52 protein-coding genes (2 of these 52 cut by a window edge) are annotated in these 57,671 nt (G+C 53.5%); 34 read left to right on the top strand and 18 right to left on the bottom strand.

Annotation, left to right across the window (positions count from 1 at the left end; all coding sequences use genetic code 11):
* From nagE to VH187_RS09620, 4 genes are all read left to right on the top strand, one after another.
* Positions 1–1,046: the 3' portion of an N-acetylglucosamine-specific PTS transporter subunit IIBC gene (nagE, locus tag VH187_RS09635; protein ID WP_329701235.1), read on the top strand. 976 nt of this gene lie to the left of the window's left edge; only the last 1,046 of its 2,022 coding nucleotides appear in the window; its start codon lies off the left edge, out of view; the stop codon is at positions 1,044–1,046.
* Between the two features lie 183 nt (positions 1,047–1,229).
* Entirely contained in the window at positions 1,230–2,897 is a 1,668-nt protein-coding gene (glnS, locus tag VH187_RS09630) for a glutamine--tRNA ligase (protein ID WP_329701234.1), read from the top strand.
* Positions 2,898–3,299: 402 nt separating this feature from the next.
* The gene (gene chiP, locus VH187_RS09625) at positions 3,300–4,712 is read left to right on the top strand and encodes a chitoporin ChiP (RefSeq protein ID WP_329701233.1); all 1,413 of its coding nucleotides are present in this window, start codon (positions 3,300–3,302) and stop codon (positions 4,710–4,712) included.
* Positions 4,713–4,761: 49 nt separating this feature from the next.
* Complete coding sequence (locus VH187_RS09620) at positions 4,762–5,097, top strand: ChiQ/YbfN family lipoprotein (RefSeq protein WP_329701232.1); 336 nt, start codon at positions 4,762–4,764, stop codon at positions 5,095–5,097.
* Between the two features lie 104 nt (positions 5,098–5,201).
* Here the strand turns inward: VH187_RS09620 and fur are convergent, their stop codons facing one another.
* The 4 genes from fur to ybfF form a co-directional block, all read right to left on the bottom strand.
* Positions 5,202–5,654, bottom strand: a complete 453-nt coding sequence (gene fur, locus VH187_RS09615) for a ferric iron uptake transcriptional regulator (protein ID WP_329701231.1) — start codon at positions 5,652–5,654, stop codon at positions 5,202–5,204.
* Positions 5,655–5,967: 313 nt separating this feature from the next.
* On the bottom strand, positions 5,968–6,498 hold the full coding sequence (gene fldA, locus VH187_RS09610; RefSeq protein ID WP_329701230.1) for a flavodoxin FldA: 531 nt from the start codon (positions 6,496–6,498) through the stop codon (positions 5,968–5,970).
* 149 nt (positions 6,499–6,647) lie between these two features.
* Positions 6,648–6,941, bottom strand: a complete 294-nt coding sequence (ybfE, locus tag VH187_RS09605; RefSeq protein ID WP_329701229.1) for a LexA regulated protein — start codon at positions 6,939–6,941, stop codon at positions 6,648–6,650.
* Positions 6,942–7,073: 132 nt separating this feature from the next.
* Positions 7,074–7,838, bottom strand: coding sequence for an esterase (gene ybfF, locus VH187_RS09600; RefSeq protein ID WP_329701228.1), 765 nt, complete (start codon positions 7,836–7,838; stop codon positions 7,074–7,076).
* Between the two features lie 173 nt (positions 7,839–8,011).
* Between ybfF and seqA the strand changes: the two genes are divergently transcribed.
* A complete protein-coding gene (seqA, locus tag VH187_RS09595) occupies positions 8,012–8,563 on the top strand; it encodes a replication initiation negative regulator SeqA (RefSeq protein ID WP_329701227.1) in 552 nt (183 codons plus the stop codon).
* Between the two features lie 24 nt (positions 8,564–8,587).
* Positions 8,588–10,228: a phosphoglucomutase (alpha-D-glucose-1,6-bisphosphate-dependent) gene (gene pgm, locus VH187_RS09590; RefSeq protein WP_329701226.1), complete on the top strand. Its 1,641-nt coding sequence runs from the start codon at positions 8,588–8,590 to the stop codon at positions 10,226–10,228.
* 47 nt (positions 10,229–10,275) lie between these two features.
* Here the strand turns inward: pgm and kdpE are convergent, their stop codons facing one another.
* The 6 genes from kdpE to kdpF are packed head-to-tail and all read right to left on the bottom strand — an operon-like array spanning position 10,276 to position 18,072.
* Positions 10,276–10,953, bottom strand: a complete 678-nt coding sequence (gene kdpE / locus VH187_RS09585; RefSeq protein ID WP_329701225.1) for a two-component system response regulator KdpE — start codon at positions 10,951–10,953, stop codon at positions 10,276–10,278.
* A complete protein-coding gene (gene kdpD, locus VH187_RS09580; protein ID WP_329701224.1) occupies positions 10,950–13,637 on the bottom strand; it encodes a two-component system sensor histidine kinase KdpD in 2,688 nt (895 codons plus the stop codon). The genes kdpE and kdpD overlap by 4 nt, the downstream gene beginning before the upstream one ends.
* Positions 13,638–13,646: 9 nt before the next feature.
* Positions 13,647–14,222: a potassium-transporting ATPase subunit KdpC gene (gene kdpC, locus VH187_RS09575; RefSeq protein ID WP_329701223.1), complete on the bottom strand. Its 576-nt coding sequence runs from the start codon at positions 14,220–14,222 to the stop codon at positions 13,647–13,649.
* A gap of 12 nt (positions 14,223–14,234) precedes the next feature.
* Complete coding sequence (gene kdpB / locus VH187_RS09570; RefSeq protein ID WP_329701222.1) at positions 14,235–16,283, bottom strand: potassium-transporting ATPase subunit KdpB; 2,049 nt, start codon at positions 16,281–16,283, stop codon at positions 14,235–14,237.
* Positions 16,284–16,303: 20 nt separating this feature from the next.
* Positions 16,304–17,983, bottom strand: coding sequence for a potassium-transporting ATPase subunit KdpA (gene kdpA, locus VH187_RS09565; RefSeq protein ID WP_329701221.1), 1,680 nt, complete (start codon positions 17,981–17,983; stop codon positions 16,304–16,306).
* Positions 17,983–18,072: a K(+)-transporting ATPase subunit F gene (gene kdpF, locus VH187_RS09560; RefSeq protein WP_110510103.1), complete on the bottom strand. Its 90-nt coding sequence runs from the start codon at positions 18,070–18,072 to the stop codon at positions 17,983–17,985. The genes kdpA and kdpF overlap by 1 nt, the downstream gene beginning before the upstream one ends.
* A gap of 299 nt (positions 18,073–18,371) precedes the next feature.
* Here kdpF and VH187_RS09555 point away from each other — a divergent pair, with 299 nt between their 5' ends.
* Positions 18,372–18,572, top strand: coding sequence for a DUF2517 family protein (locus VH187_RS09555; RefSeq protein ID WP_329701220.1), 201 nt, complete (start codon positions 18,372–18,374; stop codon positions 18,570–18,572).
* A gap of 86 nt (positions 18,573–18,658) precedes the next feature.
* Here the strand turns inward: VH187_RS09555 and yajD are convergent, their stop codons facing one another.
* Positions 18,659–19,006: an HNH nuclease YajD gene (gene yajD, locus VH187_RS09550; RefSeq protein ID WP_329701219.1), complete on the bottom strand. Its 348-nt coding sequence runs from the start codon at positions 19,004–19,006 to the stop codon at positions 18,659–18,661.
* Positions 19,007–19,157: 151 nt separating this feature from the next.
* Between yajD and VH187_RS09545 the strand changes: the two genes are divergently transcribed.
* Both VH187_RS09545 and phrB read left to right on the top strand, forming a co-directional pair.
* On the top strand, positions 19,158–20,114 hold the full coding sequence (locus VH187_RS09545) for a YbgA family protein (RefSeq protein ID WP_329701218.1): 957 nt from the start codon (positions 19,158–19,160) through the stop codon (positions 20,112–20,114).
* Positions 20,115–20,124: 10 nt separating this feature from the next.
* Positions 20,125–21,543 (top strand): deoxyribodipyrimidine photo-lyase, encoded by a 1,419-nt coding sequence (gene phrB / locus VH187_RS09540; protein WP_329701217.1) that lies wholly within the window; start codon positions 20,125–20,127, stop codon positions 21,541–21,543.
* Here phrB and dtpD read toward each other — a convergent pair.
* A complete protein-coding gene (gene dtpD, locus VH187_RS09535; RefSeq protein ID WP_329701216.1) occupies positions 21,540–23,021 on the bottom strand; it encodes a dipeptide permease DtpD in 1,482 nt (493 codons plus the stop codon). The genes phrB and dtpD overlap by 4 nt on opposite strands.
* A gap of 262 nt (positions 23,022–23,283) precedes the next feature.
* On the opposite strand from dtpD, the gene VH187_RS09530 reads away from it, so the two are divergent.
* From VH187_RS09530 to pxpC, 3 genes are read left to right on the top strand one after another with little or no spacing between them, the layout of a single operon-like run.
* Positions 23,284–24,027 carry a type 2 GTP cyclohydrolase I gene (locus VH187_RS09530; protein ID WP_329701215.1) on the top strand — a complete coding sequence of 248 codons (744 nt, stop codon included), beginning with the start codon at positions 23,284–23,286 and terminating at the stop codon, positions 24,025–24,027.
* Between the two features lie 15 nt (positions 24,028–24,042).
* Positions 24,043–24,699 (top strand): 5-oxoprolinase subunit PxpB, encoded by a 657-nt coding sequence (gene pxpB / locus VH187_RS09525; protein WP_329701214.1) that lies wholly within the window; start codon positions 24,043–24,045, stop codon positions 24,697–24,699.
* Entirely contained in the window at positions 24,693–25,625 is a 933-nt protein-coding gene (gene pxpC, locus VH187_RS09520) for a 5-oxoprolinase subunit PxpC (protein ID WP_329701213.1), read from the top strand. The genes pxpB and pxpC overlap by 7 nt, the downstream gene beginning before the upstream one ends.
* 118 nt (positions 25,626–25,743) lie before the next feature.
* On the opposite strand, the gene gltA is transcribed toward pxpC, so the two are convergent.
* Both gltA and VH187_RS23535 read right to left on the bottom strand, forming a co-directional pair.
* The gene (gene gltA, locus VH187_RS09515; protein ID WP_329701212.1) at positions 25,744–27,030 is read right to left on the bottom strand and encodes a citrate synthase; all 1,287 of its coding nucleotides are present in this window, start codon (positions 27,028–27,030) and stop codon (positions 25,744–25,746) included.
* Positions 27,031–27,232: 202 nt separating this feature from the next.
* On the bottom strand, positions 27,233–27,340 hold the full coding sequence (locus VH187_RS23535; protein ID WP_422663481.1) for a hypothetical protein: 108 nt from the start codon (positions 27,338–27,340) through the stop codon (positions 27,233–27,235).
* A gap of 326 nt (positions 27,341–27,666) precedes the next feature.
* On the opposite strand from VH187_RS23535, the gene sdhC reads away from it, so the two are divergent.
* The 8 genes from sdhC to sucD all read left to right on the top strand — a co-directional run bounded on the left by sdhC (position 27,667) and on the right by sucD (position 37,488).
* Complete coding sequence (gene sdhC / locus VH187_RS09510; protein ID WP_329701211.1) at positions 27,667–28,071, top strand: succinate dehydrogenase cytochrome b556 subunit; 405 nt, start codon at positions 27,667–27,669, stop codon at positions 28,069–28,071.
* On the top strand, positions 28,065–28,412 hold the full coding sequence (sdhD, locus tag VH187_RS09505) for a succinate dehydrogenase membrane anchor subunit (RefSeq protein ID WP_329701210.1): 348 nt from the start codon (positions 28,065–28,067) through the stop codon (positions 28,410–28,412). The genes sdhC and sdhD overlap by 7 nt, the downstream gene beginning before the upstream one ends.
* Positions 28,412–30,178, top strand: coding sequence for a succinate dehydrogenase flavoprotein subunit (gene sdhA / locus VH187_RS09500; protein ID WP_329701209.1), 1,767 nt, complete (start codon positions 28,412–28,414; stop codon positions 30,176–30,178). Before sdhD ends, sdhA begins: the two co-directional genes overlap by 1 nt.
* 16 nt (positions 30,179–30,194) lie before the next feature.
* Positions 30,195–30,911: a succinate dehydrogenase iron-sulfur subunit gene (locus VH187_RS09495; protein WP_329701208.1), complete on the top strand. Its 717-nt coding sequence runs from the start codon at positions 30,195–30,197 to the stop codon at positions 30,909–30,911.
* Positions 30,912–31,200: 289 nt separating this feature from the next.
* Entirely contained in the window at positions 31,201–34,008 is a 2,808-nt protein-coding gene (gene sucA, locus VH187_RS09490) for a 2-oxoglutarate dehydrogenase E1 component (RefSeq protein ID WP_329701207.1), read from the top strand.
* Positions 34,009–34,022: 14 nt separating this feature from the next.
* On the top strand, positions 34,023–35,246 hold the full coding sequence (gene odhB, locus VH187_RS09485; RefSeq protein ID WP_329701206.1) for a 2-oxoglutarate dehydrogenase complex dihydrolipoyllysine-residue succinyltransferase: 1,224 nt from the start codon (positions 34,023–34,025) through the stop codon (positions 35,244–35,246).
* A 206-nt stretch (positions 35,247–35,452) separates the two neighbouring features.
* Positions 35,453–36,619: an ADP-forming succinate--CoA ligase subunit beta gene (gene sucC, locus VH187_RS09480; RefSeq protein WP_329701205.1), complete on the top strand. Its 1,167-nt coding sequence runs from the start codon at positions 35,453–35,455 to the stop codon at positions 36,617–36,619.
* Positions 36,619–37,488, top strand: a complete 870-nt coding sequence (gene sucD / locus VH187_RS09475) for a succinate--CoA ligase subunit alpha (protein ID WP_329701204.1) — start codon at positions 36,619–36,621, stop codon at positions 37,486–37,488. Before sucC ends, sucD begins: the two co-directional genes overlap by 1 nt.
* Positions 37,489–37,576: 88 nt before the next feature.
* Here sucD and VH187_RS09470 read toward each other — a convergent pair whose 3' ends face one another.
* Genes VH187_RS09470 through VH187_RS09460 form a run of 3 tightly spaced genes read right to left on the bottom strand, consistent with a single transcriptional unit; the run spans position 37,577 to position 42,021 of the window.
* Positions 37,577–39,511, bottom strand: a complete 1,935-nt coding sequence (locus VH187_RS09470; protein WP_329701203.1) for a heparinase II/III domain-containing protein — start codon at positions 39,509–39,511, stop codon at positions 37,577–37,579.
* A 15-nt stretch (positions 39,512–39,526) separates the two neighbouring features.
* Positions 39,527–40,717: an alginate lyase family protein gene (locus VH187_RS09465; RefSeq protein ID WP_473964786.1), complete on the bottom strand. Its 1,191-nt coding sequence runs from the start codon at positions 40,715–40,717 to the stop codon at positions 39,527–39,529.
* Positions 40,718–40,764: 47 nt separating this feature from the next.
* Positions 40,765–42,021: an MFS transporter gene (locus VH187_RS09460; protein ID WP_329701201.1), complete on the bottom strand. Its 1,257-nt coding sequence runs from the start codon at positions 42,019–42,021 to the stop codon at positions 40,765–40,767.
* A 452-nt stretch (positions 42,022–42,473) separates the two neighbouring features.
* Between VH187_RS09460 and VH187_RS09455 the strand changes: the two genes are divergently transcribed.
* Positions 42,474–43,229, top strand: a complete 756-nt coding sequence (locus tag VH187_RS09455) for an oligogalacturonate-specific porin KdgM family protein (RefSeq protein WP_329701200.1) — start codon at positions 42,474–42,476, stop codon at positions 43,227–43,229.
* A gap of 46 nt (positions 43,230–43,275) precedes the next feature.
* Here VH187_RS09455 and VH187_RS09450 read toward each other — a convergent pair whose 3' ends face one another.
* Positions 43,276–43,992 (bottom strand): GntR family transcriptional regulator, encoded by a 717-nt coding sequence (locus VH187_RS09450; protein ID WP_329701199.1) that lies wholly within the window; start codon positions 43,990–43,992, stop codon positions 43,276–43,278.
* Positions 43,993–44,189: 197 nt separating this feature from the next.
* Between VH187_RS09450 and mngA the strand changes: the two genes are divergently transcribed.
* The 13 genes from mngA to cpoB form a co-directional block, all read left to right on the top strand.
* Complete coding sequence (gene mngA, locus VH187_RS09445) at positions 44,190–46,109, top strand: PTS 2-O-a-mannosyl-D-glycerate transporter subunit IIABC (RefSeq protein WP_329701198.1); 1,920 nt, start codon at positions 44,190–44,192, stop codon at positions 46,107–46,109.
* A 17-nt stretch (positions 46,110–46,126) separates the two neighbouring features.
* Positions 46,127–48,763, top strand: coding sequence for a mannosylglycerate hydrolase (mngB, locus tag VH187_RS09440; protein ID WP_329701197.1), 2,637 nt, complete (start codon positions 46,127–46,129; stop codon positions 48,761–48,763).
* Positions 48,764–49,443: 680 nt separating this feature from the next.
* Positions 49,444–51,012 (top strand): cytochrome ubiquinol oxidase subunit I, encoded by a 1,569-nt coding sequence (gene cydA, locus VH187_RS09435; protein ID WP_329701340.1) that lies wholly within the window; start codon positions 49,444–49,446, stop codon positions 51,010–51,012.
* A gap of 15 nt (positions 51,013–51,027) precedes the next feature.
* Positions 51,028–52,167: a cytochrome d ubiquinol oxidase subunit II gene (gene cydB / locus VH187_RS09430; protein WP_329701196.1), complete on the top strand. Its 1,140-nt coding sequence runs from the start codon at positions 51,028–51,030 to the stop codon at positions 52,165–52,167.
* A gap of 14 nt (positions 52,168–52,181) precedes the next feature.
* Positions 52,182–52,289, top strand: coding sequence for a cytochrome bd-I oxidase subunit CydX (cydX, locus tag VH187_RS09425; protein ID WP_329701195.1), 108 nt, complete (start codon positions 52,182–52,184; stop codon positions 52,287–52,289).
* On the top strand, positions 52,289–52,582 hold the full coding sequence (ybgE, locus tag VH187_RS09420) for a cyd operon protein YbgE (RefSeq protein ID WP_329701194.1): 294 nt from the start codon (positions 52,289–52,291) through the stop codon (positions 52,580–52,582). The genes cydX and ybgE overlap by 1 nt, the downstream gene beginning before the upstream one ends.
* A gap of 151 nt (positions 52,583–52,733) precedes the next feature.
* Positions 52,734–53,138, top strand: a complete 405-nt coding sequence (ybgC, locus tag VH187_RS09415; protein WP_329701193.1) for a tol-pal system-associated acyl-CoA thioesterase — start codon at positions 52,734–52,736, stop codon at positions 53,136–53,138.
* Positions 53,135–53,827 (top strand): Tol-Pal system protein TolQ, encoded by a 693-nt coding sequence (tolQ, locus tag VH187_RS09410; protein WP_329701192.1) that lies wholly within the window; start codon positions 53,135–53,137, stop codon positions 53,825–53,827. The genes ybgC and tolQ overlap by 4 nt, the downstream gene beginning before the upstream one ends.
* 3 nt (positions 53,828–53,830) lie before the next feature.
* Positions 53,831–54,259, top strand: a complete 429-nt coding sequence (gene tolR, locus VH187_RS09405; protein WP_329701191.1) for a colicin uptake protein TolR — start codon at positions 53,831–53,833, stop codon at positions 54,257–54,259.
* Between the two features lie 36 nt (positions 54,260–54,295).
* The gene (gene tolA / locus VH187_RS09400) at positions 54,296–55,483 is read left to right on the top strand and encodes a cell envelope integrity protein TolA (RefSeq protein ID WP_329701190.1); all 1,188 of its coding nucleotides are present in this window, start codon (positions 54,296–54,298) and stop codon (positions 55,481–55,483) included.
* Positions 55,484–55,613: 130 nt separating this feature from the next.
* Entirely contained in the window at positions 55,614–56,906 is a 1,293-nt protein-coding gene (gene tolB / locus VH187_RS09395) for a Tol-Pal system beta propeller repeat protein TolB (RefSeq protein WP_329701339.1), read from the top strand.
* Between the two features lie 34 nt (positions 56,907–56,940).
* Positions 56,941–57,462, top strand: coding sequence for a peptidoglycan-associated lipoprotein Pal (gene pal, locus VH187_RS09390; RefSeq protein ID WP_329701189.1), 522 nt, complete (start codon positions 56,941–56,943; stop codon positions 57,460–57,462).
* 9 nt (positions 57,463–57,471) lie between these two features.
* Positions 57,472–57,671: the 5' end (the start) of a cell division protein CpoB gene (gene cpoB, locus VH187_RS09385; protein ID WP_329701188.1), read on the top strand. Its footprint extends 598 nt past the window's final position; only the first 200 of its 798 coding nucleotides appear in the window; the start codon lies at positions 57,472–57,474; its stop codon lies off the right edge, out of view.

The raw sequence follows: 57,671 nt of genomic DNA, 5'->3' as shown, positions 1-57,671 counted from the left end.
CTGTGTTCATTGCAGCTAACATGCATTGGATTTCCGGTTTCGGCTTCAGCGCCGGTCTGGTGGATATGATGTTATGGGTACGTAACCCACTGGCAACGCATTGGTACATGCTGATCCCTCAGGGTCTGGTGTTCTTCGCTATTTACTACGTGGTATTCCGTTTCACTATCCTCAAATTCAACCTGATGACTCCGGGTCGTGAACTGGCGGTTGCCGGTAGCGAAGCCGATGGTCAGGACGTGAATCTGAGCTCTGATAAAGAGCAGGATGCTTCCGAACTGGCTCGTCAGTACATCGCAGCGGTAGGCGGTTCTGACAACCTGACCGGTATTGATGCGTGCATCACCCGTCTGCGTCTGAACGTGAAAGACTCTTCACTGGTTAACGAAGCACTGGCGAAACGCCTGGGTGCATCCGGTGTGATTCGTCTGAACAAAACCAGCGTGCAGATTATTGTCGGTTTCGTGGCAGAAAAAATCGCTAACGCGATGAAAACCACTGGTCACGTTGCAGCCTCAGACGTCGCCCCGGCGGCAGCAGTGGCTCCAGCAACGGCAAAACCGCAGGCTGTGCCAAATGGAGTCACCATCGCAGCGCTGGTTTCTCCAGTGACCGGTGATGTTGTCGCGCTGGACCAGGTACCTGACGAAGCGTTCGCCAGCAAAGCAGTAGGCGACGGCGTAGCGGTAAAACCAACGGATAAAACCGTAGTTTCTCCAGCCGCCGGTACTATCGTTAAAATCTTCAACACCAACCATGCGTTCTGCCTCGAAACCGAAAAAGGCGCGGAAATCGTTGTCCATATGGGTATCGATACCGTTGCACTGAACGGCCAGGGCTTCACGCGTCTGGTAGAAGAGGGTGCGGAAGTGGTAGCAGGTCAGCCAGTTCTGGAAATGGATCTGGAGTTCCTGAACGCCAATGCACGCTCGATGATTAGTCCAGTGGTGTGCAGCAACATCGACGACTTTAGCGGCCTGGTTATCAAGGCGCAGGGCTCCGTAGTTGCAGGCGTTACGCCACTGTATGAGATTAAAGGCAAGTAATCGTTCCTGAGTAAATCTTATGTGCCTTAGCGGCGGGGGATCTTCCTCCGCCGCTTTTTTATGACCGAAACCGTCCCCATATTCTTCGTTAACCATTCTTTTTCTGTAAGTAAGGGTTGTCTCCGCACCCGGCTTATAAGATCATACGCCGCTATATGTTGTTTACGCCTTGAGGAACCCGCGATGAGTGAGGCAGAAGTCCGCCCGACTAACTTTATTCGCCAGATTATCGATGAAGATCTGGCCAGTGGTAAGCACACGACCGTTCATACCCGTTTTCCGCCTGAGCCGAACGGTTATTTGCATATCGGTCATGCGAAATCTATCTGTCTGAACTTTGGCATCGCCCAGGATTATCAGGGTCAATGCAACCTCCGTTTCGATGACACTAACCCGGTGAAAGAAGACATCGAATACGTTGAGTCAATCAAACATGACGTCGAGTGGTTAGGTTTTCACTGGTCTGGTGACATCTGCTATTCCTCTGATTACTTCGATAAGTTGCATCAGTACGCTATTGAACTGATCAACAAAGGTCTGGCGTATGTAGACGAGCTTTCCATCGACGAAATCCGCGAATACCGCGGCTCGCTGACCGCGCCGGGCAAAAACAGCCCATACCGCGATCGCAGCGTGGAAGAGAACCTGGCGCTGTTTGAAAAAATGCGTGCCGGTGGCTTCGAAGAAGGCAAAGCCTGTCTGCGTGCCAAAATTGACATGGCTTCACCGTTCATCGTAATGCGCGATCCGGTGCTGTATCGCATTAAATTTGCCGATCACCACCAGACTGGCAACAAGTGGTGCATCTATCCGATGTATGACTTCACGCATTGCATCAGCGATGCGCTGGAAGGCATTACGCATTCACTGTGTACGCTGGAATTCCAGGACAACCGTCGTCTTTACGACTGGGTGCTGGACAACATTTCCATCCCGGTTCATCCGCGTCAGTACGAGTTCTCTCGTCTGAATCTGGAATACACCGTGATGTCCAAGCGTAAGCTGAACCTACTTGTCACTGACAAACATGTGGAAGGCTGGGACGACCCGCGTATGCCGACCATCTCCGGTCTGCGTCGTCGTGGTTATACTTCGGCGTCCATCCGTGAGTTCTGCAAACGCATTGGTGTGACCAAACAGGACAACACCATCGAGATGGCTTCACTGGAATCCTGTATTCGTGAAGATCTGAACGAAAACGCCCCACGTGCGATGGCGGTTATCGACCCGGTTAAACTGGTTATCGAAAACTATCCGCAGGGTGAAAGCGAAATCGTCACCATGCCGAACCATCCGAGCAAACCAGAAATGGGTAGCCGTGAAGTGCCGTTCAGTGGTGAGATCTGGATCGATCGTGCTGATTTCCGTGAAGAAGCGAACAAGCAGTACAAGCGTCTGGTCATGGGCAAAGAAGTACGTCTGCGTAACGCTTACGTGATCAAAGCGGAGCGCGTTGAGAAAGATGCCGAAGGGAATATCACCACCATCTTCTGTTCTTACGATGCAGACACGCTGAGCAAAGATCCGGCCGATGGTCGTAAAGTGAAAGGCGTGATCCACTGGGTGAGCGCACAACACGCGCTGCCGGTTGAGATTCGTCTGTACGATCGTCTGTTCAGCGTAGCGAATCCAGGTGCGGCAGAGGATTTCCTCTCCGTGATTAACCAGGATTCTCTGGTTATCAAGCAGGGTTATGCTGAGCCTTCGCTGAAAGCCGCAGAAACGGGCAAAGCGCACCAGTTCGAGCGTGAGGGTTACTTCTGCCTCGACAGCCGTTATACCACCGCTGAGAAGCTGGTATTTAACCGCACCGTTGGCCTGCGTGATACCTGGGCGAAAGTGGGCGAGTAATTCCTCTTCGTCATTAATCAGAGAAGCGTCGCCTCGTGCGGCGCTTTTTTTATGTCATTTTCGTGATGCGAAATAATATCATTCCCTTCTTTGTAACAAAGCGGCTGCTTGTTACATTCTTAAGCGTCGTACTCCCTCTGTTTTCTGAATAACCCCTGCTGTTAGCGGCTCCCGTAGTACCGTGCCAAATCTCATCTTTGTAACAAAACGCAATCAAATATGTGCTCCCTGTCATACTCTTGCGTTTTTGTGCTCAAAAGGGATTGATAATTCGCGTCGCGAAAAATAGTCTGTCTGCATAGCGTTAGGACTATTCTGCCTCGCTACTTTATTTGCAGTACTTATTTTTTATCGCTTGTCGTGATTGCGACGGCGTTTTTAAAAGTCAAAGAGGATATACACATGCGTACGTTCAGTGGCAAACGTAGTACGCTGGCGCTGGCTATTGCCGGGGTCACCGCAATGTCGGGTTGGATTGCAGTTCCGCAAGCCAGCGCAGCAGGATTCGTAGACGATTCAACCTTAACCGGCGGCATCTATTACTGGCAGCGTGAGCGTGACCGTAAAGACGTGACCGACGGCGACAAATACAAAACTAACCTTTCACACTCCACCTGGAACGCCAACCTCGACTTCCAGTCTGGTTATGCCGCTGATTTTATCGGCCTTGATATCGCTGCGTTTACCGCGATTGAAATGGCGGAATCCGCAGAAAGCGGGCATCCAAACGAAATTGCGTTCTCCTCCATCAATAAAGGCTACGACGAAGACTACTCAGGCGATAAGAGTGGGATTAGCCTTTATAAAGCTGCGGCGAAATTCAAACTCGGGCCTACCTGGGCGCGTGCGGGTTATATTCAGCCAACCGGGCAAACTCTGTTAGCACCGCACTGGAGCTTTATGCCGGGTACTTACCAGGGCGCCGAAGCCGGGGCAAACTTTGATTATGGCGATTCTGGTGCATTGAGCTTCTCGTACATGTGGACCAACGAGTATAAAGCGCCATGGCATCTTGAAACCGATAATTTCTATCAGAACGACAAGAAAACCAAAGTCGATTATTTGCACTCTCTCGGTGCCAAATATGACTTTAAAAATGATCTGGTGCTGGAAGCGGCATTCGGTCAGGCAGAAGGCTTTATGGATCAGTATTTCGCCAAAGCCAGCTACAAATTTGATGTGGCCGGTACGCCACTCTCTACCAGCTACCAGTTCTATGGCGCGCGTGACACCGTAGATAAAAATACCATCAACGATATTTACGATGGTACCGCGTGGTTACAGGCGTTGACCTTCGGCTATAAAGTGGCCGATGTTGTTGACCTGCGACTGGAAGGCACATGGGTAAGAGCGGAAGGCCAGCAGGGCTACTTCCTGCAGCGTATGACGCCAACCTACGCCTCTTCCAATGGTCGTCTGGATATCTGGTGGGATAATCGATCAGACTTCAACGCCAACGGCGAAAAAGCGGTGTTCCTCGGCGCAATGTATGACCTGAAAAACTGGAATCTGCCGGGCTGGGCAGTGGGTGCATCTTATGTCTACGGTTGGGATGCAAAACCGGCAGACTGGTACATCAACGCCGCAGGTCAGCGTGAAGACAACGCCTCGAACAAAATCAAAGAATCTTCATACAGCCTCGATGCGCTGTACACCGTTCAGGAAGGCCGTGCGAAAGGCACGTTGTTCAAACTGCACTTCACGCAATACGACAACCATTCAGAAAACCCAAGCTGGGGCGGTGGTTACGGCAACATGTTCCAGGACGAGCGTGACGTGAAGTTCATCGTTATCGCACCGTTCACCATCTTCTGATAAGCGACGCGGCAGGGTCATGCCTGCCGCGAAACAACGAGGTTGTCGTATGAAAAAATTAATTCTCATTGCCATCATGGCATCCGGACTGGTGGCGTGCGCGCAACCACCGGCACCAAAGGAAGACACTAAGCTGAAAGATGCTTATAGCGCCTGCATTAACACTGCCGAAGGCAATCCGGACAAAATCCAGGCATGCCAGACGGTATTGGATGAGCTTAAGAAGGATAAAAACCACCAGCAGTTTGCCGATCAGGAGAGCGTGCGCACGCTGGATTACCAGCAATGTATCCAGGCCACGCGTACCGGGAACGATCAGGCGGTGAAAGCCCGTTGCGATAAAATCTGGAAAGAAATTCGTAGTAACAATACCACCCAGCCGTAACCCTCGTTAAGCGGCGACTGTTATTGCCAAACGTTATGCCAAAAATGCCAATAAAAAAGCCAACCGAGAGGTTGGCTTTTACTTTTGCGCCCTACAGCAGCTGATTACTTACCAGCGGCGTCGTGCGCATGTTCGTCTTCGCGGCAATCGCCTTCTGCGCAGTGGCCGTAAAGATAAAGACTGTGGTTGGTCAGACGAATGCCATGTTTGGTGGCGATTTCGCGCTGACGCGATTCGATGGACTCATCACTGAACTCGATAACTTTACCGCAGTCGAGGCATATCAGGTGATCGTGGTGATGCTGTTGGGTCAGTTCGAAAACAGATTTACCGCCTTCGAAGTTGTGGCGGGTGACAATGCCGGCATCGTCGAACTGGTTCAGAACGCGATACACCGTTGCCAGACCAATTTCTTCGCCCATATCAATGAGGCGTTTATAAAGGTCTTCCGCACTGACATGATGATTGTCAGGCCCCTGAAGCACTTCCAGAATTTTCAAACGAGGAAGCGTGACTTTCAGGCCTGCTTTCTTTAATGCGATATTGTTGTCAGTCATGCGGAATCAGTCCTGTTGCTAGGCGATACACTTCCGTTTGGAAGTATTACTAAGAATGAATTCAGGATAATGCGTCTCATTATAGAACTGCCCTGTCTAAATGAAAACCGCAATCCCTGAGCAAAGTATGCTTTTCAGAAACGAGGCATCATCTGCAAAGCGAAACATCCGACCTCGTCAAAACAGCAGACATTGTACAGGCATGTACGCAAAAGTTAAAAATTTGTAGCGATTAATTTAATTGCTTATATCTATTAATTTTACGCAATCTATCGCTGATACGGCGCAACATAAGCGCTGCGCCGCCAAATCATCAGGCGTTTTTGATCTCTTCGAGGTGTAACTCTTCGGAGATTTGTTTCACCCATTTATTAACACGCTCAGCGGTCAGCTCAGGTTGACGGTCTTCATCGATCGCCAGACCGACGAAATGGTCGTCATCAGCCAGACCTTTAGAGGCCTCAAAATGGTAGCCCGCAGTCGGCCAGTGACCGACGATAGTTGCGCCGCGTGGCTCGATAATGTCGCGGATCGTACCCAGCGCATCACAGAAATATTCTGCGTAATCTTCCTGATCGCCACAACCGAACAGCGCAACCAGTTTACCGTTGAAGTCTACCTCTTCCAGCGTCGGGAAGAAGTCGTCCCAGTCACACTGTGCTTCACCGTAATACCAGGTTGGGATACCCAGCAGCAAAATATCGAAACCTTCGAGATCTTCTTTACTGCTTTTGGCAATGTCATGCACCTCGGCCACATCTTTGCCAAGCTGCTTCTGGATCATCTTCGCGATATTTTCGGTGTTGCCGGTGTCGCTGCCGAAAAAAATACCTGTGATTGCCATGAGTAAAATAACCTCTTGAAACGTAATGAAATGGTGGTGGATTGTTGCCCACAGATAAAGGCAATAATAGCAGGCGAATAAGTGTGCGGGAACAGCAATCGCGCCGTACTGCACTCACTGCTAAATCAAAATGAGTTTTTGTCGTATTTTCAGACAAATTCCTGGCCGTGTAATGCAGCCAGTTGTTGCATCAGCATCTCTTCGATAAGCTCGCTGCGGCTCATATTTCTGGCATCCGCCAATTCATTGAGCGCATCAACGGCATCATTATTGAGCTTTAGCTCAACGCGTTTGAGACCTTTGCTTTTGTCGCGTTTGAGCTGATTACGCTTATTAACGCGTAATTGTTCGTCGCGCGTGAGCGGATTGGTTTTCGGCCTTCCCGGGCGACGCTCATTCGCGAACAAATCTAATGTCGTTCGGTCCGTTTGTTCTTTTGCCATGATCAGAGTGACTTCGGGGAAAACAAGCCGCCGGGCGACAGGCCCGGCGTTGATAGCGCGCAATCATACATCAGGGAAAACCCACACGCCAACGCCGGGAGCCACAATGGCGCTTGCTTGCTCGGAATTTAATCATTCCGCCAGATAGCGACGAATTGCGCGCAAAACGGCATCAGGTTTTTCTGCATGAACCCAATGTCCGGCTCCGGCGATAACGTGCGCACGTGCCTGAGGAAACTGCGCCAGCAAGGTGTCGCGATACTCAGCGGTGACATAAGGCGAGTTGCCGCCTGCAATAAACAGGGCAGGGTGGTCCCAGGCGGGAACAGCTTCCCAGCCAACAATATGAGAATATTGATCCCAAAGTACCGGCACGTTGAAGCGCCACTCGCCGTCGACGAACGATTTCAGCAGAAACTGAATCACGCCTTCTTCTTTAAGATGCTGACGCATCACCTCAGCGGCCTCAGAACGACGAGTCACGCCAGCATCGGTCACGGCGTTGATGGCAGTAAAAATCTCATCATGCCGACGAACGTGATAATCCACGGGCGCGATATCAATCGCCACCAGTTTACCCACGCGTTCAGGGGCAAGAGCGGTAAAGGCCATCACGGCTTTGCCGCCCATCGAATGGCCAATCAAAGTGGCTTGTTCAATACCATTGGCATCGAGCGTATCGAGCAGATCCTGGGCCATCGCCGCATAGGTCATTTCCGGGTCACGGGGGGAAAGTCCGTGGTTACGCATGTCTACTTGCAGGATATCGTGGTCGATGACCAAATCACGGGCGAGGATCCCGAGATTATCCAGGCTACCAAAAAGGCCATGAACCAGGACAATGGGAGAATTAGTGTGCAGGTTTTGTGCAGTTTGCGCTCGGCTATGTAATTTCATGGCAAAGTTCTTTTTTTCGCTACGTCGGGTTAGGGTATCATGTTGAACATTCTGCCGCCCGGCTGCAACACTCAGTAGTCGTCTGAGTTTTTGCCGACACGCTATCCGCTGTTGGGTTTTGTCCTTATAATCCCAACGACTTGTATTCAGAAAAGATATCTCACTGGATTAAGATGAAAACGATCGAAGTTGATGACGAACTCTACGGCTTTATTGCCAGCCACACTAAGCACATTGGCGAGAGCGCATCCGACATTTTGCGGCGCATGCTGAAATTCTCCGCCGCATCGCAAACGGCAGCAGCCGTAGCGGTAGCCAAAGAGACCCTTGCGCCAGCACCTGTGGCCGCAGCGGTTAAAAAGGTTGCCTCGCCGAAAGACAACGTCCGCGCGGTGCGTGAGCTGCTGCTTTCTGACGAATACGCCGAGCAGAACAAAGCGGTCAATCGTTTCCTGCTGGTGCTGACTACACTGTACTCCTTAGACAACAAAGCATTTGCTGCAGCCACTGAGTCATTGCATGGCCGTACGCGCGTCTACTTTGCCTCTGATGAAGCGACGCTGCTGAAAAACGGCAATCAGACCAAGCCTAAGCAAGTGCCAGAGACCCCGTACTGGGTGATCACCAATACCAATACCGGTCGTAAATGCAGCATGGTGGAACACATCATGCAATCAATGCAGTTCCCCGCGGAATTAATTGAAAAGGTTTGCGGCACTATCTAACCCTTGCATAAGAAGGACGAGGCAATGGCAACTCATAATCGTGCAGGTCAGCCTGCACAACAGAGTGATTTGATCAACGTCGCTCAACTGACTTCTCAGTACTACGTGCTGAAGCCCGAAGTGGGTAACGCAGAACATGCGGTAAAATTCGGGACGTCTGGTCACCGTGGCAGCGCCGCTCGTCATAGCTTCAATGAACCGCACATCCTGGCGATAGCGCAGGCGATTGCGGAAGAACGTGCAAAAAATGGCGTCACCGGACCGTGCTACGTCGGTAAGGATACCCACGCACTGTCTGAACCGGCGATCATTTCCGTGCTGGAAGTGCTGGCCGCCAACGGTGTGGATGTGATTGTGCAGCAAGATAATGGCTACACGCCAACGCCTGCTATCTCTAACGCCATCCTCGTTCACAACAAAAAAGGTGGCGCGCAGGCTGATGGTATCGTCATCACGCCTTCGCACAACCCGCCGGACGATGGCGGTATCAAATACAATCCGCCAAACGGCGGCCCGGCTGATACCAATGTCACCAAAGTGGTTGAAGATCGTGCTAACGCACTGTTGGCCGATGGCCTGAAAGGTGTGAAACGTCTGTCACTGGATGCGGCTTATGCGTCCGGTCATATTAAAGAACAGGATCTGGTTCAGCCGTTCATTGAAGGGCTGGCGGATATCGTCGATATCAAAGCTATTCAGAAAGCGGGCCTGAAACTGGGTGTCGATCCGTTGGGCGGCTCCGGGATCGAATACTGGAAGCGTATCGCAGAATTCTACAAACTCGATCTGACCATCGTGAACGATCATGTCGATCAGACGTTCCGCTTTATGCACCTCGACAAAGACGGCGCGATCCGTATGGACTGCTCCTCAGAGTGTGCGATGGCGGGCCTGCTGGCACTGCGTGACAAATTTGATCTGGCGTTCGCCAATGACCCGGATTATGATCGTCACGGTATCGTCACCCCTGCCGGGCTGATGAACCCGAACCATTATCTGGCTGTGGCAATCAACTACCTGTTCCAGCATCGCCCGCAGTGGGGCAAAGATGTTGCCGTGGGTAAAACCCTGGTGTCTTCCGCGATGATTGATCGCGTGGTTGAGGATTTAGGCCGTAAGCTGGTGGAAGTGCCAGTGGGCTTTAAATGGTTTGTTGATGGTCTGTTTGACGGCAGCTTTGGTTTCGGCGGTGAAGAGAGTGCGGGTGCTTCATTCCTGCGTTTCGACGGCACGCCGTGGTCCACCGATAAAGACGGGATCATCATGTGTCTGCTGGCGGCTGAAATTACGGCTGTTACGGGCAAGAACCCGCAGCAGCATTATGACGAACTGGCCGCGCGCTTCGGCGCACCGAGCTACAACCGCCTGCAAGCATCGGCCACTTCCGCACAGAAAGCCGCGTTGTCTAAGCTCTCTCCAGAAATGGTGAGCGCTGACACGCTGGCGGGTGACCCAATTACCGCGCGTCTGACGGCAGCGCCAGGTAACGGCGCGTCCATCGGCGGTCTGAAAGTGATGACCAAAAATGGCTGGTTTGCGGCGCGTCCTTCCGGCACAGAAGATGCGTACAAAATCTATTGTGAAAGCTTCCTCGGCGCGGAACACCGTAAGCTGATTGAGAAAGAAGCGGTAGAGATTGTCAGCGAAGTGCTGAAAAACGCGTAAAGTTCGCGATGTTATATAAAGAAGGCGCCGACAGGCGCCTTCTTCGTTTAAAGCATAAACCGATACCCAATCCCCGTTTCGGTCAGCAAATGCTGTGGGCGCGCCGGATCGGTTTCCAGCTTCTGGCGTAAATGGCCCATATAAATGCGCAGATAGTGGCTGTGTTCGACGGCGTTCGGCCCCCAAACTTGATTCAATAACTGACGCTGGGTCAGCACTTTGCCGTGATTATTGAGTAATACGGCGAGCAGGCGAAACTCAATCGGCGTCAGGTGGATCTCTTCGTTGCCACGCTGAATACGGTGGCTTGCGATATCGACCTGAATATCACCGAAGGTAAACAACGGCTGGTTTTGATCTGTGCTGCCGTGCCGACGCAGGGCGACGCGCAGTCGCGCTTGCAATTCACCAATACCAAACGGCTTGCTGAGATAGTCATCGGCACCTGCATCGAGCGCAGTGATTTTGTCCGTCTCTTCTACCCGGGCAGATAGCACAATCACCGGCACCTGGCTCCACTGGCGGAAATCGCGGATGAATTCAATGCCGTCGCCGTCCGGCAGACCGAGATCGAGAATAACCAAATCCGGTTTGCGCGTGGCTGCTTCCAGCAGCCCACGTTGCAGCGTCTCCGCTTCAAACACGCGCAGGCCATCGCTTTCCAGCGCGCTGCGCAGAAAACGGCGAATAGCCTGTTCATCTTCAACGATTAAAACGTTAATCACAGTTCCTCGGGAAGTTCATCCAGTTCCGGTGGCGCGTCCAGCGGCAGCGTGATAACAAAACTTGCGCCACCCTGAGGGCGGTTATGCGCGCTGAGTTCGCCGCCGTGTACCTCAACAATCGCCTGACAAATCGCCAGCCCAAGCCCAACGCCTGGAATAGCCGACTCTTTGTGGCCTCGGGAGAATTTAGCAAAGATGGCCTGCTCCTGACCAGCAGGGATACCGGGGCCGGAATCCCACACCTCCAGTTGCAGGTGATCGGGCAGGCGTTCGGCTGAAATGCCAATGGTCGCGGAAACACCTGCGTATTTGACAGCGTTTTCCAGCAGGTTAATCAGCACCCGCTCAAACAGCGGACCGTCGACGTGGATCAGCGTCAGCGGGTCGCCGAGTGCCAGTTGAATGTGCCGCCCACCGAGGCCCATTTCCAGCGTGCGGATTGCGCTGCCGACCACTTCTTCCAGCGTCAACCATTCACGACGGAGGTTAAACCCGCCCGACTGAATGCGCGCCATATCGAGCAGGTTGTTAACCAGGCGGGTAGTGTTCAGCACATGCTGGCGAATTTCATTGGCCTGCGGGGCATGTTTCGAACCTTCGCTTGCCAGATCCAGCGTCAGAATTTCGGCCTGACCAAACAGCACCGTCAGCGGGGTGCGCAAATCATGAGAAAGGGCCGCCAGTAGTGAGTTACGAATACTTTCCCGCTCGCTTGCCAGTCGCGACTGTTCTTCGCTGGTGGTGAGCGCCAGACGTTCAAGAGCGCTGGCGACCAATAGTGTGCAGGTTTCCAGCAACCGCTGTTGTTCGGGGATCATCAACTGGCGCAAATTGCCTGGTTCAACCACCACGACGCCGTGCGTTTTGCCTGCGGTTTTTAGCGGCAGGATCAGATACGGCACGCCGGGTAACGTGTCTGTTCCCGCGCCCGCAGGCTGGCTTTTGTCATAGCTCCAACGGACAATCGCATCGTCCCATGGCGTGATGTCGCTGCTATCCGTCAACGCGCTGAGTTGCCCTTCAGCATTGGGCAGTAATAGCTGACTGCGTGCATGGAAAGTCGAATGAATAAACTGCTCGCTGGTAAGGGCGATATCCCGCTGCGTGCGCCCGGTTGCCAGTGCTTTCGACATCTCATACAGATGACGAGTGCGCTGTTCGCGATAACGCGCCACGCGCGCCTGATAGCGCACGCCAGCCGTCAGATTGCCGATCACCAGCCCGACGGTCAGCATCACGGCAAAGGTTAAAACGTATTGCACATCGGACACCGCAAGCGTGCCGCGCGGCGCGATAAAGAACAGATCAAAGCTGATAACGTTGATGAGCGTTGCTAACACCGACGGCCAGCGCCCGTAAAACAAAGCCACAATCACCACGCCTAACAGGTAGAGCATCACCAGGTTGGCGGCATCAAAGGCCATCAGGAAATGGCTGGCGAACAGGGTGATAAACGCGCACAGCGCCACGGCGACGATGCAGCCACGCAACTGTACGCGCCATTTATCAAGCCACGGGCGGCTGTCGGCGCTTCGTGCAGGAGTGCTGGAAACGTTGTCCTCCAGGGCCACAATCAGTAAATCGAGATCCGGCGCACGGCGAGCTAATCTGTCGGCGAACGATTCGCGGTTCCACCAGCGGCGCTGGCTGCGGCGACCGATAATGATCTTGCCGAGATTATGTTCACGCGCGTAACGCAAAATGGCTTTATCTTCCGCAGGGTCAGAAAGCGTAGCGGTTTCGGCCCCCAACTCCTGAGCGAGTCGCAGCGCGCTGAGAATATTGCGCCGTTGAGTTTCCGGCAAACGATGCAAATCTGGCGTTTCGACATACACCGCGTGCCACGCTGTGCCAAATTTGGCCGCCAGACGTGCGGCGGCGCGCACCAGCTTTTCGTTGCCGCCGTTGTGGCCGACGCACAACAAAATGGCATCGCGCGTGTGCCAGACTTTCTCTTCGCCTTGTCGATCTCGCCAGGCACGCATTTGGTCATCGACCCGGTCAGCGGTGCGGCGCAAAGCCAGTTCACGCAGGGCGATTAAATTGCCTTTACGGAAGAAATGCTCGATGGCGCGTTCGGCCTGCCCGGCGATATACACTTTGCCTTCATGCAGGCGCTGGCGCAGATCGTCCGGGGGTAAATCGACCAGCACCACTTCATCGGCAGAATCAAAAAAAGGATCGGGGACAGTTTCGCGCACTTTGATGCCCGTAACGCCGCTCACGACGTCGTTCAGGCTTTCCAGATGCTGAACGTTGACGGTGGTAAACACGTCGATCCCCGCTTCCAGCAGTTCTTCAACATCCTGCCAGCGTTTGGGGTGACGAGAACCGGGCGCGTTGGTATGCGCCAGTTCGTCCATTAAGATCAGTGCCGGGCGACGGGCGAGAGCGGCGTCGAGATCGAACTCTTCCACCTGACGGTTGCGATAGTGAATGCGTTTGCGGGGTTGTGTCGCCAGCCCCTTAAGCTGAGCGGCAGTCTCCTGGCGGCCGTGGGTTTCCACCACGCCGACCAGAATATCAAGCCCTTGCGTCCGTAAACGCTGCGCCTCGCTGAGCATGGCGTAGGTTTTCCCTACGCCTGCACACGCGCCAAAAAAGACTTTCAGTTTGCCGCGATGCCAGCCGGATGACTGCTCCAGCAGGCGATCGGGGTCGGGACGAAAGGGCTCGTCAGTCATGCTTATTCCTTACTCTTTTTTCAGGGCATCCAGCGCCATGTTCAGCTCAACAATGTTCACTACCGGCTGTCCGATAAAACTGGCCAGCGGCTTTTGTGTCTTTTCTGTCACCAGTTTAGTCAGCGTCTCTACCGACAGATTTCTGGCTTGCGCCACGCGTGGGATCTGCCACGCCACCGACTGTGGTGTCAGGCTGTAATCGAGGCCGCTCGCGGACGTGGTGACCAGTTCCACGGGAACTTTCGCGGTAGCCTGCGGATTGTCCTGACGCAGTTGCGCCACCCGTGCTGCCACTTCTTTATCCAGCTCTGGATTACTGGCTGCCAGGTTGCTGCCGCCCGATGCCTCTGGATTATAGGGGCTATTGGCCGTGGCGGAAGGGCGTCCGTGAAAATATCCCGCAGAGGAAAATTGCTGACCAATCAGGCGTGAGCCGCGTAGCTGTTCCCCTTCTTTAATTAATGAGCCGTTAGCCTGATCGTTAAACCACCATTGTCCGAGGGCCGTTGTCACCAGCGGGTAAACGCCGCCGGTTATCAGGGTTAAAAAAATCAGCACAATCAGAGCAGGGCGTAATGTCGCCATTTTCATTTCCTCTTACACCAGACCGAACAGGGTCAGTAACAGATCGATCGCTTTGATGCCGACAAACGGCACCAGCAGGCCGCCGAGGCCATAAATCCACAGGTTGCGGCGCAGCATTGCCGCCGCCGACAGCGGTTTATAACTCACGCCTTTCAGCGCCAAGGGGATAAGGAACACAATGATCAGCGCGTTGAAGATAACCGCGCTTAGAATGGCCGAGGCGGGCGAGTGCAGATGCATCACGTTCAGCGCGTTTAACTGCGGATACGTTGCAGCAAACGCGGCGGGAATGATGGCGAAATACTTCGCCACATCATTGGCGATGCTGAACGTGGTCAGCGAGCCACGGGTCATCAACATTTGTTTGCCGATGTGGACCACCTCAATCAACTTGGTCGGGTTGGAATCCAGATCGACCATATTGCCCGCTTCTTTCGCCGCTTGTGTACCGGAGTTCATCGCCACCGCCACATCAGCCTGCGCCAGAGCCGGGGCATCGTTGGTGCCGTCGCCGGTCATCGCCACTAAGCGGCCTTCCGCCTGGTACTGACGAATCAGCGCCAGTTTGGCTTCCGGAGTCGCTTCGGCAAGAAAATCATCCACACCTGCTTCGGCGGCAATGGCGGCGGCGGTCAGGCGGTTATCACCCGTGATCATCACCGTTTTGATGCCCATTTTGCGCAATTGGGCGAAACGTTCTTTGATGCCGCCTTTGACGATGTCTTTCAGGGCGATCACGCCCAGCACTTTTGCACCTTCAACCACCACCAGCGGCGTACCGCCCTGACGGGCAACGCCTTCTACCAGCGTATCGACCTGCGGCGGGAAGTGACCGTTGTTGGCTTCTACATGGCGACGAATGGCATCGACGGAGCCTTTACGGATCAGGCGGTCATGGACGTTGATCCCACTCATGCGGGTTTGCGCGGTAAACGGCACAAACGTGGCCTGTAATTCCTGCACATCACGAACGCGAATATTAAAGCGCTGCTTAGCCAGAATCACGATGCTACGGCCTTCCGGTGTTTCATCTGCCAGCGAGGCCAATTGCGCGGCATCGGCCAACGTTTTTTCATCCACGCCCGGTGCGGGCAGAAACTCAGACGCCTGACGATTACCGAGCGTGATGGTGCCGGTTTTATCCAGCAGCAGCACATCGACATCACCCGCCGCTTCCACTGCGCGTCCGCTGGTGGCGATGACGTTTGCGCCGAGCATGCGACTCATTCCGGCGACGCCGATGGCAGAAAGCAGGCCACCAATCGTCGTTGGGATCAGACAGACCAGCAGCGCAACCAGTACTGTCACGCTGACCGCCGTGCCGCCATACGCGGAGAACGGCCACAGTGTGGCGGTTGCCAGAAGGAACACGATGGTCAACGCGACCAGTAGAATGGTCAGGGCGATTTCGTTTGGCGTTTTGCGACGCTGTGCGCCTTCCACCATGGCGATCATCCGGTCGAGGAAGGTTTCGCCGGGGTTAACGCTACAGCGGATCACCAGCCAGTCAGAGAGAATGCGCGTGCCGCCGGTTACTGAGGCGAAATCACCGCCGGACTCGCGAATAACGGGGGCGGATTCCCCGGTTATCGCACTTTCGTCCACCGAAGCACCGCCTTCAATCACTTCGCCGTCGCACGGAATGATATCTCCGGCTTCCACCAGCACGATATCGCCTTTGCGTAGGTCATCTGCTGGAACGTGATCCATTTGCGCGTCGTGCTGTGGCGCGCGCAGTTTGCGGGCGAAAGAGGTTTTCTGTACGCCTTTCAGGCTGTTGGCCTGGGCCTTACTGCGGCCTTCCGCCAGCGCTTCGGCAAAGTTGGCGAATAGGACGGTAAACCACAGCCAGACGCTAATGGCAGCGGTGAAACTGGTGCTGCCGGGCATTTTTCCGGTTGCCATTGCCATCGCGAGCAGGGTAGTCAGTACGCTGCCCAGCCAGACGATGAACATCACCGGGTTATGCCATTGAACGGCTGGACTCAGTTTTTTTACGGCATCCAGCAGCGCCTGGCGAACCAGGGCCGGTTCAAAAATTGCCGTTTGCTTACGACTCATACAACGTGTCTCCAGCTGTCTTATAACGAAGAGAGATGTTCAGCCACCGGGCCTAACGCCAGGGCGGGAATGAACGTCAATGCGCCGACTAAAATCACAGTGCCAATCAGCAAGCCAACAAACAGCGGGCCACAGGTTGGCAGCGAGCCTGAACTGGCGGGTTGGATTTTCTTGCTCACCAGCGAGCCGGCAATCGCCATCACCGGGATGATCACCCCGAAGCGACCGACGAACATGCAGAACGCCAGCAGACAGTTCCAGAACGGGGAGTTGGCGCTCAGGCCCGCAAAGGCGCTGCCGTTGTTATTGGCGGCAGAAGAAACGGCGTACAGCACCTCGCTAAAGCCATGAATGCCCGGATTGAACATCCCGGCACGACCAGCTTCGGTCATCATCGCCAGCGCCGTTCCCAGTAGAACCAGTGCGGGCGTAACCAGAATCGCCAGCGCGGTCATTTTCATTTCACGCACGTCGATTTTCTTGCCGAGGTATTCCGGTGTGCGGCCAATCATCAGTCCGGCGATAAATACCGCCAGCAGCACGAACAGCAGCATTCCGTACAGGCCGGAGCCCACGCCGCCGAACACCACTTCACCAATTTGCATCAGCCACATCGGCACCATGCCGCCGAGCGCGGTAAAGGAATCGTGCATTGCATTGACTGCTCCGCACGAAGCGGCGGTGGTGATTACTGCAAACAGACTGCTTTGCAGAATGCCGAAACGACTCTCTTTCCCTTCCATGTTGATGGCGCTGTCTGCGCCGAGACTCACGAAATGCGGATTGCCGCTGAGTTCCGCCCACATCACCACCACGACGCAAATCACGAAGATGACTGACATCGCCCACAGAATGGCGCGCCCCTGACGGCGATCGTTCACCGCTTCACCAAAGGCGAAACAGAGTGCAGCGGGGATCAGGAAAATCGCCAGCATCTGCACCGCGTTGGTCAGTGCGGTTGGGTTTTCAAACGGATGACTGGAGTTCGCGTTAAAGAAACCGCCGCCGTTAGTGCCAAGCATTTTGATCGCCTCTTGCGAAGCCACAGGCCCCATCGGCAACAACCCTTTTGCACCTTCGAGAGAGGTGAAATGCTGGTACGGCAGGAAGTTTTGCAGCGTGCCTTGCTGAATCATGAACAGCGCAATCAGCAACGACAGCGGCAACAGGATCCACAGCGTCACGCGGACGATGTCCATCCACGCGTTGCCGAGCGTGTCGGTGCTGTGGCGGTAGAATCCACGTATCAATGCGAATACCACGGCAATACCGGTTGCTGCTGACAGGAAGTTTTGCACGGCGAGTCCGGCCATCTGGCTGAAATAGCTCAGGGTGCTTTCCCCGGCGTAAGCCTGCCAGTTGGTATTGCTGACAAAACTGACGGCGGTGTTCATCGCCAGATCCCACGAAAGGCCAGGGAAATGCTGCGGATTGAGCGGCAGAAAGCCTTGCAACATCAGCATTGCGAACAGCAGCAGTACGCCGAGTACGTTGAGCGACAGGATAGCCAGCAGATACTGCCGCCAGTTCATCTCCTGCGAAGAGAGTCCCATCACCCGCCACAGTCCTTTCTCAAACGTCACGGTGCCGGGCAGCGGGGTATTGGCGATAAGACGTGCCAGCAGTGACCCCAACGGGCGCGCCAGAATGAACAGCACCAGCAAAAAACTGGCGATCAGTAAAAATCCATGGGCCGCCATCAGAAGGCCTCCGCATTGATCAGGGCATAAACCAGATAGCCCAATAACAGGAAAACCAGCACGATACCGGTTAATACGCCTGCACTCACAGTCCACCTCCAGGTGTTGAATGATCTGCGCTAAAGGTAGGATTTTCGGTGCAAAGAATTCGCAAAAAAGGCGGGGCGGGGTGTAAAAAAAGTATAAAAATGGCAAAAGCCATTAATTAACTAATGGTTAGTATTAATTTAACTTTTGCGTAACTTAATTACGGGGCGCTGTGTAAAGAAGCCTAAAATGGGCTAAAAAAGTGGTCGGATGAGTAGTAAAGTTACACACAAGAAGGTATTATTTTAGCCAGATAACGTTTACCGGCGTGTGTTGCCGGCCATGAAAGGGGAGAGAGATTATGTACAAAGAGTTTCCTGCACATGTTGTATTGATGCGTCGAGCTTTCGCCGTCGTGGCGGGTGTTGTGGCCTTGCCGGTGATGCTGTTCTGGAAAGATCGCGGGCGTTTTTACAGCTACCTGCACCGTGTCTGGTCAAAAACCAGCGACAAACCGGTGTGGATGGATCAGGCCGAAAAAGCGACCTGTGATTACTACTAAGCCTGAACCGCTTTAGCAGACATAAAAAAACCGCCAACGTAAAAACGTGGCGGTTTTTTTATGTCTGACCCTTTACGGGCCAGAGATCATTTCTTCTTATTCAGCATCGACTTTAAATCGGCAAACGGATTATAGGTTGCCGCATCAATGTCATTTTGCGCATCCTCACCTGCCACAACGGTTGAGCCGTACTGGTCAGCTTCGGTGTACTTCGAATGTTCGTGATCATGGCAATAGAGGCACAACAACTCCCAGTTGCTACCATCCGCCGGGTTATTGGTATGATCATGATCGATATGGTGAACCGTCAATTCACGCAGGTTTGAATACACAAATTCCCGCGAGCAGCGCCCGCATACCCACGGATAAATTTTGAGTGCTTTCTCACGGTAGCCGCTTTCCAGCCGCGTGTAGTTTTTAGGGATCAGAGCCATTGCCGAATTACCTGTGATAAAAAGAGTGTTTTACGATAATCCTACCAATATATCGCACTATGGATAATAAGGATAAATTTGATAGGTCTTCAGATGTGAGTCACGCGGCCCACGCGTCTACACTTCTTATAGATGCCTGAAAGGAGTGGTTATGAGTGAGAAAATCCCGGTTGGCATTAGCGCCTGCTTATTAGGCGAAACGGTGCGTTTCGATGGCGGCCATAAACGTCTGACCTTTGCAGTGGAAGACCTGGGCCAGTGGGTTGAATTTGAACCTGTTTGTCCGGAAGTGGCGATTGGGTTGCCTGTGCCGCGGCCTGCGCTGCGGCTGGTGAAAGATGAGCAGGGCAGCGTACAACTGCGTTTTAGCGATAAACGAGACGGTGATTTAACCGATGCCATGCGCAGATTCACCCATAAGCGCATTTCACGTTTTGAAAACTTGTGCGGCTACATCGTCTGTGCAAATTCCCCGAGTTGCGGGATGGAGCGGGTCAGAGTCTATGAAGCCGCCAGCGACTACAGCCAAAAAAATGGGCAAGGTATTTTCACGAAGTTGTTAATGGAGACGTATCCCTGGCTACCTGTGGAAGAAAACGGGCGATTGCAGGATCCGGTGCTGCGCGAGAACTTTGTGGAACGTATCTATGCCTTGCATGAACTGCACTCTATTCGTGAGCGGGGTCTGAATCGCGGTGAACTGATGGCGTTCCACAGCCGATATAAACTCTTGTTGCTGGCGCATTCACAGCCGCTGTACCGCGAATTAGGGCGGTTTGTCGCAGCGATGGGGGAATGGGCCTCGTTAGAGGATTATTTCATTGAGTATCGCCTGCGCCTGATGACGTTAATGGCGCATCCCGCGACGCGTCGCAATCACACCAACGTGCTGATGCATGTGCAGGGCTATTTCCGCAAACAGCTCAATAGCCGTCAGCGCCAGGAGTTGGCGGATCTGATTGACCGATATCGACAAGGCACGCAGCCGCTGCTTGCACCCGTCACGCTGTTAAAACACTATATGGCTGAATTTCCTGATGCTTATCTGGCCGGGCAGCGTTATTTTGACCCGTGGCCGGAAGCCTTACGTTTACGTTACGGACATTAACCGGAGAGTTATGACCACCCATCTGGTCTGGTTTCGCACCGATTTACGCCTGCACGATAATCTGGCGCTGGCCGCTGCCTGTCGTGACCGTCAGGCTAAAGTGATTGCCTTGTTTATCGCCACGCCGCAACAGTGGCAGCAGCATCAAATGGCCCCGCGTCAGGCGGCATTTTTACAAACACATTTGAACGCGTTGCAAAGCCAGCTTGCGTCAAAAGGCATTCCGCTGTTGTTCCGCGAAGTGGCTGATTTCGCTGCATCGGTGGGCGAAATCAGGCAGATTTGCGAGGAGCATCAGGTTGACCGGCTTTTTTATAACTACCAGTACGAAATCAATGAGCGTAAGCGCGATGTTCAGGTAGAAAAAACGCTGGAGACGGTTATCTGTCAGGGATTTGACGACAGCGTCATGCTGGCTCCCGGCAGCGTCATGACTGGCAATCACCAGATGTATAAGGTCTTCACCCCGTTTAAAAATGCTTATCTCAAACGGTTGAAAGAAGGGTTACCCGAGTGCGTGTCAGCGCCAGCATTACGTGAGCCTGCCCTTGCTGAAACTGCGCTCCCGGCGATCAGCCTTAATTACCCACAACAACCGTTCGACCCAGAGTTGTTCGCAGCGGATGAAAAGAGTGCCATCGCCCGGTTGCGCTATTTTTGCCAGCAGCAGGCTCATGAATACGAAGATAAACGTGACTTTCCGGCGGTTGAAGGCACCAGTCGTCTTTCAGCTTGCCTGACGCTTGGCGTGCTTTCTCCGCGCCAGTGTTTGCATCGTCTTCTCACCGAGTGCCCGCAGGCGCTGGAAGGCGGCCCCGGTGCGGTATGGCTGAATGAACTTATCTGGCGCGAGTTTTACCGTCACCTGATGACGTTTCATCCTGAACTTTGTCGTCATAAGCCGTTTATCAGCTGGACGGATAAAGTGAAATGGAATGATGACCAAAACGCGTTAATGGCCTGGCAGCAGGGGAAAACAGGCTATCCAATTGTCGATGCGGCCATGCGCCAGCTCAACGAAACCGGCTGGATGCATAACCGCTTGCGGATGATTGTCGCCAGTTTTCTGGTGAAGGATTTGCTGATTGACTGGCGCGAAGGGGAGAAATATTTCATCTCGCAGCTGGTCGATGGTGACTTAGCGGCGAATAACGGCGGCTGGCAGTGGGCGGCGTCAACGGGCACTGATGCGGCACCTTATTTTCGCATTTTCAATCCAACGACGCAGGGTGAACGGTTCGACAAAACAGGGGCGTTTATTCGTCACTGGTTACCGGAACTGCATGCGGTGCCGGAAAAGGCCATTCACGAACCGTGGTTGTGGGCAGAAAAAGAGGGGAGAGAACTGGAATATCCGCGCCCGATTGTGGAACACAAACAGGCGCGGCTGGAGACGCTGGCGGCGTATGAAGCCGCCAGAAAGGCTTAGGCTCCTAGCGCCAGACGACGAGTGCGAACTTTCATCGCATGACCGAGCCAGATAACCAGCACCACGGCGACACACGCCAGCGAGCCGCAGGTTATCTGGCTAAACACATCGATATAGGCGTTGATCGAGTAGTTGATAGCGCCTGCGGCATCAAACGAACTCTGCGACGTCTGATCGGCGATAACGCCTGCAACGTAGTTGGCAATCGCCCCGGACAGCAGCATATAGATGCCCGTCAGCACGCCCGTCACCCCGGGGATTTCGATACGTGTGATTTGCGCCATCGCCACCGGGTCGATAAACAGTTCGGCAAAGCCCATCACCGCCATGCCCAATACCATCAATGGCATGGAAGAGTGACCGTAAGAAGCCGACCAGCGCGCGCTCAGGGTCAGGATGCAGAAGCCTGCGCTCATCAGCCCGAGACCCAACGCATATTTACCCCAGATGCGCACCGCGCGATTTCCCGTTACGGACTCTTTCACCACCCATGCGAGGAAAATCCCGCACAGCATCACCGCAAAGCCATTCACCGACTGGAACATCGCTGTCGGCACTTCGTAACCGAGAATATCGCGGTTCACAAAACGGTCAATATACAGGCTAATCGAACTGCCGCCCTGTTGCGCAAAGGCCCAGAACAACAGGCTGAAGAACGTCAGTACCACGATAAGCCCAAGCTCTTTGCGCTGTTTCTGGTTTTCGGCTTTTTTGTAGATTTGGCCGAGCATCACCAGGCCAATCACCGTGGCGACAATCAGCGCGTACAGTGACCACTCTTTCCAGAACAGCACGGCAATAATCATCGGCGAAACGACCAGCAGTGCCAGCAGCCAGCCCCAAACCGGAACCGCCAGTTTCTTGCTGTGAAGCACGGCTTTGTTTACGCCAACGGTATGGCTGAAATGGCGGTTGCCGCAGAGGAAAATCACCAGACCGGCGAGCATCCCGATGGCGGCGAGCGCGAAGCCCATCGCCCAGCTGTACTCTTCCTGCACGTAGCCACAGGCGATAGGCGCAATAATCGACCCGACGTTACCGGCGGCGTAAAGCAGCGAAAAACCGCCGTCGCGACGCGGATCGGTGGGTTCATACAGTTCGCCGAGCAGGCAACTGACGTTCGATTTAAACAGGCCGTAGCCGCAAACGATAATTGCCAGTGATAAGTAAAGGAACAGCGATGACATTTCGCTGGCACCGAGCACCAGATGCCCGACCGCCATTAAAAAGGCGCCGATCATCACCGCCATGCGGTTGCCAAGGACTTTATCCGCCAGCCAGCCGCCAAGAATTGGCGTGACATACACCAATGAGCAATAGGCGCTGAACAGCGCATAAGCGTGATTGTCGTTGTATTTCAGTTGATTGGTGAGATACAGGATCAGCAGCGCGCGCATCCCGTAAAAACTAAAATATTCCCAAATTTGCAGTGCCACCACGTAATAGATAGCGCGGGGTTGTGACGATGGTGTCTTCATGTTGCTCTCAGTCTTGCCAGAATTGCAGAAGATAATCATTCCGCATTATGCGTTTCTTATATGCTATCCATGTGCTTTGAGTATAAAAGCTCAATTTCTATGCTGTCCTAATGCATAAATATACATGATTGTGCTGCGGTGAGTTAAGCGTTTTTTGCGCAAAACAAAACGCGATGTTTTCAACGTCGCAGTGCTGCTATCGACGTAATGCCGCCGGGCGGCTATGGTATCCCTCAGAACGAAAGGAAAGTCTGGAGTGACGATGAAAAACAGTGAACTGGAACAACTGATCAACGAGAAACTTAACGCGGGGACGTTCAGCGATTACGGCCCGAATGGCTTGCAGGTTGAAGGGCGTGAAACGATCCGCAAAATCGTCACCGGGGTGACCGCAAGCCAGGCGCTGCTGGATGAAGCGGTGCGCCTGGAAGCGGATGCCGTCATCGTGCATCACGGCTATTTCTGGAAGAACGAATCGCCGATTATTCGTGGTATGAAGCGCAATCGCCTGAAAACGCTACTGGCGAATGACATCAATTTGTACGGCTGGCATCTCCCGCTGGATGCGCACCCTGAGCTTGGCAACAACGCCCAGCTGGCGGCGCTGCTCGGGATTAACATTAAGGGCGAAATTGAACCGCTGGTGCCGTGGGGCGAGTTGTCGATGCCGGTTTCCGGGCTGGAATATGCCTCGTGGATTGAAGCACGCCTGGGTCGAAAACCGCTGTGGTGCGGCGATACCGGGCCGGAGAAAGTCTCCCGCGTCGCATGGTGTACCGGCGGCGGCCAGGGCTTTATCGACAGCGCCGCGCGTTTCGGCGTCGATGCGTTTATTACCGGCGAAGTGTCAGAGCAAACTATTCATTCGGCGCGTGAACAAGGCCTGCATTTTTATGCTGCCGGTCACCACGCGACCGAACGCGGCGGCATTCGTGCGTTAAGCGAGTGGCTGACCGAAAACACCGAACTGGATGTCACCTTTATTGATATCCCTAATCCGGCCTGATAAGAGAGGGCAAAAGTGCAGCGAGCGCGTTGTTATCTGCTGGGAGAAACGGCAGTCGTTCTGGAGCTGGAACCGCCCGTGACGCTGGAGAGCCAGAAACGTATCTGGCGTCTGACTCAGCGTTTGCCTGAATACCCGGAAGTGGTGGAAGCCATTCCGGGGATGAATAACATTACGGTGATTTTACGCAATCCGCAGTCGCGGGCGCTGGATGCGATTGAGCGTCTTCAGCGCTGGTGGGAAGAGAGTGAGGTGCTGGAACCTGATTCCCGCCAGATTGATATTCCGGTGGTTTACGGCGGCGAGTTGGGGCCGGATTTATCGCTGGTCGCCGAACACAGCGGCCTCACGCCGCAACAGGTGGTGGAACTGCATGCGTCACAGGATTACGTGGTGTGGTTTTTGGGCTTCCAGCCGGGCTTCGCTTATCTCGGTGGACTCTCGCCGAAACTGGCGATGCCGCGTCGAGCTGAACCACGCATCCACGTGCCTGCGGGCAGCGTAGGGATAGGCGGTCAACATACCGGAATTTACCCGCTCAATACGCCGGGTGGCTGGCAGTTGATCGGTCACACGTCGTTGGCGATGTTTGACTCGCGCCAGCCAGAGCCGGTGTTGCTCCGACCGGGCGATACGGTGCGCTTTGTGCCGCAGAAGGAGGGCGTATGCTGAACATTATTCGTTCGGGCCTTTATACCTCCGTTCAGGATGGAGGGCGCTATGGCCTGCGTCAGTCTGGCGTGAGCCGCTGTGGTGCGCTCGATAAACCTGCGTTGTTCACCGCCAATTTGCTGGTGGGTAACGACCCCAACGCTGCGGCGATAGAAATTACCCTCGGTCAGTTTACGGTGCAGTTCGAACGCGACGGTTGGTTTGCGCTAACGGGAGCAGGCTGTGAAGCCACGCTGGATGACAAAACCGTTTGGGCGGGCTGGCGACTGGCGGTGAAAGCCGGGCAAACGCTGGTGTTAAAACGGCCTTTGTACGGTATCCGTAGTTATCTGGCGGTGGCGGGTGGCATCGATGTACCGAAAGTGCTGGGTTCCTACAGTACCGATCTGAAAGTGGGGATCGGGGGGCTGGAAGGGCGGCGGTTGCAGGATGGCGATAAGCTGAATGTGTTCCCCTCGACGCGTGAATTTGATGGTCCGCAAGGAGTGAAACAGTTACAGCGCGGGAACCGCATTCGTGCGCTGCCGGGGCCGGAGTACCATGAGTTTGATGCAGCATCGCAGGAGAACTTCTGGCGCGCGCCGTGGCAGCTTAGCCCACAAAGTAATCGCATGGGGTATCGCCTGCAGGGGCAGCCATTGGTGCGAAACACAGACCGTGAATTGTTATCACATGGTTTGTTGCCGGGCGTGGTGCAGGTGCCGCATAACGGTCAGCCGATCGTGTTGATGAACGATGCGCAGACAACCGGTGGTTACCCGCGTATTGCCTGCATTATCGAAGCGGATATGTACCAACTGGCGCAAATTCCACTCGGTCAGCCGATTCATTTTGTGCCGTGTTCACTGGAAGACGCGCTGAAAGCACGAGCCGATCAGCATCGCTATTTTGAGCAGTTAGCCTGGCGGCTCAACGGAGAACATTAAGGCATTGACGGTTTTGCCCTGCGGCGGCGATGCCTTGCAGGGCCTACGTGATTCACCGTGCTGATATTCCAATAAAAAAACGCGCCCTTGGGCGCGTTCTTCACATCATCAACACAGCTTAGTGTTTTTTAACATCTGAACTGAATTCACGTTTCTCGTAGCCGGTGTACAGCTGGCGAGGACGGGCAATTTTCATGCCTTCGCTGTGCATTTCGCTCCAGTGTGCGATCCAGCCTACGGTACGCGCCATGGCGAAGATAACGGTAAACATGGAAGACGGAATGCCCATCGCTTTCAGGATGATGCCTGAGTAGAAGTCTACGTTCGGGTAGAGTTTCTTCTCGATGAAGTACGGGTCGTTCAGCGCGATGTGCTCAAGTTCCATCGCCACCTGCAACAGGTCGTCTTTGGTGCCGAGTTCTTTCAGCACTTCATGGCAGGTTTCACGCATCACGGTGGCGCGTGGGTCATAGTTTTTGTAAACACGGTGACCAAAGCCCATCAGGCGGAACGAATCGTTCTTGTCTTTCGCGCGACGAACAAATTCAGGAATGTGCTCAACGGTGCTGATTTCTTCCAGCATCTTCAGTGCCGCTTCGTTGGCACCGCCGTGCGCCGGTCCCCACAGGGACGCAATGCCCGCAGCGATACAGGCGAACGGGTTCGCGCCGGAAGAGCCTGCGGTACGTACGGTCGAGGTGGAGGCGTTCTGTTCGTGATCCGCGTGCAGGATCAGAATACGGTCCATCGCACGTTCCAGAACCGGGTTCACCACATACTCTTCACACGGCGTGGAGAACATCATGTTGAGGAAGTTGCCAGCGTAAGAGAGGTCGTTGCGTGGATAAACAAAAGGCTGACCGATGGAATATTTGTAGCTCATCGCAGCCATGGTTGGCATTTTCGACAGCAGACGGAATGCCGCGATTTCACGGTGGCGTGGGTTATTCACGTCCATGGCATCGTGATAAAACGCCGCCAGTGCGCCGGTTACGCCACACATCACCGCCATTGGGTGTGAGTCACGACGGAAGCCGTGGAACAGACGGGTGATCTGTTCGTGGATCATGGTGTGACGGGTCACGATGGTACAGAATTCGTCGTACTGCGCCTGGGTCGGCTTTTCGCCGTTCAGCAGGATGTAGCAGACTTCAAGGTAGTTAGATTCTGTCGCCAGCTGATCGATTGGGAAACCGCGATGCAGCAGAATACCTTCGTCACCGTCGATGAAAGTGATTTTAGATTCGCAGGATGCGGTAGAGGTGAAACCGGGGTCAAAAGTGAACATCCCTTTTGAACCGAGGGTACGGATGTCAATAACGTCTTCGCCGAGCGTGCCTTTTAGCACATCCAGTTCGATAGCTGCTTCACCGTTGAGAGTGAGCTTTGCCTTTGTATCAGCCATTTACGGTCTCCTTAGCGCCTTATTGCGTAAGACTGCGGATCCCGGATTTACTTTCAGGGTAAAGTTCGACGTTACCAATTTGTTATTCGGCTCACCGCTCAGCTCACGAGGGAAACCAGGGTACAGAGCAAGGGGCGCCAGGGGGTATACGGTCAATCCACCATGAAACAACAGCAAATCAGGGTCTTAGCAGTCCGTTTATTCAAACCTGTCTATCACTATTAACTGTCGGCATTACATCGGTCAATACTTTCTCACTGTTACATAACTTATTCTCAGTAGAAAGCGTGACCCCATAACTTTTACGCATTATATGCCTTTTCGGATGATGGTTGTAACAATAATGTTTAATCTTTGTCAAATCTGGTGAGTAAAATTTAAAATAATGTTGTTATCGTGACCCTGATCACTGTTCCGCATAAAACCCGACAAACTATATGTAGGTTAATTGTAATGATTTTGTGAACGTCCTATACTGCCGCCAGGTCTCCGGAAACCCCTGCAATCCCGAGCCACCCAGCGTTGTAATGTGCCGTTTTAGCTCTTCTTTGTGGAGTTTTTACATGACGCGCAGTTATAGAAAGGACGCTGTCTGACCCGCACGCAGACCGGAGGAAGGGAAACAATAAGAACAGCATGTGGGCGTTATTCATGATCAAAAATGTGAAAAAACAAAGACCTGTCAATCTGGATCTGAAAACGATCCGATTCCCCGTAACGGCGATAGCGTCCATCCTCCACCGCGTTTCAGGCGTGATAACTTTTGTGGCGGTTGGCATCCTGTTGTGGTTACTGGGCACCAGTCTCTCCTCTCCTGAAGGCTTTCAGGTCGCCAGCGCGATCATGAGTGGCTTCTTCGTTAAATTCATCCTCTGGGGCATTCTGACCGCACTGGCGTATCACGCCGTGGTGGGCATTCGTCATCTGATGATGGACTTTGGCTATCTGGAAGAGACCCTCGAAGTGGGCGTCCGGTCTGCCAATATTTGTTTTGTAATTACTGTCGTGCTTTCACTTCTCGCAGGAGTCCTCGTATGGTAAGCAACGCCTCAGCACTAGGACGCAACGGCGTACATGACTTCATCCTCGTACGTGCCACCGCGATTGTCCTCACTCTGTACATCATCTACATGGTGGCTTTCTTCGCGACCCATGGAACACTGACCTGGGAAGTCTGGACGGGTTTCTTCTCTTCCGCTTTCACCAAAGTCTTCACCCTGCTGGCTCTGTTTTCTATCTTGATTCATGCCTGGATTGGCATGTGGCAGGTGTTGACCGACTACGTTAAACCGCTGGCCATTCGCCTACCGCTGCAATTGGCTATCGTCGTTGCACTGGTGGTTTACGTGATTTATGGATTTGTTGTGGTGTGGGGTGTGTAATGAAACTGCCAGTAAGAGAATTTGATGCTGTAGTCATCGGTGCAGGTGGCGCAGGTATGCGTGCCGCACTGCAAATTTCCCAGAGCGGCCAGACCTGTGCGCTGCTCTCTAAAGTCTTCCCGACCCGTTCCCATACCGTGTCTGCGCAGGGTGGTATCACCGTCGCACTCGGTAACACCCATGAAGATAACTGGGAATGGCACATGTACGACACCGTTAAAGGGTCGGACTACATCGGTGACCAGGACGCAATCGAATATATGTGTAAGACCGGCCCGGAAGCGATTCTGGAGCTGGAACATATGGGTCTGCCGTTCTCCCGTCTGGACGATGGCACCATTTATCAGCGTCCGTTTGGCGGCCAGTCGAAAAACTTCGGCGGCGAGCAGGCGGCACGTACCGCAGCGGCAGCTGACCGTACAGGTCACGCACTGTTGCACACGCTGTATCAGCAGAACCTGAAAAACCACACCACCATTTTCTCCGAGTGGTATGCGCTGGATCTGGTGAAAAACCAGGATGGCGCGGTGATGGGTTGTACCGCACTGTGCATCGAAACCGGTGAAGTCGTGTACTTCAAAGCCAAGGCCACCGTGCTGGCAACCGGCGGCGCGGGCCGAATTTACCAGTCTACGACTAACGCGCACATCAATACCGGTGACGGCGTTGGTATGGCTATCCGTGCAGGCGTGCCTGTGCAGGATATGGAAATGTGGCAGTTCCATCCAACCGGTATCGCTGGTGCAGGCGTATTGGTGACTGAAGGTTGTCGTGGTGAAGGCGGTTATCTGCTGAACAAACACGGCGAGCGCTTCATGGAGCGTTATGCGCCGAATGCGAAAGACCTGGCGGGTCGTGATGTGGTGGCACGTTCCATCATGATCGAAATTCGTGAAGGTCGCGGCTGCGACGGCCCGTGGGGTCCGCATGCCAAACTGAAACTCGACCACCTCGGTAAAGACGTTCTCGAATCCCGTCTGCCGGGTATCCTCGAACTTTCTCGCACCTTCGCACACGTTGACCCTATCAAAGAGCCGATCCCGGTTATCCCAACCTGCCATTACATGATGGGCGGTATTCCGACCAAAGTGACTGGTCAGGCGTTGACTGTGAACGAGAAGGGCGAAGATGTAGTGATCCCGGGTCTGTTCGCGGTTGGCGAAATCGCCTGCGTATCGGTACACGGCGCGAACCGTCTGGGCGGCAACTCACTGTTGGATCTGGTGGTGTTTGGTCGTGCGGCGGGTCTGCATCTGCAAGAATCTATCGCCGAGCAGGGCGCACTGCGCGATGCCAGCGAATCTGATATCGACGCTTCTCTGGAACGTCTCAACCGCTGGAACAACACCCGTAGCGGTGAAGATCCGGTGGAAATCCGCAAAGCACTGCAGGAATGCATGCAACACAACTTCTCGGTATTCCGTGAAGGTGACGCGATGGCGAAAGGTCTGGAACAGCTGAAAGCGATCCGCGAGCGCCTCAAAAACGCCCGTCTGGATGACACGTCAAGCGAGTTCAACACCCAGCGTGTTGAATGTCTGGAGCTGGATAACCTGATGGAAACCGCGTTTGCGACAGCGGTGTCAGCGAACTTCCGTACCGAAAGCCGTGGCGCGCATAGCCGCTTCGACTTCCCGGAGCGTGATGACGCAAACTGGCTCTGCCATTCCCTGTACCAGCCGCAGTCTGAATCCATGACACGTCGTGAAGTGAACATGGAACCGAAACTGCGTCCGGCATTCCCGCCGAAAGTGCGTACCTACTAATTGCGGAGACAGGAAAATGAGACTCGAGTTTTCAGTTTATCGTTATAACCCGGATGTCGACGACGCTCCGCGCATGCAGGATTACACCCTCGAAGCGGAAGAAGGGCGCGACATGATGCTGCTGGATGCGTTGATCCAGCTGAAAGAACAGGACCCGACGCTGTCGTTCCGTCGTTCGTGCCGCGAAGGTGTTTGCGGCTCTGATGGCGTGAACATGAACGGTAAGAATGGTCTGGCGTGTGTGACCCCGATTTCCGCGCTGCAACGTGCCGGGCAGAAGATTGTGATCCGCCCGCTGCCGGGTTTGCCCGTCGTGCGCGATTTGGTGGTAGACATGGGGCAGTTCTATGCCCAATATGAGAAGATTAAGCCTTACTTGTTGAATAATGGGCAAAATCCACCCGCTCGCGAGCATTTACAGTCGCCTGAGCAGCGTGAAAAACTGGATGGCCTGTACGAGTGTATTCTCTGTGCATGTTGTTCCACGTCTTGCCCATCATTCTGGTGGAACCCGGATAAGTTCATCGGCCCGGCCGGTCTGTTAGCGGCGTATCGCTTCCTGATCGACAGCCGCGATACAGAAACCGACAACCGCCTTGAAGGATTAAGTGACGCTTTCAGCGTATTCCGCTGCCATAGCATCATGAACTGCGTCAGTGTATGTCCTAAAGGGCTGAACCCGACGCGCGCCATCGGTCACATTAAGTCGATGTTGTTGAACCGTAGTGCGTAAGTAGTCATGCCGGATGGCGCTGTGCTTATCCGGCCTACAAAATCTGTAGGCCCGGTAAACGCAGTGCCACCGGGCAAAACGGAATTGCAGGAAACCTCTAAAAACTGCCAGACAAGCAATAATCGAGGCGTTCAGCGCAGCCTGAACGATGACGATTATTAAGACAGTTTTTAAAGGTTCCTTCGCGGGCCCGACTAGAAGAGCTCGCAAGTGAACCCCGGCACGTACACGTTGTGTGCGTGGTTGTTTCTACGGCGAAAGTAAGCATAAAAATGCTTAAGGGATCACGATGCAGAACGGCGCAATGAAAGCCTGGCTGGACTCTTCTTACCTCTCTGGCTCCAACCAGAGCTGGATAGAACAGCTCTATGAAGACTTCTTAACCGATCCTGACTCTGTCGACGCCAACTGGCGTTCAATGTTCCAGCAGTTACCTGGTACCGGAGTCAAACCGGATCAATTCCACTCTACTACGCGTGATTATTTCCGTCGTCTGGCGAAGGATGCGTCACGTTACTCTTCCGCGATCTCCGACCCTGACTCGAATGTGAAGCAGGTTAAAGTCCTGCAGTTGATCAACGCCTGGCGTTTCCGTGGTCATCAGGCGGCGAATCTTGATCCCCTCGGGCTTTGGAAACAAGAGCACGTGGCCGATCTGGATCCCGCGTTCCATGATCTCACCGATGCAGATCTTCAGGAAAGTTTTAACGTAGGTTCTTTTGCTATTGGCAAAGAAACCATGAAGCTTGCCGATTTGATTGCTGCATTGAAGCAAACGTACGGCGGCTCTATCGGCGCGGAATACATGCATATTACGTCTACGGAAGAGAAACGCTGGATCCAGCAGCGTATCGAATCGGTAGTCGGTCACGCGAATTTTAGCGCGGACGAGAAAAAACGTTTCCTGACTGAGCTGACCGCAGCGGAAGGCCTGGAGCGTTATCTGGGCGCGAAATTCCCTGGCGCAAAACGCTTCTCGCTGGAAGGCGGCGACGCGCTGGTGCCAATGCTGAAAGAACTTATCCGTCATGCGGGTAAAAGCGGCACGCGCGAAGTGGTGTTGGGTATGGCGCACCGTGGTCGTCTGAACGTACTGATCAACGTGCTCGGTAAAAAGCCGCAGGATTTGTTCGACGAATTCGCCGGTAAGCATAAAGAACACCTCGGAACCGGTGACGTGAAGTACCACATGGGCTTCTCGTCAGATATCGAAACCGAAGGCGGTCTGGTGCACCTGGCGCTGGCGTTCAACCCGTCGCACCTTGAAATCGTGAGCCCAGTGGTTATCGGCTCCGTGCGTGCGCGTCTGGATCGTCTCGAAGAGCCAAGCAGCAACAAAGTGCTGCCAATCACCATTCATGGTGATGCGGCGGTTGCCGGGCAGGGCGTGGTTCAGGAAACCCTGAACATGTCTAAAGCACGTGGTTACGAAGTGGGCGGAACTGTTCGCATCGTTATCAACAACCAGGTGGGCTTCACCACGTCCAACCCACTGGATGCGCGTTCCACACCGTACTGTACCGATATCGGTAAGATGGTAATGGCACCGATTTTCCACGTGAACGCGGATGACCCGGAAGCGGTGGCGTTTGTCACCCGTCTGGCACTCGATTTCCGTAACACCTTCAAACGCGATGTGTTCATCGATCTGGTTTGTTATCGCCGTCACGGCCATAACGAAGCCGACGAGCCGAGTGCAACACAGCCGCTGATGTACCAGAAAATCAAAAAACATCCGACCCCACGCAAACTCTACGCTGACAAGCTCGAAGGCGACAACGTGGCGACGCTGGAAGATGCGACCGAAATGGTCAATCTGTACCGCGACGCGCTGGACGCGGGCGAGTGTGTGGTGAAAGAGTGGCGTCCGATGAACATGCATTCGTTCACCTGGTCACCGTACCTCAACCACGAGTGGGATGAGAGCTACCCGAACAAAGTCGACATGAAGCGCTTGCAGGAGCTGGCTAAGCGCATCAGCACCGTGCCTGACGCCGTTGAAATGCAGTCTCGTGTGGCGAAAATCTACGGTGACCGTCAGTCGATGGCCGCAGGCGAGAAAATGTTCGACTGGGGTGGTGCTGAAAACCTGGCGTACGCCACGCTGGTTGATGAAGGCATTCCGGTTCGTCTTTCCGGTGAAGACTCCGGTCGCGGCACGTTCTTCCATCGCCACGCGGTAATCCACAACCAGACTAACGGTTCCACTTACACCCCGCTGCAGCACGTGCATAACGGTCAGGGCCAGTTCAAGGTCTGGGACTCCGTGTTGTCTGAAGAAGCGGTGCTGGCATTTGAATACGGCTACGCCACCGCAGAACCACGCATCCTGACTATCTGGGAAGCGCAGTTTGGTGACTTCGCCAACGGTGCGCAGGTGGTTATCGACCAGTTCATCAGTTCCGGCGAGCAGAAGTGGGGCCGTATGTGTGGCCTGACCATGCTGCTGCCGCACGGTTACGAAGGCCAGGGTCCGGAGCACTCCTCCGCACGTCTGGAGCGTTATCTGCAACTCTGTGCTGAACAAAACATGCAGGTTTGCGTGCCGTCTACCCCGGCTCAGGTTTATCACATGCTGCGTCGTCAGGCGCTGCGCGGGATGCGCCGTCCGCTGGTGGTGATGTCACCGAAATCACTGCTGCGTCACCCACTGGCGGTGTCCAGCCTCGACGAATTAGCCAACGGCACCTTTATGCCTGCAATTGGCGAAGTGGACGAGCTGGATCCGAAAGGCGTTAAACGCGTGGTGATGTGCTCCGGTAAGGTTTACTACGATCTGCTGGAACAGCGCCGCAAGAACGATCAAAAAGATGTCGCCATCGTGCGTATCGAACAACTTTATCCGTTCCCACATCAGGCGATGCAGGACGTGTTGAAAGCTTATGCTCACGTGCATGATTTTGTCTGGTGTCAGGAAGAGCCGCTCAACCAGGGCGCCTGGTACTGCAGCCAGCATCACTTGCGTGAAGTGATTCCATTTGGGTCAGCCCTGCGTTACGCAGGTCGCCCGGCCTCCGCCTCTCCGGCGGTAGGGTATATGTCTGTTCACCAGAAGCAGCAACAAGATCTGGTCAATGACGCGCTGAACGTCGATTAATTAAAGGATACAAAATGAGTAGCGTAGATATTCTTGTTCCCGACCTCCCAGAATCCGTAGCCGATGCAACGGTTGCGACCTGGCACAAGAAACCAGGTGATGCGGTTGTTCGCGATGAAGTGCTGGTAGAAATCGAAACTGACAAAGTGGTACTGGAAGTACCGGCGTCGGCTGATGGCATTCTTGATGCAGTGCTGGAAGACGAAGGCACCACCGTGACCTCTCGCCAGATTTTAGGCCGTCTGCGTGAAGGCAACAGTGCGGGTAAAGAGTCTGGTGCTAAATCAGAAGCGAAAGATTCCACGCCAGCTCAGCGTCAACAGGCTTCACTGGAAGAGCAGAGCAATGATGCGCTGAGCCCGGCGATCCGTCGCCTGCTGGCTGAGCACAACCTCGATGCCAGCGCTATCAAAGGCACGGGTGTGGGCGGTCGTCTGACTCGCGAAGATGTTGAAAAACATCTGGCAAAAGCACCAGCCAAAACGGAAGCGAAAGCCCCTGCGGCGGCACCTGCTGCAGCTACGGCTCCGCTGGCTGGTCGCACTGAGAAACGTGTTCCGATGACCCGTCTGCGCAAACGCGTAGCTGAGCGTCTGCTGGAAGCGAAAAACTCCACCGCGATGCTGACCACTTTCAACGAAGTCAACATGAAGCCAATCATGGACCTGCGTAAGCAGTACGGTGACGCGTTTGAAAAACGTCACGGTATCCGCCTGGGCTTCATGTCCTTCTACGTGAAAGCGGTGGTTGAAGCGCTGAAACGCTACCCGGAAGTGAACGCCTCTATCGACGGCGAAGATGTGGTGTACCACAACTACTTCGACGTCAGCATGGCGGTGTCTACGCCGCGCGGTCTGGTGACCCCAGTGCTGCGTGATGTTGACGCGCTTGGCATGGCGGACATCGAGAAGAACATTAAAGAGCTGGCGCTGAAAGGCCGCGATGGCAAGCTGACGGTAGAAGACTTGATCGGCGGTAACTTCACCATCACCAACGGCGGCGTGTTCGGTTCCCTGATGTCTACGCCAATCATCAACCCACCACAGAGCGCGATCCTGGGCATGCATGCCATTAAAGATCGTCCGATGGCGGTGGATGGCAAAGTTGAAATTCTGCCAATGATGTACCTGGCACTGTCCTACGATCATCGCCTGATCGATGGTCGTGAGTCCGTGGGCTTCCTCGTGGCCATTAAAGAGCTGCTGGAAGATCCGACTCGTCTGCTGCTGGACGTTTAGTAAGCCTTGTATCACCTGTCCTCCGGGCGATCACTGGCCCGGAGGTAAAACGATAACGATTCTGCCCTAAATAGTTCGAGTTGCAGGAAGGCGGCGCCGCAGTGAATCCTCAGGAGCTTACTTAAGTAAGTGACTGGGGTGAGCGAGAAGCCAACGCACATGCAGCTTGAAATATGACGGGCATACCTGAAAAGTGGATAGAACGCATGAACTTACATGAATACCAGGCCAAACAGCTGTTTGCCCGCTACGGTTTACCTGCGCCGGTAGGCTATGCCTGCTCAACTCCGCGTGAAGCTGAAGAAGCCGCTTCTAAAATTGGCTCGGGCCCTTGGGTCGTGAAATGCCAGGTACACGCTGGCGGCCGCGGTAAAGCGGGCGGCGTGAAAGTCGTTAACAGCAAAGAAGACATTCGTGCTTTTGCGGAGCATTGGCTCGGCAAACGCCTGGTGACCTACCAGACAGACGCTAACGGTCAGCCGGTAAACCAGATCCTGGTTGAAGCCGCTACCGACATCGCAAAAGAGCTGTATCTGGGCGCGGTTGTTGACCGTAGCTCCCGTCGTGTGGTCTTCATGGCCTCCACCGAAGGCGGCGTGGAAATCGAAAAAGTAGCGGAAGAAACCCCGCACCTGATCCACAAAGTGGCTATCGATCCGCTGGCAGGTCCAATGCCTTATCAGGGCCGTGAACTGGCGTTCAAACTGGGTCTGGAAGGCAAACTGGTGCAGCAGTTCACCAAGATCTTCATGGGTCTGGCGAACATCTTCCTCGATCGTGACCTGGCGCTGATTGAAATCAACCCACTGGTGATCACCAAGCAGGGCGACCTGATCTGCCTCGATGGCAAACTGGGCGCTGATGGCAACGCACTGTTCCGCCAGCCGGATCTGCGCGAAATGCGCGACCAGTCTCAGGAAGATCCACGTGAAGCGCAGGCCGCACAGTGGGAACTGAACTACGTTGCCCTCGACGGCAACATCGGTTGCATGGTTAACGGCGCAGGCCTGGCGATGGGTACAATGGACATCGTTAAGCTGCATGGCGGCGAACCGGCTAACTTCCTCGACGTGGGCGGCGGCGCCACCAAAGAGCGCGTAACCGAAGCGTTTAAAATCATCCTCTCTGACGACAATGTGAAAGCCGTACTGGTGAACATTTTCGGCGGGATCGTACGTTGTGACCTGATTGCAGACGGCATTATCGGTGCGGTTGAAGAAGTGGGCGTTAACGTACCGGTGGTGGTTCGTCTGGAAGGCAACAACGCCGAACTCGGCGCGAAAAGACTGGCTGACAGCGGTCTGAATATTATTGCAGCGAAAAGTTTGACCGACGCAGCTCAGCAGGTCGTTCACGCAGTGGAGGGGAAATAATGTCCATTTTAATTGATAAAAACACCAAGGTTATCTGCCAGGGCTTCACCGGTAGCCAGGGGACTTTCCACTCTGAACAAGCGATTGCTTACGGCACCAACATGGTTGGCGGCGTAACGCCAGGCAAAGGCGGCACCACGCACCTGAATCTGCCAGTGTTCAACACCGTGCGCGAAGCGGTTGAAGCGACCGGTGCGACGGCATCCGTTATCTACGTTCCGGCTCCGTTCTGCAAAGACTCCATTCTGGAAGCGATCGACGCAGGCATTAAGCTCATCATCACCATCACCGAAGGCATCCCGACCCTGGATATGCTGACTGTTAAGGTGAAACTGGATGAAGCAGGCGTGCGCATGATTGGCCCGAACTGCCCAGGTGTTATCACCCCGGGTCAGAGCAAAATCGGTATCATGCCAGGCCACATTCACAAGCCAGGTAAAGTGGGCATCGTGTCCCGCTCTGGTACGCTGACGTACGAAGCGGTGAAGCAGACTACCGATTACGGTTTCGGCCAGTCCACTTGTGTAGGCATCGGCGGTGACCCGATCCCAGGTTCTAACTTCATCGATATCCTGAAAATGTTCCAGGAAGATCCACAGACGGAAGCGATCGTGATGATCGGTGAAATCGGCGGAAGTGCTGAAGAAGAAGCGGCTGCGTACATCAAAGAACACGTGACCAAGCCGGTTGTTGGCTACATTGCTGGTGTGACTGCACCGAAAGGCAAACGTATGGGCCACGCGGGCGCGATCATCGCGGGCGGCAAAGGCACGGCTGACGAGAAATTTGCAGCCCTGGAAGCGGCCGGTGTGAAAACCGTTCGTAGCCTGGCGGATATCGGCGAAGCGCTGAAAACCATCATCAACTGATAATCCTCTCTGCTCCCCACGCGGGGAGCTTTATATGTCCGTTTTCGACATGGTTGGCCACCCTTGCGGTGGCCTTTTTTATGTTCATTTACAAGCGATAGTCCAGGTTCAAACGCATATCAGTCACCCTGATTCTGTCGCCGATGGCGCTAATTTCGGCGTGAGCCTCTCCGCTGAAATCGGTCACGAACACCAGCGTCACCTGCGGTTCGTGGCTGCGTGCAATCAGGTAATCAATCATCGACGTAGACGGATTATTTGGCCCCTTTGCCTGAATTAAACGGGCGTTATTTGTACTGAAACAACTCACAGTGACGGGCGTATCGGCGTGGCAGGCAATATCAATTTGTCCTTCCAGCGGCTGCTCTGTCGCGTGTTTGATATAGGGATAGCAAATACTGAGTTCGGCCTGATTTTCCGCTCGCGATGTGACGGTGTTAATAAGATAAATAGCGTCCACGCACTGCTGATGTGGGTTCTCAATCTGCCATTTGTCGATCAGCAGATTATCCGTCACCACAATCGTTCGGCGGAAAACCACGTCGCGATACGCCTCTTCATCCCATTCGACGCGCGTTTTGCTGTCGGGCAATGTCGCCTGCGTTTTCCAGTCAACTTCCATCACCAGTCGTGTCTGTTCTGGCGCCTCCTGCCATTCCACAATGCGCGGAATAGCGGGTGGCTGATTCAGTCCGTTGACGCATAAGGTGTTATGGGAAAACGAATTTTTATAGTAACCGTAGTGCAGCGGTGCGCCGTAGCCGGTGGTGCCGAGATCGGGAAACAGCGCGTTGCCGTTATTGAACACGATAAGGTTCAGGCGATCGTAATGATCGTGTTCACCGCCATACGGGCCGTGTTTCAGGCAAATGGCGCGGCCCGGTACGGGCCTGATTATTGTGAATCCGGCGCCGGGGTTGTGCTCATTCGCCTGCGGCACGGCCAGTGATTCCGTGGGCAAACGTTGACCGTAGAACAGCGTATCCAGATTATCTCTCGGCCTTTCGCGATAAAGGAAAGACAGCATGCGGCCATACTCTTTATCACCGTAATATGACCAGGCAAATTCATAGATATCGCTGTTGTTGAGCTTTTGCTGACCGTCCACGCAGTCGTTCACTTTCGGCAGGCTCATGTCCGGCATCAGCAACCGCAAGGGCAGGGAAAGCATCTGCGGATAAAAGGGTTCATCCAGCAGGCTGAACGGCGTGTGGTGGGTGAATTTCTCAAAGGCCATAAACGCCTGTAAGGCGTAGAAATGGTAATGCAGCGAACCTTCAAACCATAAGCCGCCTGGCAGCAATGCATGTTGTAGCTGATAGCGCAGACCGTAGCGGCTGTTGACCGCGAAATCCAGATAGGTGCTGTCGTTAAGTACCGCCCCGATCATGCCAATTGTCGCGCCGATTTTCACTTCATGATTATGGATTTGATTGCCACGGTGGCGCATCAGAAAATCGGCCCCGCAGCGCAGCAGGCGTACGGCGATGTAGTCATGTTGTTGCGGCGTTAACTCTGCGGCGATGAGGTCAAAACCACGGACAAAATCGGCATGGCAGTTGGCTTCACATAGGGTCTGGGCATTGGCTTTACCGGGGCCGTTGTAGGGAATGCCGCCATGTTCCTGATAATCCGGGTAATAACGGGCGTACTGCATCAGGATCTCAATCACTTTATCGCGATAACGCTTTTCGCCGGTCAATAGCCATAACACCGCCAGTTCATAGCTGGCTTTGGCATTTAAGCCATTCAGCCAGCGCCACCAGGCACCGTAATAGGGTTCACCGGTAAACACCGCGCCATCCACCGGGCAGCGATGTTTGTTCGGCGATTTTCGGTCCCATATCAGGCGCACACTGTGTTCCGGACAGAAAAAATAGTGGTTCCACGTCGCACAACCGGTTTCCGGAACCCGCGTTTCATAATTAAGCACATCAGCATTGTTGTCGATTAAGCGTTGCAGGATGCCGGGCGTGGCCTTGTCTCTGGCGGCCTGGACCTGTTCGGGGGTAAATTGCTTCATTCTTTCTGCTCCCGATTAATTCACTAAAGCGGTGCCCGGCATCAGGCGGTTAATGTCGGTCGGATTTTCCTTCACCAACGCTGTGGCGCTGTTGCGAAAAGCCTCGCTGTTATAGGCACGCGCCGCCGCGAGCAGTGGGCCGGTGGCTTCATCGGGCGTAAATTTCAGCTCCGGGTATTGCCACTGTGCCGCCGGTTTTCCAACCTGCTGAGCGACGACCGCAAACGCATTTTCCATTTTGCGTCCATCCAGTTCGAAGCCCCAGAGATCGTTTCCGGCTATCTCGCCGTAGCGACCCATACGGGCATACGCGGCGAGGGCGAAATTGGTGTAATGGAAGGAGCGGGTGCGTTCCAGTTCAGCGGGCAGCTCGCCTTTGGCATTGACCTGTGCCGCCAGATGGCGATATTTGAAGGTTTCGATTTGCTGCGCGGCCTGTTTTTTATCGCCGGTGAACAGCGAAAATGCCGTCACCTGCGCGTCGTACCAGGCCCCATGATTGTTGTACCAGTTACCTTCTTCGCGTCCGTTCGGGCTGTTCAACAGCCAGCGGGTGTACTCCGCGTACCAGCGCTGATAGGCCTTAAAGTCGTTATCCGTAAGATTGCCGGAGTGATGCAAGAGGGCAATGCTATCGGCCACATCAATCAGAACGCGGGTGTCGATGATCCCGATTCCGCGTCCGTTGACGACGCCAGGGATCGCCTGTGCAAAGTTGAGGTTGGGGTTCATGCGGGTTTTTTTATCGAGAAACCAGGCGTTCAGCAGGGCGTTCGCTTTCACCGCAAAGCGAGCATCCTCACTGTAAAACGCAGCCAGCGACAGCACCCGAACGTCGTTGGCAAACTGCACCATCCGTTTGCTGTCGGTATCATCCGTTTTGGACGACGGGTTGATTTGCCCGTCTTTGCGGATATAGGGCAGCGTACTTTTGGTTTTTGGGTTCGGCCACCAGTACGGCCCAAAGCTGTAGTAATCGTGCTTATCACCAGAAGCGGGCAGCAGCGTTTTTTCAGTGACGGAATAGGGGACATGTTTGAGCGCGTCGGTCGCTTTTGTCATCAGCGCCTCATAAGCGGGAGCATATTCGCCGCCACCCTGTTTTATCTGCGTTTTGATGTCCGTCATTTGCGAACAGTCGTAGCTCAGACATGCACCGTCTGTTTTGCTTTCGATCTGAGCGGAGGCGCTGAATGTCAGCACCATTCCTATGGCAAAGCCTGCGTATTTTTTCATTTTCTTCTCTCTGAAATTCAGGCGATAGCCGGTTTGAATTCTGTGGCCGGTTTTTTGATAAGCACCCACAAGAACGCCGCACCGATGAGGTCAAAAACGCCCAGTCCAATGAAGAACATATTGTAACCAACCACTGCCACCATTGCGCCAAGGAACAGGCTGAAGCCGAAATTGCCCATGCTGCCGGTAAAAGCGGCAAAGCCGGTGGCTGTCGCCACTTTCTGTTTAGGGAACAGATCGGAAGACATGCTGATCACGGTAATCGACAGGCACTGATGGGCAAAGCCGGCAATACAAAACAGCGCGATAGCGACATAAACATTGCTGACATAACCGACGGCGGCCATTGCCAGCATCAACAGCGCGGCAAAGGTGAAAGTAATGCGTTTGGCGTTAATGATATGAATGCCCCGATTGTTAAGGAATTTAGAGATATAACCGGCGGCCAGACAGCCAAGATCGGCGGTCAGGAACGGCAGCCAGGCAAACATCGCAATTTCGCTCAAATTCATATGGCGGACGGTGACCAGATACAGTGGCATCCAGTAGTGCAGCGTTCCCCACGCCGGATCGGCCATAAAGCGCGGAAGGGAGATGGCCCACAGATTTTTATCTTTGATCATGGTGCCCAGCGATACTTTCTCGACGGGTGCTGAAATGTTGTCCGCCTGCGCTTCCTCATATTCCGCTTTCAACAGCGCCGGATGCGTTTCAGGTGAGCGATAGCAGACAAGCCACAGTACGCTCCAGATAATGCCAATACTCCCGGTGACGACAAACGACATTTCCCAGTTGTAGTTAATGATGGCCCAGACGACAAGCGGCGGGGCAAGCATCGCGCCCAATGAGGTGCCAAGACTGTAAATGCCGCACGCCAGCCCGCGCTCTTTGGCCGGGAACCACTCGGCGGTGACTTTCATGCCTGCCGGGTTAAAGGCGGCTTCGGTTAAACCCAGTCCACCGCGCAAACAGGCAATCGGCAACCAACTGCTGAACAGGGCGGTCAGCATATTACAGGCTGACCAGATGGCGGCGAGCAGCGCAAAGCTGATGCGCAGGCCAAACTTGTCGATGATAAAACCACAGGCGATGCCGCCGATGGCGTAGGTAAACGGAAACACCGAGACTATCCACGAGTATTGCTCACTGGATAGCTGCAAGGTTTTCATCATTTCGGGGGCAGCAACGCCGAGTGTGCTGCGGGCGAGGTAGTTGATGATCGTGCCGACCATAACCAGCGAGATAATGTACCATCTCAGCTTCTTAATTTTCACAGTGATATCCTTATTGATTTTGATGAAATAGCGGTTATTTAAAAATAAAACATAATTTCATTTTATATTATGAAAAAGAGTGGCTTCTTTTCATGATTGGCATCACAAATTCCAAATTGCATTTAAAGAGTGGGTTTAACCTTGTTGGATATGAGGTTTTATGTGCATTGGATGTATCATTTATATTATGGGGTTGATCTTTTTTGATTAGAATGAAAAACGTATTCAGAATGTATATGGATTACAGGTTTATATAAGCTGAAATGATCTATTTTTCATAAATATAAAAACAAAACCGCTAATTAAATTTAATTTGTGAGGTCGCTCTTACTTTCAATAAGAGAAGGATGATCTGTTCTGTTGAATCAATATTATCCGCTTCCAGTTATTTCAAAATTATTTTTAGAATTTTAGCTGAGATCATAATATTAATTTAATTAAAGGAACCTGTTATGCAAAAGAAATTGCTATGGACGTTACTCGCCTTTATCACTGCCGGGCCGAGTGTCTCTCATGCACTGACGTTCGACGTGCGCGGTGGCTACAAGGCCGGTAGTCATACCTATGAATCTCGCTTCAAGGTTAGCGAGAGCTGGAAGAGCGGCTGGTGGGGAAGCATTGAAACCGATAATAAAAATAATAAGAATAACGGACGAGGGAACAACGGGGCCGATAAATCAGACAGCGCACATTCATTAGGTGACACGACAACAGATTATAATGAGATAGAAACCAACTATACTTTACCGTTGTCGGATAAATGGAGTTTTCAGCCAGGCGGGATTTATCATTGGAGTAGTAACGGCACACAGTTACGACCTTATCTTAGAGTAAACTATAAAATAACCTCAGATCTGACGACCGGTTTGCGTTATCGCTATGACTATAATAATTATGAGACCAAAGATACTTCAGGTGAATCGCATCGCGACAGTGTAAACCGCTTCGATATTTTCCTTGGCTATAAAATTAACCCGCAATGGAGTGTGCTGTATCAGGGAACGGCATACAAACATGTTAATGATGATTATAAATACAAGAATGAAAAATCCTGGGCCACGGAGAATGCTTTTACGTTGCGTTATAAATGGAACAGCTGGTTCAGTCCATATGTCGAATATGACTATCTTGATCAACAAGGGTATTACGAGGGCGAAGATGGCATCGCAGAATCGCGCTACCGGATTGGTATGACCTTCACGATATGATGACAGCAGCGAAATGCCCGGCGGCAGCGCCTCCGGGCTGTTTGGCCTATTGGCGGCGCTTTGCCACTAACGTGAATTTGTAGTCGTCACTTTTGAACGCATTACGGCTGTATTCGAACACGCGGCCGTCGCTGAGGAACCCGCGTGAAATTTTTTCGAGGATCGGTTGGTTGGGATCTAACCCAAGTAAAGTAACCGCTTCCTCCGACGGCATGATCGGCACGATCTCCTGTTCACTGCGATCGATAACCATCTTTTTGACCTGCTCAATAAAGTGATATTTGGAATTTTCCATCACTTGCCACGTGAGATCTGGAAACAGCGACAGCGGCATCCAGGTCTCTTCCAGCGTCACCGGTTTTTGCTGAATAAAGCGCACGCGTTTGACGTGCCAGATTTTTGCGCCCTCTGCCACATGGAGCGTGTCGGCGAGTTTCTGACAGGCATCAATGGCTTCAAACACCTTTACGTCGCTGTGTGTTTCGACGTTTCTGTCGGCGAGTTTTTCATAAAAGCTGGTGAGTTGATAAATGTCGTAATTGACCCGCTCTGCTTTGACATAGGATCCGCTGCCCTGAATGCTCTCGATAATTGCTTCCTGCGTCAGCTGCTTCAACGCTTGCCGCACAGTCACTCGACTCACGGCAAATTCTTCCTGGAGCGCCGATTCCGTCGGCAGGGCATCGCCGGGCTTCAGTTCCCCCCGTTGCACCTGCTCGCGAAGGGTATCGGCAATTTGTCGGTACATCGGTTTTTTCGTCATTTCGTGTGCCAGCCTCATACACCTTTAATACCAATGCAGGGATTATGCCTGTCTTGCCTCTCAAGTAAATAATACAAATCAAATACAAATTATCGCGATAAGAGAAAGTGATCACATAAATGTATTATTTTATCAGGCAAGATCCGTTTAACTGAACGGCCGTTGGCTGTTCTTACACTTTCACAGTGAGGATCGTGATGAACCTGACAACATTAACGCACCCGGATGCACTCTGCCTGCAGGCGAATTTTGCCAGCCGTGATGAGGTAATACATGCGCTGGCTGAGCGACTGGCGGCGCTGGGGAAAATTTCCAGTCTTGAAGATTTTCTCCGTGATGTGCTGTTACGCGAAAGCGAAGGGCCGACGGCTCTCGGCGAAGGGTTGGCGGTGCCGCACGGCAAAAGTGATGCGGTGAAAGAGGCCGCTTTTGCCGTTGCCACGCTGCCAAAACCGATCCTTTGGGAGGGCGTTGACGGCGAAGAAGAAGTCAATTTGATCGTGTTGTTGGCTATCCCGCCCGCGCAGGCCGGATCGACGCATATGCAGTTGCTGACGGCATTAACATCCCGACTGGTTGATGACGATGTACGTGCAGCGGTTTGTGCGGCAACGACTGCCGAAGCGTTGTTACAGGCGCTGGATGCGCCGCTGGAGAACGTAGAGAACACAGCAAAGGAGGATGCGCCGGTTATCGTTTGTGTGACCGCATGCCCGGCAGGGATTGCGCACACCTATATGGCGGCTGAATATCTGGAAAAAGCCGGGCAGAAACTGGGCATCCATGTTTACGTTGAGCGACAGGGGGCGAACGGCATCGAAAACCGTCTCACTGCCGAACAGCTCAACACCGCGCAGGCCTGCATTTTCGCCGCCGAAGTGGCGATTAAAGAGTCGGAGCGTTTTCAGGGTATTCCGTCGATAAACGTGCCTGTGGCGGAGCCGATTCGTCACGCCGAAGCGCTGATTCAACAGGCGTTGGCTTTGAAGTCGTCCGCTGCAAATCGTGAGATTCAGACGGAAAGTCACGAACAGAAGAAAAGCTTTAAAACTGAACTCAAGCAGGCACTGCTGAGCGGCATTTCTTTCGCCGTGCCGCTGATTGTTGCGGGTGGAACGGTGTTGGCGGTAGCGGTATTGCTGGCGCAGATGCTTGGCCTCCAGCACTTATTTGACCAGGAAAACTCATGGCTCTGGATGTACCGCAAACTGGGCGGTGGCATGCTGGGTATTTTGATGGTTCCTGTATTGGCCGCGTACACAGCGTATTCCCTGGCAGATAAACCCGCGCTGGCACCGGGCTTTGCGGCGGGGCTGGCGGCAAACATGATTGGCTCCGGTTTCCTCGGCGCGGTGGCGGGTGGCCTGATTGCCGGTTATCTGATGCGCTGGGTCAAAACCCATATTCGATTGAATAATCGCTACAACGGCTTCCTGACTTATTACCTCTATCCGGTACTCGGCACGCTCGGTGCAGGCAGCCTGATGCTGTTTGTCGTCGGTGAACCGGTGGCGTGGATTAACAACAGTCTGACCGCCTGGCTGAACGGGCTGTCAGGAACCAACGCGCTGGTGCTCGGCATTATCCTCGGTTTTATGTGTTCCTTCGATTTGGGCGGTCCGGTGAATAAGGCTTCCTATGCATTCTGCCTTGGCGCAATGGCGAACGGTGTTTATGGCCCGTACGCGATTTTTGCCTCGGTGAAAATGGTATCGGCGTTCACCGTAACGGCTTCCACGATGATTGCGCCACGGCTGTTTAAAACTTTTGAAATTGAAACCGGAAAATCGACGTGGCTATTGGGCCTTGCGGGGATTACCGAAGGGGCGATTCCGATGGCAATTGAAGATCCGCTGCGCGTTATTGGCTCGTTCGTACTCGGCTCGATGGTGACCGGTGCGCTGGTGGGCTCCATGAATATCGGCCTCTCCACGCCGGGCGCGGGTATTTTCTCGCTGTTTCTACTGCACGACGGAGGTCTGGGAGGCGTTCTCGCTGCCATTGGCTGGTTTGCCTCGGCAATTATTGGCGCCGCCATTTCGACTTGCGTGCTGATCCTCTGGCGTCGCCAGGCGGTGAAAGCCGGTAAATATCTCCCCGATAGCGTCATGCCTTAACAGAACAGGAAACGAAGATGAAAGCTGTATCTCGCGTTCACATCACGCCGCATATGCACTGGGACCGTGAGTGGTATTTCACCACGGAAGAGTCACGCATTTTGCTGGTCAATAATATGGAAGAGATCCTGACGCGTCTGGAGCAGGATGCGGAGTACAAATATTACGTGCTCGATGGGCAGACTGCGATCCTCGAAGATTATTTCGCCGTGAAGCCGGAAAACAAAGCGCGCGTGAAAGCGCTGGTTCAGGCCGGGAAGCTGATTATCGGTCCGTGGTACACGCAAACCGACACGACCATAGTTGCCGGAGAATCCATCGTCCGTAATTTGATGTACGGGATGCGTGATTGCCTGGCGTTTGGTGAGCCGATGAAAATTGGCTACCTGCCGGACTCGTTCGGTATGTCAGGGCAGTTGCCACATATCTACAACGGATTTGGCATCAAACGGGCCATGTTCTGGCGCGGTTGCTCCGAGCGCCACGGCACCGATAAAACCGAGTTTCTGTGGCAGAGCCAGGACGGCAGCGAAGTGGCGGCACAGGTGCTGCCGCTGGGCTACGCGATTGGTAAGTACTTACCGGAGGACGAAGCGGGTTTGCGTAAACGCCTCGACGGTTACTTTGAGGTGCTGGAAAAAGCCTCGCAAACCAAAGAGATTTTGCTGCCCAACGGCCACGACCAGATGCCGCTCCAGCAGAACATTTTCGCGGTAATGGACAAACTGCGTGAGATCTATCCACAGCATGAATTTGTGATGAGTCGCTTCGAAGAGGTCTTTGAGCGTATTGAACAACAGCGCGCATCGCTGGCGACGTTGAGCGGCGAGTTCAACGACGGCAAATACATGCGGGTGCATCGCACCATTGGCTCGACGCGCATGGACATCAAAATCGCCCACGCGCGGATAGAAAACAAAATCGTCAATGTGCTCGAACCGCTGGCGGCGCTGGCGTGGACGCTCGGCTTTGAGTATCACCACGGTCTGCTGGAGAAAATGTGGAAAGAGATCCTCAAAAATCACGCCCATGACAGTATTGGCTGTTGCTGTAGCGATAAAGTGCATCGCGAAATCATGAGCCGCTTCTGGCTGGCGGAAGACATGGCCGACAGCCTCATTACCTTCTATATGCGCAAGATTGTCGACAACATGGCGCACAGCGAAGGCGACAAACTGACGCTGTTCAACCTGATGCCGTGGCCGCGCGATGAAGTGGTCAACACCACTCTTCGCTTACGTGCCAGCTCTTTCCGCCTGGTCGATAGCGAAGGGCAGAATGTGCCGTACTTTATCCGCGATAAACGTGAAATCGACCCCGGATTAGTCGACCGCCAGATTGTTCACTACGGCAACTACGAACCGTTTATGGAGTACGACATCCAGCTACGCCAGGTGCTTCCGGCGATGGGGTGGCTGACGCTACACGTGTTACCGGGCGCGGAAGGCGAACAGGCGAACGTGCCGAAACACAGCGATGCGCTGCTGGAAAATAGCTGCTGGCGCATCACGCTCAACGGCGACGGCACGTTGAAAATGGAAGATAAAGAAACAGGGCTGGTGTATGACCGGGTGCTGGAATTTGAAGACGGCTCTGACGATGGGGATGAGTACGATTACTCGCCTTCGCGAGAAGAGTGGTTACTTACCAGCGCTGAGGCCAAGCATCGACACAGCGTGATTCATGATGCCTGGCAGAGCAGGGCGGTGCTGCGAAGCACGCTCGCGGTTCCGCTCAATCTGGCGGAGCGCTCGGCCCGTAAAAGCAGCGGTCAACTGACGTTTGAAACCACCGTCACGCTCAGCCATCACAGTCGCCGGGTTGAATTTGACGTCAAAGTGCTGAATCAGGCCGACGATCACCGCGTGCGAGTACGCATTCCGGTGCCGTATAAAACGGACCGTGTGCTCACGGATACGCAGTTTGGTTCGCTGAATCGCCCGGTGCACGATACCGCGATGGACATTTGGCAGCTAGAGGGTTGGAAAGAAGCGCCGGTGCCGGTCTGGAACTTGCTGAACTATGCGGCGCTCCAGCAAGGGCAAAATGGGCTGGCGTTGTTCACCGAAGGATTGCGTGAAGTCGAAATTATCGGCGAGACGCACAGCGCGTTCGCTCTTACTTTATTGCGCGGTGTGGGGCTGCTCGGCAAAGAAGATTTACTGCTGCGTCCGGGGCGGCCTTCGGGCATAAAATTGCCGGTGCCTGATTCTCAGGTGCGCGGCGAATTACTTTGTCGTTTCAGCGTGATGCCGTTCATCGGCTCGGCGCTGAATGCCGGTGTGGCGCAGCAGGCGCGGAGTTGGCTCACGCCGGTCCAGTGCTACAACAAAATCCCGTGGGATGCGATGAAGCTGAACAGGGCCGCTGTCGTTGTTCCTGAAAGCTACAGCTTGTTCACCCTTCCGGCGACGGGTTGTCAGCTCAGCGCGCTGAAAAAAGCCGAAGACGATAACGCACTGATTGTCAGATTATTTAACCCTTCCGACAGTGAAAATTGTGAGTCGATGATGATGTTTAACCGCCATCAGCCCACATGCCAGGAAACAGGCATGGACGAGCAACCGTTAGAGCAGGGGAGTCAGATTATCGGCAAGCCAGTGAGCCTCAGACCGGGGCAATCACGGACCTGGCGTATCAGGATTGGCGAATAACCCGGCAAACGATAACTGGCCACGCACTGCGTGGCCGTTTTGTTTAAGCCGATAATTACGCAGGGGTGTTAATTTTAAAATTCATTGCAGTGAATGAAATGTAATAAAAAGCAGCTATACTTATTCGCGTAAAAAAGAACAAAGCGTGTCGTATGTGCTCCCAAATCTCACTTCCGTTTAGCGTCCTGCGACGGTGGTCAAAAATGAATGGCCTCTCATTCTAATTCAGTCTTATTTGATAACTATCAATGTCATCAAGAGAACATGTTTTTAACATGGATTTCACTATGCGCCATCAAATGCATACACAATTAACATGTGAATGTAAAATTGATTTAAATCAATATGTAATCCTTGGAAAAAGATGGCGGAAAGCGGTAAATTGTCGCGGATCAAAGTGGTCGAAATGTGTCATCTTAGCTATATATTGATCAACGTCGAAAAACGTAAATCCGGTTCAATAAAAACCTGTTTATTGTAAGGGTTTTACGGCGTAATATATTCAAGGGATCAATTTGGGTTTTTTATTAACGTATTTGTAACCTTTGCTCATCGTCGTTTTCACAATGTGGCTGCGGCAGCGAAGCGGGAAGCAAATAAATTTGTATTGGGGCATGCGTGTGAATCCTTTCTAACGGGATCCACTCTCGGAGTCTTCATGCGATGAGCAAGGAGTCATGATGTTAGATATAGTCGAACTGTCGCGCTTACAGTTTGCCTTGACCGCGATGTACCACTTCCTTTTTGTGCCACTGACGCTCGGTATGGCGTTCCTGCTGGCCATCATGGAAACGGTCTACGTCCTTTCCGGCAAACAGATTTATAAAGATATGACCAAGTTCTGGGGCAAGTTGTTTGGTATCAACTTTGCACTGGGCGTAGCTACTGGCCTGACCATGGAGTTCCAGTTCGGGACAAACTGGTCTTACTATTCCCACTATGTGGGCGATATCTTCGGTGCGCCGCTGGCCATTGAAGGGCTGATGGCCTTCTTCCTCGAATCCACCTTTGTAGGTCTGTTCTTCTTCGGTTGGGATCGTCTGGGCAAAGTTCAGCACATGGCAGTGACCTGGCTCGTGGCGTTGGGCTCCAACATGTCCGCACTGTGGATCCTGGTCGCAAACGGCTGGATGCAAAACCCGGTCGCGTCCGACTTCAACTTTGAAACCATGCGTATGGAAATGGTGAGCTTCTCCGAGCTTATCCTTAACCCTGTTGCGCAGGTGAAATTCGTTCATACCGTGGCGTCTGGCTACGTTTGTGGCGCGATGTTCATCCTCGGTATCAGTTCCTACTATATGCTGCGCGGTCGTGATTTCGCTTTCGCCAAACGCTCTTTCGCCATTGCGGCGAGCTTTGGTATGGCGGCAATCCTCTCTGTTATCGTGCTGGGTGATGAATCCGGTTACGAAATGGGTGATGTGCAGAAAACCAAACTGGCGGCAATTGAAGCCGAGTGGGAAACTCAGCCAGCGCCGGCTGCGTTTACGCTGTTTGGTATTCCTGACCAGGATACGCAACAAAACAACTACTCAATTCAAATCCCTTACGCGCTGGGCATCATTGCCACTCGTTCCGTCGATAAGCAGGTCACTGGCCTGAAAGATCTGATGGTGCAGCATGAAGAGCGTATTCGTAACGGGATGAAAGCCTACTCGCTGCTGGAACAGCTGCGTTCTGGCTCAGCCGATCAGTCCGTTCGCACTCAGTTCGAACACGTGAAAAAAGACCTCGGTTACGGGCTGTTGTTGAAACGCTATACCCCGAACGTCTCTGATGCGACCGAAGCACAGATTCAGCAGGCGACGAAAGACTCGATTCCACGCGTCGCACCGCTGTACTTTGCGTTCCGTATCATGGTCGGCTGCGGCATCATTATGCTGCTGATTATTGCGGCGTCCTTCTGGACGGTGATTCGTAACCGTATCGGCCAGAAAAAATGGCTGTTGCGCACCGCGTTGTACGGGATCCCGTTACCGTGGATTGCTATCGAATCAGGTTGGTTTGTCGCGGAGTATGGCCGTCAGCCATGGGCCATCGGTGAGGTGCTGCCAACTGCGGTCGCCAACTCATCGCTGACCACAGGCGATCTGCTGTTCTCCATGCTGCTGATTTGTGGTCTGTACACCCTGTTCCTGATTGCTGAAATGTTCCTGATGTTCAAATTTGCGCGTCTGGGACCAAGCAGCCTGAAAACCGGTCGTTACCACTTTGAGCAGACCCCCGCGTCTACTCAGCCGGCACGCTAAGACAGGAGTCGTCAAATGTTCGATTATGAAGTATTACGTTTTATCTGGTGGCTGCTGGTTGGCGTTCTGCTGATTGGTTTTGCGGTCGCTGACGGTTTCGACATGGGGGTGGGCATGCTCACCCGTTTCCTCGGTCGTAACGACACCGAACGTCGAATCATGATCAACTCCATCGCCCCGCACTGGGACGGTAACCAGGTGTGGCTGATCACCGCAGGCGGCGCGCTGTTCGCTGCCTGGCCGATGGTCTACGCTGCGGCGTTCTCTGGTTTCTATGTGGCGATGATCCTGGTTCTGGCATCGTTGTTCTTCCGTCCGGTCGGTTTCGATTACCGTTCGAAAATTGAAGACACTCGCTGGCGTAACATGTGGGACTGGGGCATCTTCGTCGGTAGCTTCGTTCCACCGCTGGTGATTGGCGTGGCGTTCGGCAACCTGTTGCAGGGTGTGCCGTTCCACCTCGATGAGTACATGCGCCTTTACTACACCGGTAACTTCTTCCAGTTGCTGAACCCGTTTGGTCTACTGGCGGGTGTTGTTAGTGTGGCGATGATCCTGACGCAGGGTGCGACCTATCTGCAAATGCGTACCGTAGGCGAGTTGCATCTGCGTACGCGTACTATTTCGCAGGTTGCGGCGCTGGTTACGCTGGTGTGCTTTGCACTGGCAGGCGTGTGGGTAATGTACGGTATTGATGGCTATGTGGTGAAATCCGCCCTGGATCATCATGCTGCTTCTAACCCGCTGACCAAAGAAGTGGTGCGTGAAGCTGGTGCATGGCTGGTGAACTTCAATAACATGCCAATCCTGTGGGCCATTCCGGCGCTGGGCGTTGTGCTGCCATTGTTGACCACGGTCATGACTCGCATGGACAAGGGCGCCTGGGCGTTTATCTTCTCCTCACTGACCCTGGCTTGCATCATCCTCACCGCCGGTGTGGCAATGTTCCCGTTCGTGATGCCATCGAGCACCATGATGAACGTTAGCCTGACCATGTGGGATGCGACATCCAGCCAGCTGACGCTGAACGTGATGACCTATGCAGCGATGGTGTTCGTGCCAATCATTCTCCTCTACACCACCTGGTGTTACTGGAAAATGTTTGGTCGCATCACCAAAGAAGACATTGAACGCAACACCCATTCTCTGTACTAAGTAAGGAGCAACATATGTGGTACTTCGCATGGATTCTGGGGACGCTTCTGGCTTGTGCATTTGGCGTGATCACCGCTCTGGCGCTTGAACACGTTGAAGCTGGACAACAAGAAGATCATTAATGAATAAAATTATCGCAGCGTTATATGCGGTAATGGACAAGGGCCCGTTAAGGGCCCTTTCGTTACTGATGGCTTTAGTGTTGGCAGGATGTATTATCTGGGATCCGACGCGCTTTGCGGCGAAAACCAGCGAGCTTGAAATCTGGCACGGCTTTCTTATCATGTGGGCGGTATGCGCTGGCGTGATTCATGGCGTGGGTTTTCGCCCGAAAGCAGTACTCTGGCAGGGGTTATTTTGCCCGCTGATTGCTGACCTCGTTCTTCTCGCCGGACTGTTTTTCTTTTTCGCCTGATTCAGAAACGTCCGTTAATCGCTATGGGCTTGTTCAAGCCCATAAAAATTTACTCTCCGTTTACTTTCTCCCATTCCAAACCAGCATTCCCGCGCGTATAGTAGCGAAGTTTGAAAGCCCTAAATTTTTTTTTGCATTACCGGGATGTAAAGTGAATACAACGCTGTTTCGATGGCCGGTTCGTGTCTATTACGAAGACACTGATGCCGGTGGTGTGGTTTACCACGCCAGCTACGTCGCTTTTTATGAAAGAGGACGCACTGAGATGCTGCGCCACCATCACTTTAGCCAGCAGGTTTTGTTGGCTGAACGCGTAGCCTTTGTGGTGCGCAAGATGACGCTGGAGTATTTCGCCGCCGCCAGACTCGATGACATGCTCGAAGTCCAAACGGAAATTACAGCGATGCGGGGCACCTCACTGGTGTTTACGCAGCGGATTGTCAACGCAGAAAACAAGGTACTCAACGAAGCTGAAGTCCTGATTGTCTGTGTTGATCCACTCATAATGAAGCCTCGTGCGCTTCCCAAGTCTATTGTCGCGGAGTTCAAGCAGTGACTGACATGAATATCCTTGATTTGTTCCTGAAGGCAAGCCTTCTGGTTAAACTTATCATGCTGATCTTGATTGGTTTTTCAATCGCATCCTGGGCTATCATCATCCAGAGAACGCGTATCCTTAATACGGCTACCCGCGAAGCGGAAGCTTTCGAAGACAAGTTCTGGTCGGGGATCGAACTGTCTCGTCTGTATCAGGAGAGTCAGGCCCGTCGTGACAATCTTGCCGGTTCTGAACAGATCTTCTTCAGTGGCTTCAAAGAATTTGCCCGATTGCATCGCGCTAACAGCCATGCACCGGAAGCGATTGTTGAAGGCGCGTCGCGTGCGATGCGTATCTCCATGAGCCGTGAACTCGAAAGTCTGGAAAACCACATTCCATTCCTTGGCACCGTCGGTTCCATCAGTCCGTATATCGGTCTGTTTGGTACGGTGTGGGGGATCATGCACGCCTTTATCGCACTGGGTGCGGTTAAACAGGCAACGTTGCAAATGGTTGCACCGGGTATTGCAGAAGCACTGATCGCCACCGCGATTGGTCTGTTCGCGGCGATTCCTGCGGTTATGGCGTACAACCGACTGAACCAGCGTGTGAATAAACTGGAGCTGAACTACGACAACTTTATGGAAGAGTTCACCGCCATTCTGCACCGCCAGGCGTTTACCAGCAGCGAAAGCAACAAGGGGTAAACCATGGCCAGAGCACGTGGGCGCGGACGGCGCGAGCTGAAGTCCGAAATTAACATCGTTCCGTTGCTGGATGTGTTGCTGGTGCTGTTGCTTATCTTCATGGCGACAGCGCCGATCATCACGCAGAGCGTGGAAGTGGATCTGCCAGATGCGACCGAATCGCAGGCCGTCAGTACCAATGACGATCCGCCCGTTATCGTAGAAGTCTCCGGAATCGGACAGTACAGCGTCAATGTGGGGCAGGATAAAATGCCGCAATTGCCGCCAGAGCAGGTAGTGGCTGAAGCTCAGCGCCGACTGCAGGCGAATCCGAAAACGGTCTTCTTGATCGGTGGCGCGAAAGATGTGCCTTACGATGAAATCATTAAAGCGCTAAACCTGTTGCACAGCGCGGGCGTGAAATCAGTGGGTCTCATGACCCAACCAATTTGACCCGGCTAACAGGCTAACAGTTTTTGGGAACCGAGAGTGTCAAAGGCAACCGAACAGCAAAACGAAAAGCTTAAACGCGCGATTATCATCTCAGTTGTACTGCACATCGTCATGATTGCACTGCTGATTTGGAGTTCGTTCGACGAGCACATAGATGCTTCGGCAGGCGGTGGCGGTGGCTCGTCTATTGACGCGGTGATGGTCGATCCAGGTGCGGTCGTACAGAACTACAACCGTCAGCAGAACCAGCAGGCCAGTGCGCGTCGTGCCGAAGAACAGCGTGAAAAGCAGGCGCAGCAGCAAGCGCAGGAGATGCGTGAAAAGCAGGCCGCTGAGCAAGAGCGTCTGAAAGAGCTTGAACAAGAACGTCTGAAGGCACAGGAAGACGCCGCAAAACAAGCTGATGCGCAGAAACAGGCAGAGCAGGCGACGAAACAAGCGCAGGAAAAGCAGAAGCAAGCGGAAGAAGCCGCAGTGAAAGCCGCAGCGCTGGCGAAAGCTAAGGCTGACGCTCAGGCCAAAGTCGCAGCAGAAGCTGCGAAAAAAGCCGCTGCCGATGCACAGAAAAAGGCAGAAGCCGAGACGGCTAAAGCGGCTGCTGACGCACAGAAGAAAGCAGAAGCCGAAGCGGCGAAAAAAGCTCAGCAGGACGCTGAGAAAAAAGCCGCCGCAGATGCTGCTAAGAAAGCCGCGGCTGCTGAAAAAGCGGCTGCCGCCAAGGCTGCTGCGGCAGAGAAAGCTGCTGCCGATAAAGCAGCAGCAGATAAAGCCGCTGCGGCGAAGGCCGCCAAGGCCGCTGCCGCTAAGAAAGCGGCCGAAGCCAAAGATGCTTCTGGCGTTGACGATCTCTTAGGCGATCTCAGCTCCGGTAAGAATGCACCGAAAGCGGGGGCAGGGGCTAAAGGAAACAATGCCGCCGCGGCCGGAACGGGTAACACTAAGAATAACGGTGCATCAGGTGCGGATATCAGCAACTATGCCGGGCAGATTAAATCGGCCATCGAAAGTCGCTTTTATGATGCCTCTTCGTATGCCGGTAAAGTGTGTACGCTGCGGGTTAAACTTAACCCGGACGGTACGCTCGCGAGTATTACCTCTGAAGGTGGGGATCCGGCATTGTGTACAGCTGCGTTGGCAGCGGCTCGACAAGCCAGGTTCCCGAAACCGCCATCAGAAGCAGTATATGAAGTGTTTAAAAATGCACCGCTGGACTTCAAGCCGTAACGCCATTTTCCTCGTCTAAACGAGGAAAATGAACCAGGCTGGTCACAGGGTTTTGGTAGTTTTGTGTATTTGAGTTTGTTAACATTCTGCTAAATTATCGTGGGCTTTCCGCCTGGATAAGGGAGATATGATGAAGCAGGCATTACGAGTAGCATTTGGTTTTTTAATGCTGTGGGCAGCTGTGCTGCACGCAGAAGTACGTATCGAAATCACCCAAGGGGTGGATTCGGCTCGCCCAATCGGCGTTGCGCCTTTCAAATGGGCAGGCCCGGGCGCTGCACCTGAGGATGTCGGCGGCATCGTTGCTGCTGACTTGCGTAACAGCGGTAAATTCAATCCGCTGGATCGTTCTCGTCTGCCACAGCAGCCGGGCAGCGCGCAGGAAGTTCAGCCAGCAGCATGGTCTGCGCTCGGTATTGATGCCGTGGTTGTAGGGCAGGTGACACCGAACCCTGACGGTTCTTATACTGTGGCTTATCAGCTGGTTGATACCGGCGGTGCGCCAGGTACTGTGTTGGCTCAAAACTCTTACAAAGTGAACAAGCAGTGGCTGCGTTATGCGGGCCATACTGCCAGTGACGAAGTGTTCGAAAAGCTGACTGGCATCAAAGGTGCGTTCCGTACTCGTATCGCTTATGTGGTTCAGACCAACGGCGGACAGTTCCCGTACGAGTTGCGCGTGTCTGACTACGATGGCTACAACCAGTTCGTTGTTCACCGTTCTCCACAGCCGCTGATGTCTCCGGCGTGGTCTCCGGATGGCTCTAAACTGGCTTACGTGACCTTCGAAAGCGGTCGTTCAGCGCTGGTTGTCCAGACGCTGGCAAACGGTGCGATTCGTCAGATTGCCTCGTTCCCGCAGCACAACGGTGCGCCAACGTTCTCACCAGATGGTTCTAAACTGGCCTTTGCCCTGTCGAAAACCGGTAGCCTGAACCTGTACGTAATGGATCTGGGCTCTGGCCAAATCAGCCAGGTGACCAACGGTCGCAGCAACAACACCGAACCAAGCTGGTTCCCGGACAGCCAGAACCTGGCCTTTACCTCTGACCAGGCCGGACGTCCACAGGTGTATAAAGTTAATGTTAACGGCGGTACTCCGCAGCGTATTTCCTGGGAAGGTTCGCAGAACCAGGATGCTGATGTGAGCACTGACGGTAAGTTCATGGTAATGGTGAGCTCGGCCAGTGGTCAGCAGCACATTGCCAAACAAGATCTGGCAGCGGGTGGCGTACAGGTTCTGTCGTCAACGTTCCTGGATGAAACGCCAAGTCTGGCACCGAACGGCACAATGGTTATCTACAGCTCTTCTCAGGGGATGGGATCTGTGCTGAATCTGGTTTCTACAGATGGGCGTTTCAAAGCGCGTCTTCCGGCAACTGATGGACAGGTCAAATTCCCTGCCTGGTCGCCGTATCTGTAATAATAATTAATTGAATATTATAGGAATCAAAGAAATGCAACTGAACAAAGTGCTGAAAGGACTGATGATCGCTCTGCCTGTTATGGCTATCGCGGCGTGTTCTTCCAACAAGAATGCCAGCAACGATCAGAGCGGTGAAGGCATGATGGGCGCCGGCACTGGTATGGATGCTAACGGTAACGGCAACATGTCTTCTGAAGAGCAAGCTCGTCTGCAGATGCAGCAGCTGCAACAGAACAACATCGTTTACTTCGATCTGGACAAGTACGATATCCGTTCTGACTTCGCTGCCATGCTGGACGCGCACGCTAACTTCCTGCGTAGCAACCCGTCTTACAAAGTCACCGTAGAAGGTCATGCTGACGAACGTGGTACGCCTGAGTACAACATCGCCCTGGGCGAACGTCGTGCAAACGCTGTTAAAATGTACCTGCAAGGTAAAGGCGTTTCAGCTGATCAGATCTCTATCGTTTCTTACGGTAAAGAAAAACCTGCAGTACTGGGTCACGACGACGCGGCTTACTCCAAAAACCGTCGTGCTGTACTGGTTTACTAAGAGAATTGCATGAGCAGTAACTTCAGACATCATTTGATGAGTCTGTCGTTACTGGTTGGCATAGCGGCCCCTTGGGCCGCTAATGCTCAGGCGCCAATCAGTAGTGTCGGCTCAGGCTCGGTCGAAGACCGTGTCACTCAACTCGAGCGTATTTCCAACGCTCACAGTCAACTTTTGACCCAACTTCAACAGCAGCTCCAGGATAATCA

The sequence above is a fragment of the Scandinavium sp. genome (assembly GCF_036271055.1).
GTDB lineage: Bacteria > Pseudomonadota > Gammaproteobacteria > Enterobacterales > Enterobacteriaceae > Scandinavium.
Note: the sequence above shows the minus strand (reverse complement) of the source record. Positions and strands in the feature narration are given on the sequence as shown.

Bases quoted from the DNA above. Each gene is read 5' to 3' on its own strand.
- glnS (WP_329701234.1), top strand. From the start codon at position 1,230: ATGAGTGAGGCAGAAGTCCGCCCGACTAACTTTATTCGCCAGATTATC.
- chiP (WP_329701233.1), top strand. From the start codon at position 3,300: ATGCGTACGTTCAGTGGCAAACGTAGTACGCTGGCGCTGGCTATTGCC.
- VH187_RS09620 (WP_329701232.1), top strand. From the start codon at position 4,762: ATGAAAAAATTAATTCTCATTGCCATCATGGCATCCGGACTGGTGGCG.
- fur (WP_329701231.1), bottom strand. From the start codon at position 5,654: ATGACTGACAACAATATCGCATTAAAGAAAGCAGGCCTGAAAGTCACG.
- fldA (WP_329701230.1), bottom strand. From the start codon at position 6,498: ATGGCAATCACAGGTATTTTTTTCGGCAGCGACACCGGCAACACCGAA.
- ybfE (WP_329701229.1), bottom strand. From the start codon at position 6,941: ATGGCAAAAGAACAAACGGACCGAACGACATTAGATTTGTTCGCGAAT.
- ybfF (WP_329701228.1), bottom strand. From the start codon at position 7,838: ATGAAATTACATAGCCGAGCGCAAACTGCACAAAACCTGCACACTAAT.
- seqA (WP_329701227.1), top strand. From the start codon at position 8,012: ATGAAAACGATCGAAGTTGATGACGAACTCTACGGCTTTATTGCCAGC.
- pgm (WP_329701226.1), top strand. From the start codon at position 8,588: ATGGCAACTCATAATCGTGCAGGTCAGCCTGCACAACAGAGTGATTTG.
- kdpD (WP_329701224.1), bottom strand. From the start codon at position 13,637: ATGACTGACGAGCCCTTTCGTCCCGACCCCGATCGCCTGCTGGAGCAG.
- kdpC (WP_329701223.1), bottom strand. From the start codon at position 14,222: ATGGCGACATTACGCCCTGCTCTGATTGTGCTGATTTTTTTAACCCTG.
- kdpB (WP_329701222.1), bottom strand. From the start codon at position 16,283: ATGAGTCGTAAGCAAACGGCAATTTTTGAACCGGCCCTGGTTCGCCAG.
- kdpA (WP_329701221.1), bottom strand. From the start codon at position 17,983: ATGGCGGCCCATGGATTTTTACTGATCGCCAGTTTTTTGCTGGTGCTG.
- VH187_RS09555 (WP_329701220.1), top strand. From the start codon at position 18,372: ATGTACAAAGAGTTTCCTGCACATGTTGTATTGATGCGTCGAGCTTTC.
- yajD (WP_329701219.1), bottom strand. From the start codon at position 19,006: ATGGCTCTGATCCCTAAAAACTACACGCGGCTGGAAAGCGGCTACCGT.
- VH187_RS09545 (WP_329701218.1), top strand. From the start codon at position 19,158: ATGAGTGAGAAAATCCCGGTTGGCATTAGCGCCTGCTTATTAGGCGAA.
- phrB (WP_329701217.1), top strand. From the start codon at position 20,125: ATGACCACCCATCTGGTCTGGTTTCGCACCGATTTACGCCTGCACGAT.
- dtpD (WP_329701216.1), bottom strand. From the start codon at position 23,021: ATGAAGACACCATCGTCACAACCCCGCGCTATCTATTACGTGGTGGCA.
- VH187_RS09530 (WP_329701215.1), top strand. From the start codon at position 23,284: ATGAAAAACAGTGAACTGGAACAACTGATCAACGAGAAACTTAACGCG.
- pxpC (WP_329701213.1), top strand. From the start codon at position 24,693: ATGCTGAACATTATTCGTTCGGGCCTTTATACCTCCGTTCAGGATGGA.
- gltA (WP_329701212.1), bottom strand. From the start codon at position 27,030: ATGGCTGATACAAAGGCAAAGCTCACTCTCAACGGTGAAGCAGCTATC.
- VH187_RS23535 (WP_422663481.1), bottom strand. From the start codon at position 27,340: ATGCGTAAAAGTTATGGGGTCACGCTTTCTACTGAGAATAAGTTATGT.
- sdhC (WP_329701211.1), top strand. From the start codon at position 27,667: ATGTGGGCGTTATTCATGATCAAAAATGTGAAAAAACAAAGACCTGTC.
- sdhD (WP_329701210.1), top strand. From the start codon at position 28,065: ATGGTAAGCAACGCCTCAGCACTAGGACGCAACGGCGTACATGACTTC.
- sdhA (WP_329701209.1), top strand. From the start codon at position 28,412: ATGAAACTGCCAGTAAGAGAATTTGATGCTGTAGTCATCGGTGCAGGT.
- VH187_RS09495 (WP_329701208.1), top strand. From the start codon at position 30,195: ATGAGACTCGAGTTTTCAGTTTATCGTTATAACCCGGATGTCGACGAC.
- sucA (WP_329701207.1), top strand. From the start codon at position 31,201: ATGCAGAACGGCGCAATGAAAGCCTGGCTGGACTCTTCTTACCTCTCT.
- odhB (WP_329701206.1), top strand. From the start codon at position 34,023: ATGAGTAGCGTAGATATTCTTGTTCCCGACCTCCCAGAATCCGTAGCC.
- sucC (WP_329701205.1), top strand. From the start codon at position 35,453: ATGAACTTACATGAATACCAGGCCAAACAGCTGTTTGCCCGCTACGGT.
- sucD (WP_329701204.1), top strand. From the start codon at position 36,619: ATGTCCATTTTAATTGATAAAAACACCAAGGTTATCTGCCAGGGCTTC.
- VH187_RS09470 (WP_329701203.1), bottom strand. From the start codon at position 39,511: ATGAAGCAATTTACCCCCGAACAGGTCCAGGCCGCCAGAGACAAGGCC.
- VH187_RS09465 (WP_473964786.1), bottom strand. From the start codon at position 40,717: ATGGTGCTGACATTCAGCGCCTCCGCTCAGATCGAAAGCAAAACAGAC.
- VH187_RS09455 (WP_329701200.1), top strand. From the start codon at position 42,474: ATGCAAAAGAAATTGCTATGGACGTTACTCGCCTTTATCACTGCCGGG.
- VH187_RS09450 (WP_329701199.1), bottom strand. From the start codon at position 43,992: ATGACGAAAAAACCGATGTACCGACAAATTGCCGATACCCTTCGCGAG.
- mngA (WP_329701198.1), top strand. From the start codon at position 44,190: ATGAACCTGACAACATTAACGCACCCGGATGCACTCTGCCTGCAGGCG.
- mngB (WP_329701197.1), top strand. From the start codon at position 46,127: ATGAAAGCTGTATCTCGCGTTCACATCACGCCGCATATGCACTGGGAC.
- cydA (WP_329701340.1), top strand. From the start codon at position 49,444: ATGTTAGATATAGTCGAACTGTCGCGCTTACAGTTTGCCTTGACCGCG.
- cydB (WP_329701196.1), top strand. From the start codon at position 51,028: ATGTTCGATTATGAAGTATTACGTTTTATCTGGTGGCTGCTGGTTGGC.
- cydX (WP_329701195.1), top strand. From the start codon at position 52,182: ATGTGGTACTTCGCATGGATTCTGGGGACGCTTCTGGCTTGTGCATTT.
- ybgE (WP_329701194.1), top strand. From the start codon at position 52,289: ATGAATAAAATTATCGCAGCGTTATATGCGGTAATGGACAAGGGCCCG.
- tolR (WP_329701191.1), top strand. From the start codon at position 53,831: ATGGCCAGAGCACGTGGGCGCGGACGGCGCGAGCTGAAGTCCGAAATT.
- tolB (WP_329701339.1), top strand. From the start codon at position 55,614: ATGAAGCAGGCATTACGAGTAGCATTTGGTTTTTTAATGCTGTGGGCA.
- pal (WP_329701189.1), top strand. From the start codon at position 56,941: ATGCAACTGAACAAAGTGCTGAAAGGACTGATGATCGCTCTGCCTGTT.